Genomic DNA, 46469 nt, shown 5'->3' with positions numbered 1-46469 from the left:
ACACCCCCCCCCCTCTGCCCCGCCCCCGGGCGGGGGCCCCCCCGGCGCCCCCCCCGGGCCCCCCCCCCCCCCCCGCCCCCCCCCGCCGCGCCGCCCGCGCCCCCCCCCCCCCCCCCCCCCCCCCCCCCCCCCCCCGCCCGCACGCCCGTCGTCAGCCGGTGAATCCGGCCACGTTCCGCTTCGTGACCACCTTCACCGGCACCTTCACCGTCGGCTCCACCTTCTTGCCCCGAACCGCCTTCAGCGCGTTGTCCACGGCGATCCGCCCGAGCTGGGTCGGCTGCTGGGCGACCGACGCGTACAGCGTGCCGTCCTTGACCGCCTTCAGCCCGTCCGGGGTGCCGTCGAAGCCGACCACCTGGACCGACCTGCCGGCCTTGGAGCCGAGCGCCTTGATGGCGCCGAGGGCCATCTCGTCGTTGGCGGCGACGACGCCCTGCACGTCGGGGTGCGCCTGGAGCAGGTTCGACATCACGTCGAGGCCCTTGGTGCGGTCGAAGTCGGCGGGCTGCCGGGCCAGCACCCGGATGCCGGGGTAGGCCTTGAGCCCCTTGGCGAAGCCGGCCGCCCGCTCCCGGGCCGCCGACGTGCCCGCCTGGCCCTGGAGGATCACGATCTTGCCCTGGCCGCCCAGCTTCTCGGCCATCGTCTTCGCGGCCAGCTCACCGCCGGCCACGTTGTCGGAGGCCACCAGGGTGTCCACGGGCGCCTTGTTGACGCCCCGGTCGACGGCGATCACCGGGATGTCCGCCTTGCCGGCGGCCTTGACCGAGTTGCTCGCCGCGTCCGAGTCCACCGGGTTGACGATGATCGCGCCCTGGTTCGAGGTGGTGAAGTTCTGCAGCTGGTTGGCCTGCTGGGAGGCGTCGTTCTGGGCGTCGGTGACGGTCAGGTCCACGCCGCGCTTCTTCGCCTCGGCCTGGGCGCCCGCCCGGATCTGCACGAAGAACGGGTTGTTCAGGGTGGACAGCGACAGACCCATCTTCGGCGTCGTCGAGGACGAGGAGCCGTGCAGGAAGGAGGTCGCGCCGACGATCGCCACGGTCACGACGGCCGCCAGCGCGTACGTCACCGCCTGCTTGCCCCTGTTCCCACCGCCGGTACCCGCGGCCGCCGGGGTCGCCCCCGCCTTGCGGCGCACGGTGTCCAGCAGCACCGCCAGCGCGATGACGACACCGATCACGACCTGCTGCCAGAACGCGGACACGTTCAGCAGGTTCAGGCCGTTGCGCAGCACCGCGAGGATCAGCGCGCCGATCAGCGTGCCCGACGCCTTGCCGGTGCCGCCCGCCAGCGAGGCGCCGCCGATGACGACCGCGGCGATGGCGTCCAGCTCGTAGCCGTCGGCGGCCTGCGGCTGCGCCGAGGAGAGCCGGGAGGCCAGCACGATGCCCGCCACCGCGGCGAACACCCCGGACAGGGCGTAGATCGCGAGCTTCTGCCGGTTCACGCGCAGCCCCGACAGCCGTGCGGCCTCCTCGTTGCCGCCGATGGCGTACATGGAACGGCCGATGTACGTCCGCCCGAGCACGAAGGCCGCGAGCAGGCCCATGACCACCATCACCAGCACGGGCACCGGCAGCCAGTTGCCGAGGGTGTCCCCCAGGTGCGAGACCGAGTCGGGGAAGGGGATCGGGACGCCCCCGGAGATCACCAGGGACAGACCGCGCGCCACCGACAGCATCGCCAGCGTGGCGATGAACGGCGGCAGCTTGCCGTAGGCGATGAGGAAGCCGTTCACCAGGCCGGCCGCGATGCCCGTGGCGACGGCCAGCACGACCGCCAGGAACACCGGAACGCCGTGGTTCGTGGCGCTCCAGGCCAGTACGGTCGCCGACAGCGCCGCCACCGAGCCGACCGACAGGTCGATGCCCGCCGAGACGATCACGAAGGTGACACCGAAGGCGAGGATCGCCGTCACGGCGGCCTGGACGCCGATGTTGAGCAGGTTGTCGGTCGTCAGGAAGTCGCCGGACAGCGCCGACAGGGCGACGACCAGGACGATCAGCGCGGTGAGCGCGCCGTTGTCGAGCAGCAGCCGGCGCAGGCCGCCCGGGCCGCCACGCGCGCCCGGCGTGCTCTTGAGCGTGTCAGTGGCCACGGGGGCCCTCCTTCTCGTTCTCGGTGGTGGGGGTGGCGCCGGGCGTCGCGGCGGCCGGAGTGGAGACGGCGAGTGCCATCACGGCGTCCTGGGAGGCCTCGCCGGCGGCGAGTTCACCGGCGATCCGGCCCTGGGCCATCACCAGCACCCGGTCGCTCATGCCGAGCACCTCCGGCAGATCGCTGGAGATCATCAGCACGGCGGCTCCCGCGGCCGTCAGCTCGTTGATCAGCTGATAGATCTCGACCTTGGCGCCGACGTCGATACCGCGCGTCGGCTCGTCGAGGATCAGCACCTTGGTGTCGGCCAGCAGCCACTTGCCGATGACGACCTTCTGCTGGTTGCCGCCGGACAGGGTCCGCACATGCTGCCCGAGGCCCGCCATGCGCACCCCCAGCTGCCCCGCGATCCGCTCGGCCGCTCCGTGCTGCGCCTTGCGGTCGACCAGCCCCGCCCGGGTCGCCGACCGCATGGTCACCAGGCCCAGGTTCTCCTCGACGGAGGCGTCGAGCACCAGGCCCTGGCCCTTGCGGTCCTCCGGCACGAGCCCGATCCCGGCCGCGAGGGCCGCGTTCACGTCGTGGCGTCGCAGCCCCGCACCGCAGACCCTCACGGCCCCCCGGTCGTACGGGTCCGCGCCGAACACGGCCCGCACGACCTCGGTCCGCCCGGCCCCGACGAGCCCCGCGATGCCGACCACCTCACCGGCACGCACCTCGAAACTCACGTCGTGGAACACACCGTCGCGGGTGAGTCCCTCGACGGACAGCAACGCGGCCCCCTGCTCGGGCCGTTCCCGCGGGTACTGCTGCTCGATGGACCGCCCCACCATCAGCCGCACGAGTTCGTCCTCCGGCGTGGCGGCGGGTACCCGCCCGACGCTCCTGCCGTCCCGGATCACGGTGACCCGGTCGCCCAGGGCGGCGATCTCGTCCAGGTGATGGGTGATGAACACGATCCCGACGCCGTCCGCGCGCAGCGAGCGCACGATCCCGAACAGCCTCTCCACCTCCTCCGAGGTGAGCACGGCGGTCGGCTCGTCCATGATGAGGACGCGGGCCCGCAGGCTGAGCGCCTTGGCGATCTCGACCATCTGCAGTCGCGCGATACCGAGTTCACGCACACGCGCGCGGGGCGAGACGTCGACCCCGACGCGCTTCAGCAGCGTCTCGGCCTCGGCCTCCATGCGCTTGCGGTCGATCATCCCGAAGCGGCGTGGCTGCCGGCCGAGAAAGATGTTCTCGGCGACCGTCAGGTCCGGGACCAGGTTGAACTCCTGGTAGATGGTGGCGATCCCGAGCCGCTCGGCGTCCTGTGCGCCGTGGATGCGCACCTGCTCGCCGCCGGCCAGGATCCGCCCGGAATCGGGGGTGTAGGCGCCGGAGAGCATCTTGATGAGCGTGCTCTTGCCGGCACCGTTCTCACCGAGCAGCACGTGCACCTCGCCCCGGCGCAGGTCGAAGTCGACGCCGTCGAGCGCGACCACGCCGGGGAAGGTCTTGCGGATGCCCTCGATGCGCAGCAACTCGTCCGGGTCGCTCACGGCGTGCTCCTTTGCACTGGGGAGGGGGACTGCGTGGGGAACGGCGAAGGTGGGGCGGGCTCACCGCACGAGCGGCGTACGACGAGCCGGGCGGGCAGGGTCACGGACCGCGGGGCACGCCCCTCGATCCGGTCGACCAGGGCGCGTACGGCGGCGCGCCCCAGCTCGCCCGTGGGCTGGGCGATCGCGGTGACGGGCGGGTCGGTGTGCACGAACCACGGGATGTCGTCGAACGCGGCCAGCGCCATGTCGTCCGGCACCCGCAGCCCCCGCGCGCGTACGGCGTCCAGGGCGCCGAGTGCCATCAGGTTGTCGGCCGCGAAGACGACCTCGGGCGGCTCCGGCAGATCCAGGAACCCTTCGGTGACCCGCCGTCCGCTCTCGGCCTGGAAGTCGCCCTGCCCGATGTAGGCGTCCGGCAGCGGGATCCCGTACTCGGCCAGCGCGGCCCGGAAGGCCTCGACGCGCTCGCTGCCGGTCGTGGTGGCGGCGGGACCCGCGATGATGGCCAGCCGCCGGTGCCCGAGCCGGTACAGGTGGGCGACGAGGTCCCGTACGGCGGCCCGCCCGTCGGCGCGGACCACCGGAACGTCCACGCCAGGGATCCACCGGTCCACGAACACCATCGGGGTGCCCGCCCGCGCCGCGTCCAGCATCAGCGGTGACCCGCCGTCGGTGGGGGACACGAGCAGTCCGTCGATCCGCCGGTCCAGCAGGTTGCGCACATGGTGGTCCTGCAGGTCAGGCCGCTCGTCGGCGTTGCCGATGATCACGCTGTAGCCGAGGGCGCGGGCCTCCTCCTCGACGGATCGGGCCAGCAGCGTGAAGTACGGGTTGAGCACGTCGCTGATGACCAGGCCGAGGGTGTGGGTCTGGTCGGTGCGCAGGGAGCGGGCGACGGCGTTCGGGCGGTAGCCCAGCGCCTCCACGGCGGCCAGCACGCGCGTGCGTGCGCCGGCACTGACCGAGGGGTGCGCGTTCAGCACCCGCGACACCGTGGCGACGGACACCCCCGCAGCGGCGGCGACGTCCTTGATGCTCGCCATCGCCGAACCACCTCCTTGTGGATCGTGCTGCGTGTAATCGATTACATCGTCGTGCTCAGAGCATTGGAATCGATTACACGGCCGGGGGCAAGCCTCTCCCCGCAACCCGAGACCGGATCGTGACCCGGCGGACGGGCGCCGGCGACCCGCCCCCGCCCCGGCTCGGCAAGGGGCGGGCGCGGCGGCCCGGCACCCGCGGGACGCGGCCGCGATCCGGTCGCCGCCACCGGCACGTCGGGGTCCCCCGGCGTTCGGGGTCCACCCGCATGGCACGGTCGGCCGACATGTCACGGTTGCGTAATAGGGCGATCCGGGCACCAACGAACGGAAGGTTGCGGTCATCTCAACTCCCGGAAACGACAAGAGGAGTTCGAGATGCTTCGTAAGCGCTTAACCCTGATCGCCGCGCCGCTCGCGGCCGTCGTCCTGCCCCTGACCGTCGCCGGTCTCCAGACCGATGCGGCCGCCGCGCCGGCCCCGGGTGGCGCGGCACGGGCCGCGGCGAAGGCTCCGTGCCTGGCCGCGGCCACGACACTGGTCGGTGACCTCGACGGTGACGGCCACGCCGACAAGATCAGCAACCCTGGCCACACCGGCACCAAGACGACGATCCAGTGGGGGAGGGCGAACGGCTCCTTCGGCACGACGAAGTACGCCGTCAGCACCCTGCTCGGAGCGAAGCGGGGCGAGGTCGCGACCGCCGCGGTCGCCGACTTCCAGCGCGACGGCACCCTGGACATGGTCGTCGACATCGTCAAGCCGGCCGACGGGGACGACCCCGCGACGGCGCGCGTCGCGGAGTACCGCCCCGGACCGCTCAAGCGGTCGAACCTGTCCTCCGCCCACCGCCGGCACTCCGACATCGGCGACCACGGCGAGGTGCGGCAGCTCAGGATCGCCGACTACGGCGGCGACGCGTATCCGGACCTCGCGATCCTCAACAACTCGGGCGACGGGAACCTGGACCGGGACGTGCGCCTGACCAAGCCGGCCGGCGGGCCGGGGAACTACGACTACGGGCTGCAGAGGAAGTACGGCGCGTTCGGCACCACGTCGGAGCCGCCGGCCATGCCCACCGACGGCTGGAAGCACTTCTACAAGCCCTGCTCCTGACCCCGGCCGGCCGCCGCCGGGACTCCGGCCCCGCCCCCGCCTCCTTTCCCCGAGCCCGAAAGGCGGGGCCACGGCAGGGTTGCCGAAGGCTCACGGCCAGAACGCCACGGCCAGGCCGATCAGCATGGACAGGGCGACGACGGCCCCGAAGACGCCGGCGCCGAGGGCTGCCTTCACTCTCTTGGGACGGAGTTCGCGCCAGCCCAGTCCGCGGGCCGCGCCCCGGATCAGGCGGTGGCCGTCGGCGGAGGAGAAGCTGTACTCCAGGGTGCCGTTCAGGCTCCACGACTTGGTGGTGTACACACTCCGGCCGACGGACACCGCCTTGCCCAGACGTATGCCGCCCAGCCCCGCCTCGTACTCGACCGTCCGGACGACGTCTTCGATCGTGAAGGTCTTCTCCTGCGGGCGCATCGTGACCCGGTGGGTGTGCAGCTGCTCGATCCGCTGCCGGGTCAACAGCTCGCGCAACTGGGGGGTGTTGACGTCCACGGACACCGAGGCGCCCCACTCCGTCCGCTGCACGCGGTAGGACGTGTCCGCGGTGGCGGCCTCGATGCGGGCGCAGAACTCCTGGGCTGGATCAGAACTGTTGTTGTCCACGGGCCGCCACGGTAACAGCGCCCGGTGTCACACCCCCCGGGTACCGTCGGATCATGGCAGAGCAGGCGGGGAACCCCACGGCCGAGCGACGGCTCGCCGTGCTCGAAGGCGTGCTGGAGCGGGTCACGTACGCCAACGAGGAGAACGGCTACACGGTCGCCCGGGTCGACACCGGAAGAGGCGCCGGTGATCTCCTCACGGTGGTCGGTGCGCTGCTGGGTGCCCAGGTGGGGGAGTCCCTGCGTATGGAGGGCCGCTGGGGATCGCATCCGCAGTACGGCAAGCAGTTCCACGTGGAGAACTACACGACCGTGCTGCCCGCCACCGTCCAGGGCATCCGGCGCTATCTCGGTTCCGGACTGGTCAAGGGCATCGGACCCGTGTTCGCCGACCGGATCACCCGGCACTTCGGACTGGACACGCTCAGGATCGTCGAGGAGGAGCCCGGGCGGCTGATCGAGGTGCCGGGCCTCGGCCCGAAGCGGACGAAGAAGATCGCCGACGCCTGGGAGGAGCAGAAGGCGATCAAGGAGGTCATGCTCTTCCTGCAGACCGTCGAGGTATCCACCTCCATCGCCGTGCGGATCTACAAGAAGTACGGCGACGCGTCGATCTCCGTCGTCAAGAACCACCCCTACCGCCTGGCCGCCGACGTCTGGGGCATCGGCTTCCTCACCGCCGACAAGATCGCCCGGTCCGTCGGCATCCCGCACGACAGCCCGGAGAGGGTCGGGGCGGGCCTGCAGTACGCACTGTCGCAGTCCGCCGACCAGGGGCACTGCTTCCTGCCGGAGGAGCGGTTGATCGCCGACGCCGTGAAGCTCCTCCAGGTCGACACCGGCCTCGTCATCGAGTGCCTCGCCGAGCTGGCCCGGGTACCGGAGGACGGCGGCGACCCCGGGGTCGTACGCGAGAAGGTGCCAGGTCCGGACGGCGGCGACGGTGAACCCGTCACGGCCGTCTACCTGGTCCCCTTCCACCGCGCCGAGCAGTCCCTCGGCGCTGCGCTGCTCCGGCTCCTGCGCACCGGCCAGGACCGGATGCCGGCCTTCCGGGACGTCGACTGGGAGAAGGCGCTGGGCTGGCTCGAGGGGCGTACGGGGGCTGAGCTCGCGCCCGAGCAGAAGGCCGCCGTGCGGCTCGCGCTGACCGAGAAGGTCGCCGTCCTGACCGGCGGACCCGGTTGCGGCAAGTCCTTCACGGTCCGCTCGATCGTGGAGCTGGCCCGCGCCAAGCGCGCCAAGGTGCTGCTCGCGGCCCCGACCGGTCGCGCGGCCAAGCGGCTGGCGGAGCTGACCGGCGCCGAGGCCTCCACCGTCCACCGGCTGCTGGAGCTGAAGCCCGGCGGTGACGCGGCCTACGACAAGGACCGCCCGCTGGACGCCGACCTGGTGGTCGTGGACGAGGCCTCGATGCTGGACCTGCTGCTGGCCAACAAGCTGGTGAAGGCGGTGCCGCCGGGGGCGCACCTGCTGTTCGTGGGGGACGTGGACCAGCTGCCGAGCGTCGGCGCGGGGGAGGTGCTGCGGGACCTGCTGGCCGGCGACGGCCCCGTCCCGGCGGTCCGGCTCACGCGCGTCTTCCGGCAGGCCCAGCAGTCGGGCGTCGTCACCAACGCGCACCGGATCAACGCCGGTCAGCACCCGCTCACCGACGGCCTCGGGGACTTCTTCCTCTTCGTCGAGGACGACACCGAGGAGGCCGGACGGCTCACCGTGGACGTGGCCGCCCGGCGGATCCCGGCCAGGTTCGGGCTCGACCCCCGTCGGGACGTGCAGGTGCTCGCGCCGATGCACCGGGGGCCGGCGGGCGCCGGCCACCTCAACGGCCTGCTCCAGCAGGCCATCACGCCCGGCCGGCCCGACCTGCCGGAGAAGCGCTTCGGCGGCCGGGTCTTCCGGGTCGGGGACAAGGTGACCCAGATTCGCAACAATTACGACAAGGGGGCGAACGGAGTCTTCAACGGCACCGTGGGCGTCGTCACCTCGCTCGATCCGGTGGACCAGCGGCTGACGGTGCTGACGGACGAGGACGAGGAGGTGCCGTACGAATTCGACGAACTGGACGAACTGGCACACGCGTACGCGGTGACCATCCACCGCTCCCAGGGCAGCGAGTATCCCGCGGTGGTGATTCCCGTCACCACGGGAGCGTGGATGATGCTCCAGCGGAACCTGCTGTACACGGCGGTGACGCGGGCGAAACGGCTGGTCGTCCTCGTCGGTTCACGCAAGGCGATCGGGCAGGCGGTGCGCACGGTGTCCGCCGGACGGCGTTGTACGGCCCTGGACTTCCGGCTCGCCGGCGGCTGACCAGGCCTCCGGCCGCGGAGGGTGACCCGAGTCGCAGAAAATGATCGATCAAACGAGTCGCAAAGGTCACAGAGCACTTCCAGATGCCGTTCGGAGGGGGCAGGATGAGCAGGTTGGCGGCACTGAGTGCCGCCGATAGGCCCAATGGTCGACCCCGAGTGCACTCTCCTGAGCCAAATGGGGGATGGTAGAGACAGTCAGGGCACCTCGAAGATGAGGCACTACGTCGGTGAGGGAAGACGTGAGCGACAACTCTGTAGTACTGCGGTTCGGCGACGGCGAGTACACCTACCCGGTGGTCGACAGCACCGTCGGCGACAAGGGCTTCGACATCGGGAAGCTCCGCGCCCAGACCGGTCTGGTGACTCTGGACAGCGGTTACGGCAACACGGCCGCCTATAAATCCGCGGTCACCTACCTCGACGGCGAGTCGGGCATCCTCCGCTACCGCGGCTACCCCATCGAGCAGCTGGCCGAGCGCTCCACCTTCCTCGAGGTGGCGTATCTGCTGATCAACGGCGAACTGCCGACCGTCGACGAGCTGACGACGTTCAAGAACGACATCACGCGGCACACCCTGCTGCACGAGGACGTCAAGAACTTCTACAAGGGCTTCCCGCGCGACGCCCACCCGATGGCCATGCTGTCCTCGGTGGTCTCGGCGCTGTCCACCTTCTACCAGGACAGCCACAACCCGTTCGACGAGAAGCAGCGCGACCTCTCCACGATCCGGCTGCTCGCCAAGCTCCCGACGATCGCGGCGTACGCGTACAAGAAGTCGATCGGCCACCCGTTCGTCTACCCGCGCAACGACCTCGGCTACGTCGAGAACTTCCTGCGCATGACCTTCTCGGTCCCGGCGGACGACTACGAGCTGGACCCGGTCGTGGTCTCCGCGCTCGACAAGCTGCTGATCCTGCACGCCGACCACGAGCAGAACTGCTCGACCTCCACGGTCCGCCTGGTCGGCTCCTCGCAGGCCAACATGTTCGCGTCGATCTCCGCGGGCATCAGCGCCCTGTGGGGTCCGCTGCACGGCGGCGCCAACCAGTCCGTGCTGGAGATGCTCGAGGGCATCCGCGATTCCGGTTCCGACGTCGACACCTTCATCCGCAAGGTGAAGAACAAGGAGGACGGCGTCCGGCTGATGGGCTTCGGCCACCGGGTCTACAAGAACTTCGACCCGCGCGCCAAGATCATCAAGGCGGCCGCGCACGACGTGCTCTCCGCGCTGGGCAAGTCGGACGAGCTGCTCGACATCGCCCTGAAGCTGGAGGAGCACGCGCTCTCCGACGACTACTTCGTCGAGCGCAAGCTGTACCCGAACGTCGACTTCTACACCGGTCTGATCTACCGGGCCATGGGCTTCCCGACCGAGATGTTCACGGTCCTGTTCGCCCTCGGCCGGCTGCCGGGCTGGATCGCCCAGTGGACCGAGATGATCAAGGAGCCGGGGTCCCGCATCGGGCGCCCGCGCCAGATCTACACGGGTGTCGTCGAGCGGGACTTCGTGCCGGTCGAGGAGCGCTGAACCCGCTGACCGCGTAGGGGCCTGCCCGCTGGGCGGGCCCTGAGCCGGGACGCGCGCGAGGTGGCGGCGGGCCAAGGGCCGGCGCCGCGAGGCAGGCCTTTTCGGCCGGCGGAGCGCGGTGAAGAGAGAACGACAGGTGGAAGGCGCCCTGTGACACCGGTCCCCCCACGGGCCGGCGAACAGGGCGCCTTCCCATGTCCCGGTGCGGATTCCCCCCACGGGATCCGGCCGGGCGCTCGGAGAGGACAGCGCCTGAAATCGCTGTCTGAGCACGACGGGCGGACCCGTCGTGCTCCAGTGATGCGGTGCGATCTGCCGGGACAACGCACGCTGGGAGGGCCGCTCAAAGCTCCCCGGTGTACGTGGCCCCGGCAACGCATCTCTGAGGAAGTCCCCCAAGACATCCTCAGATGCCAGTCAGCGCCCCCCAAGACGCTGGTCTGACATCGCCAACTTAGACCTTCGAACCCCTTCGATGGTTACGTTCGCGTCACTGTGATCTGCGTCTCTTGCATATGTCCTTTAGGTGCGCAAGAGCCCCGATACGGCGATCGGGACTCAAGCGTAAGGATGATGCGCGAGCCTTGTGAAGAGCTTATGTGAGGCGCGCGCCGGACTCCAGGGGGACTCTTGCCGCGATCCCGGCTAATACCCGGCGATGTCGGGCGACTTCACCGGAAGGTTCGCAACCGCAGGCTGTTGGTCACCACGAACACCGAGGAGAAGGCCATCGCGGCGCCCGCGATCATCGGGTTCAGCAGGCCGGCGGCGGCCAGGGGCAGCGCGGCCACGTTGTAGCCGAAGGCCCACGCGAGGTTGCCCTTGATGGTGGCGAGGGTGCGCCGGGAGAGCCGGATCGCGTCCGCCGCCACCCGCAGGTCGCCGCGGACCAGGGTCAGATCGCCGGCCTCGATCGCCGCGTCCGTGCCGGTGCCCATCGCCAGGCCCAGGTCGGCGGTGGCGAGCGCGGCCGCGTCGTTGACGCCGTCGCCGACCATCGCCACGGCGCGCCCCTCGGCCTGCAGCCGCCGGACGACGTCCACCTTGTCCTCCGGAAGCACCTCGGCGATCACCTCGTCGATGCCGACGGCCCGCGCGACCGCCTCGGCGACGGTCCGGTTGTCCCCGGTGAGCAGTACCGGCGTGAGCCCGAGGGCGCGCAGTTCGCGCACCGCCTCGGCGCTGGTCTCCTTGACGGCGTCGGCGACCGCGAGAACCCCGCGGGCCCGCCCGTCCCAGCCGGCCAGGACGGCCGTACGGCCCTGCTCCTCGGCCTCCCGTGCCGCACGGGCCAGCTCTTCCGGGACCTCGTCGTACAGGCGCCCCACGGCCACCTCGCGGCCGTCCACCCGTCCCCGTACGCCGCGCCCGGGAACGTTCTCGAAGTGCTCGACCGCCGGCAGGGTGCCGGCTCGCTCCTCGGCGCCTGCGGCGATCGCGCGGGCCACCGGGTGCTCGGAGGCGTGCTCGAGGGCGCCCGCGAGCCGCAGCAGTTCCTTCTCGTCCTCGTCCGCGGCCGGATACACGGCCTGGAGGGTCATCCGGCCGGTGGTGACGGTGCCGGTCTTGTCGAGGACGACGGTGTCGGCTCGGCGCGTGGACTCCAGGACCTCGGGGCCCTTGATGAGGATGCCGAGCTGGGCGCCGCGGCCGGTGCCGACCATCAGGGCGGTCGGCGTGGCGAGTCCCAGGGCGCACGGGCAGGCGATGATCAGGACGGCGACGGCGGCCGTGAAGGCCGCGGCCGTGTCCCCGGTGACGCCGAGCCAGACACCGAAGGTGCCGATCGCGATGAGGATGACCACGGGCACGAACACCGCGGAGACGCGGTCGGCGAGCCGCTGCACGTCGGCCTTGCCGCTCTGCGCGTCCGCCACGAGCTTCGCCATCCGGGCGAGCCGGGTGTCGGCGCCGACCCGGGTGGCCTCGACCACCAGCCGGCCGCCGGCGTTGACCGTGGCGCCGGTGACCCGGTCGCCCGGGCCGACGTCCACCGGCACCGACTCGCCGGTCAGCATGGACGCGTCCACCGCGGAGACCCCGTCGACGACGGTGCCGTCCGTGGCGATCTTCTCGCCGGGGCGCACGACGAACCGGTCGCCGACCGCGAGGGCGTCCACCGGGACGCGCACCTCGCGCCCGTCGCGCAGCACCGCCACGTCCCTGGCGCCCAGCTCCATCAGCGCCCGCAGGGCCGCCCCGGCGCGCCGCTTGGAGCGGGCCTCCAGATAGCGGCCGAGCAGGATCAGCGCGACGACTCCGGCGGCGACCTCCAGATAGACGGTGGAGGCGCCGTCCATCCGGGAGACGGTGAGGCGGAACTCGTCGTGCATGCCGGGCATGCCCGCGTCGCCGAAGAACAGCGCCCACAGCGACCAGCCGAACGCGGCCAGCGTGCCGACCGAGACGAGGGTGTCCATGGTGGCCGCGCCGTGCCGGGCGTTGGTCCAGGCGGCCCGGTGGAAGGGGGCGCCGCCCCAGACGACGACGGGCGCGGCGAGCGTGAGCGAGAGCCACTGCCAGTTGTCGAACTGCAGCGCGGGGATCATCGCGAGCAGGACCACGGGCGCGGCGAGCAGGACGCAGACGAGCAGGCGGTGGCGCAGGGCGTCCGTCTCGGGGTCCCGCTCGGCGGGGTGCGGGGCCGTCTCGGGTGCCGGCTCCGGCGGCGGTGGCTCCTCGGCGGTGTAGCCCGTCCTCACCACGGTGGCGATCAGGTCGGCGACCTGGACGCCGTCGGCGTAGCTGACCCGCGCCTTCTCGGTGGCGTAGTTGACGGTGGCGCTCACGCCCTCCATCCGGTTGAGCTTCTTCTCCACCCGGGCGGCGCAGGACGCGCAGGTCATCCCGCCGATGAGCAGTTCGACCTCGGAGGCCGAACCCGTGCCTATGGCTGTCTCTGCGGTGGTGCTGGTCATGTCCGGACTCCAGACATCGGACCGGGCCGTACGGATCCAGTATCAGCTGGTCGGCGCGGCCGGTCGGGGAAGGGAAGCGGGTTCCTCAGGCCTTGCCGGCCAGCTCGAAGCCGGCCTCGTCGACCGCGGCGCGCACGGCCTCGTCGTCCAGCGGGGACTCGGAGACGACGGTCACCTCGCCGGTGGAGGCCACGGCCTTCACCGAGCCGACGCCGGGGAGCTGGGAGATCTCGCCGGAGACCGAGCCCTCGCAGTGGCCGCAGCTCATGCCGGTCACCTTGTAGACGGTGGTGACGGAGCCCGGGGTGTCGGTCTGGACGCTCATGTCGTTCTCCTCGTCGAGGCGTGTGGGGCTGCCGGGGCCCACGAGGGGACCCCATGTTCCTCACACTATACCCCTAGGGGGTATTTCTCCAAGGGGTGCCCCGGCGCGCCAGTGACCGCACCCAGCCGATCCCCGCCAGCGCCACGAGGGCCAGGCCGCCCAGCGAGAACAGTGTGAACAGGTGCTCCTGCGCGGCCCCGGACCGGCCCGGGGCGAACGGCTGCGGCCCGAAGTCCGTGCCGGTCAGACGCGCCACCAGCCGGACCGCGATGCCGTGCGTGGAGTCCCACAGGGTGTGCAGCAGGCAGACGCCCATGCAGGCGGCGATCACCGGCGGGGCGTACCGGAAGCGTCCGTCGGGCCGCCGTAGCGACAGCAGCGCACCGCCCGCGATCGCCGTCCACAGGCCGTGCCCCAGGGGAGCGGGTACCCCGCGCAGCAGCTCCGTCTCCAGCAGGGTCCGCGGATCGTCGCCGGCGGTGGTCAGCGCCGCGTCGAAGGCGTACCCGATGCTCTCCGGGGCCGCGAAGCCGAGGCCGACGGCCGCGCCGAGCACCAGTCCGGCCCGCACCCCGCGGATGCCGGGCTGCCGGCGCAGCGTGAACATCAGCACCCCCAGCTTGGCCGCCTCCTCGAGCAGGGCGAGCCACAGGAACATCCCGAGCCGGGGCCGCAGCAGGTGCGCCTCCGCGAGCACGGCGCCGGCCGCACCGAGCGTGCCGCCGGCCAGGAAGCAGCCGAGGACGGCGCTGACGCCCAGGTCCCGGCCGTGCCGCTCATAGGCCCACAGCACGAAGACGACCGGTACGAGGAAGCCGCCGAGCAGGATCAGCGCCGGCAGCGGTGCGGTGCTCCGCGTCGCGTACACGGCCCCCGCGGTCAGCGCCCAGGCCGCGAGCCCGCCGTACAGTCCGCGCCGCCACAGGCCCGGCCCGATGCGCGGGTACGGCGGCGGGGGCTGCTGCGGGTGGGGGATGCGGGCCCTGGGTGTGCCGGGCGGCGGGAACTGCGTCACGTGGGTCCCTCGGGCTGCTGGACGAACTGGTCCGCACTGGGCGATTCATCCGCACTCTAGGCAGATGTGCCGTGGACCGCAGTCCAGGGGACCCGCCGGGGTCACGTCCGGCCGGGGATGTCGCGGCCGTGCATGAGGGCGCAGGACGACTGGCGGCCGGTGCCGGCCCGCTGACCGGCCGGGGGTGTGACACCGGCGCCCGGCATGGAAGGGTGAGGCGCATGAGAGCCGTGGTGTTCGAGGAGTTCGGACGGCCCGCCGAGGTGCGGCAGGTGCCGGATCCGGAGCCCGCAGAGCACGGAGTCGTCGTGCGGGTCGAGGCGACCGGGCTGTGCCGCAGCGACTGGCACGGCTGGATGGGGCACGACCCCGACATCACGCTGCCGCACGTGCCCGGGCACGAACTCGCCGGTGTGGTCGAGGCGGTGGGGGCGCGGGTCGCCGGGTGGCGGCCCGGCGACCGCGTCACCGTGCCCTTCGTGTGCGCCTGCGGCACCTGCCCGGCCTGTGCCGCAGGCGACCAGCAGGTGTGCGAGCGCCAGACCCAGCCCGGCTTCCACCACTGGGGCTCCTTCGCCGAGTACGTGGCGCTCGACCACGCCGACGTCAACCTCGTCGCCGTCCCGGACGACATGGCCCACGCCACCGCCGCCGGCCTCGGCTGCCGCTTCGCCACCGCCTTCCGTGCCGTGGTGCAGCAGGGCAGGGTCGCGGCGGGGGAGTGGGTCGCCGTGCACGGCTGCGGCGGGGTCGGCCTGTCGGCGGTGATGATCGCGGCGGCCTGCGGGGCCCGGGTGGTCGCCGTCGACATCTCGCGCCGGGCACTCGGCCTGGCCCGGGACTTCGGCGCCGCGGAGTGCCTGGTGGCGACCGGCGCGCCCGGCACCGCCGCCGCCGTCCGCGAGCTGACCGGCGGCGGCGCCCATCTCTCCCTCGACGCCCTCGGCTCGCCCGCGACCTGCGCGGCCTCCGTGGACGGCCTGCGCCGCCGCGGCCGGCACGTCCAGGTCGGCCTGCTGCCCACACCGGACGGCACCACCCCTGTCCCGATGGCCCGCGCCATCGCCCTGGAGCTGGAGATCCTCGGCAGCCACGGCATGGCCGCCCACGCCTATCCGGCCATGCTGGGCCTGGTCCGCTCGGGCATCCTGCGCCCCGACCTGCTGGTGACCTCCACCATCGCCCTCGACGCGACCCCGGCGGCGCTCGCGGCGATGGGCACGGCGCCGGGGGCCGGTGTCACGGTCATCGAGCCGTGGACCCGTACGTGACCACCGTGCCGGGCACGGCCGCGTCCGCCCCGGGGCGCCCCCGGTGCACCGCCCACTCCTGTTCCAGGACCGCCATCACCACGTCGTCCGCCCACACACCGTCCCGCAGCACCGCTTCACGCCGTACGCCCTCGACCACGAAGCCGACCTTCTCGTAGACCCGCCGGGCCCGCGCGTTGTGGCCGTAGACCTCCAGCTCGATGCGGTGCAGACCGAGCTGCTCGAAGCCGTGGCCGACGATCAGCCGGGTCGCCTCGGTGCCGATGCCCCGGCCCCGGCCGCGCGGGCCCAGCAGGGTGCGGAAGGTGCAGCTGCGGGCGTTGCGGTCGACGTCGTGCAGGACGACCTCGCCGAGCAGTTCACCGGTGGCCGGGTCGGTGACGGCGAGGTCCAGCCGGTCGGCCCGGGCGGTGCGCGCGCCGTAATGGGTGCGCAGCAGGTCCAGGGTGAGGCCGGTGCTCGGCTCGAAGGTCCAGCGGACGACCTCGGGGTCACCGATGATCTCCCACATCGCCTCGGCGTCGTCCGCGGTGAAGGGACGCAGCACGGTCCGCTCGCCGGTGAGGACGGGTTTCACGGAGAAGTCCATGACCGGCACTGTGCCCCACACGGGCGGTGGGGCACAGGTGATTTCCGCCGGCGCCGGGCGGACCGGTCGGGGAGGGCCGCGCTCAGTCCGGCCGGCGGCCGCGGTTGCCGGGCCGGGAGGCGACCCAGGCCCGGACGGTGTCGGCGTACCAGTAGGGCTTGCCGCCCTCCACGTGGTCGGGCGCCGGCAGCAGCCCGTGCTTGCGATAGGACCGTACGGTGTCCGGCTGCACCTTGATGTGCGCCGCGATCTCCTTGTAGGACCAGAGCCTTCGGTCGGTCATGAGTTGCACCTCCCTGCGCGCGCCGCGGCGGCGACCTGGGACGGTCGTCGGGGGAGCCGGGCGCTTCGCTGGCGATCACCAAGCCTGCGCCCGGTGAACGACGCAGAGTGACCAGGAGTCAGGGGCTGTCGGCCGGGTGTGACCGAGACCCCGCGTATACGCGACATGTGTGACACGAAGGGGGTGTTTGTGACACGGCCGCCGCAAAGGCCGGCCGCGGCCGGCGGGCGCGGCGCGTTGACTCCGGCGCCCGGAACCGTCAGCGCGGACGTGCCCGCAGACGGCATTCCGTTCGGCTGGTCCGAATGTCTGGACAAAAGATTGACAGGGTGCGCCGTGCGGGACTAGAAAGCCGGGGAGAGCCGTGACGAAGGGAAGCCGATGGCCTACGACCTGATCACCATGGGGCGGATCGGAGTGGACCTCTACCCGCTGCAGACCGGCGTCCCGCTCGCCCGGGTGTCGTCCTTCGGCAAGTTCCTCGGCGGGTCGGCGGCCAACGTCGCGGTCGCGGCGGCCCGGCTCGGCCGGCACACCGCCGTGATCACCCGCACCGGCGACGACCCGTTCGGCGCCTATCTGCACGAGGCGCTGCGCGGCTTCGGCGTGGACGACCGCTGGGTCACCCCCGTTCCCGGGCTGCCGACCCCGGTCACCTTCTGCGAGGTCTTCCCGCCGGACGACTTCCCGCTCTACTTCTACCGGCAGCCCAAGGCACCCGACCTGGAGATCGACGCCCACGACCTGGACCTGGGCGCCGTCCGCGACGCCCGGATCTTCTGGATCACCGGCACCGGCCTGAGCGAGGAGCCCAGCCGTACGGCGACCCTCGCGGCCCTCGCCCACCGGGCGAAGGCGGGCACCACGGTGTTCGACCTCGACTGGCGGCCGATGTTCTGGACCGACCCCGGCTCCGCGCGCCCCTTCTACGCCGAGGCCCTGCGCCACGCCACGGTCGCCGTCGGCAACCTGGACGAGGTGGAGGTCGCCACCGGGGTGCGCGAACCCCACGCGGCCGCCCGCGCGCTGCTGGCCGCCGGGGTGGAGATCGCCGTGGTGAAACAGGGCCCCAAGGGGGTGCTCGCCGTCAGCGCCTCGGGCGAGTGCGCCGAGGTGCCGCCACTGCCCGTCACCGTCCTCAACGGACTCGGTGCCGGGGACGCCTTCGGCGGCTCCCTCTGCCACGGCCTGCTGGCCGGCCGGGACCTGGAGACGGTCATGCGGCACGCCAACGCGGCCGGCGCCATCGTCGCCTCCCGGCTGGAGTGTTCCTCCGCGATGCCGACCCCCGACGAGGTGGCCGCCGCGGTCGATGCCGGAGCGGTGCTGTGAGGGCGGGCAGGGTCGCGGGCACCCACCACGAGGGCGGGGACGCCACCCTGCGGCCCCGCGTGGACGTCGGCGCGCTGGTCGGCATCCGTACCCACCACCCCGAGGCGATCGCCGAGGCCGCCGCCCGCCGCGGGCGCAGGCCGCTGCTGAACCCCAACGGCCGGCTGATGATCGTCGCCGCCGACCACCCCGCCCGCGGCGCCCTAGGTGTCGGCGACCGCAAGCTCGCCATGGCCAACCGGGCCGGCCTGCTCGAACGCCTCTGCCTCGCGCTGTCCCGGCCGGGCGTCGACGGCGTCCTCGCCACCGCCGACATCCTCGACGACCTGCTCCTGCTCGGTGCCCTCGAACACAAGGTCGTCATGGGCTCCATGAACCGCGGCGGCCTGCAGGGAGCGAGCTTCGAGCTGGACGACCGGTTCACCGGACACCGCCCCGAGGACCTCCAGCGCGCCGGCTTCGACGCGGGCAAGCTGCTGCTGCGCGTCGACTACGCCGATCCGGGCTCCCTGACCACCCTGGAGTCCACCGCCCGTGCCATCGACGACATGGCCGCGCGCCGGCTGCCCGTCTTCGTGGAACCGTTCATCAGCCGCCGCACCCCCGACGGGTCACTGCGCAACGACCTGTCCGCCGAGGCGGTCACCAGGTCCATCGCCATCGCCTCCGGACTCGGCGGCTCCTCGGCCTACACCTGGCTGAAGGTGCCGGTCACCGAGAACCCCGACGACATGGCCCGGGTCATGGAGACCTCCACCCTGCCCGCCGTGCTGCTGGGCGGCGACATCGGCGACTCGCCCGAGGACCAGGACGCCGCCTACGAGAAGTGGCGCGGCGCCCTCCAACTGCCGACCGTGCGCGGCCTGGTGGTCGGCCGCTCGCTGCTGTACCCGGCGGACGGCGACGTGGCCGCCGCCGTGGACACCGCCGTCGGACTGCTGTGAGGGCCGCATGACGAGCATCGACCTGCACCTGCGCAAGGGCGCCACCGCGAACGCCCGGTACGCCTTCGACATCGGCCCCGGGCACGCCGCCCTGACCCACGGCAGCCTGCGGATCGTCGAGTTGACACCCGGCGGTACGCATACGTTCACCACCGGGGACGGTGAATGGATCGTGCTTCCGCTGGAAGGCGGATGTACCGTGCGAATCGAGGAAGAAGAGTTCCAACTCCTGGGCCGGGAGAATGTGTTCGCGGACGTCTCCGACTTCGCGTACGCGCCCCGGGACACCCGGGTCCAGATCGCCTCCGGCGCGGGAGGCCGCTTCGCCCTGGCAGGAGCGAAGTGCGAGCGACGACTCCCCGCCCGCTACGGCCCCGCGCCGGAGGTACCGGTCGAACAGCGTGGCAGCGGCACCTGTGCCCGCCGGGTGCGCAACTTCGCCTCCGCGGACGCCTTCGAGTGCGACAAGCTCATCGCCGTCGAGGTGATCACCCCGGGCGGCAACTGGTCCTCCTATCCGCCGCACAAGCACGACGAGCACCGGCCGGGCGAGGAGTCCGAGCTGGAGGAGATCTACTACTTCGAGATCGACGGCCCGAACGGCCTCGGCTACCAGCGCGTGTTCCCGTCGCGCCAGGGCGGGTCCGACGTCCTCGCCGAGGTCCGCTCCGGCGACGCCGTCCTCGTCCCCGACGGCTGGCACGGCCCGTCGATCGCCCAGCCCGGGCACGACATGTACTACCTGAACGTCATGGCGGGACCGGGCGAGACCCGGGAGTGGCGAATCCGCTTCCACCCGGACCACGCAGAAAGCACAGGGGGGTACCGATGACCACCTCGACGACGAGGCTCACGGTCGCGCAGGCACTGGTGCGCTTCCTCGCCGCCCAGTACACCGAGCGGGACGGCGAGCGGCGCCGGCTGATCGGCGCCACCTGGGGCATCTTCGGCCACGGCAACGTCGCCGGGCTCGGCCAGGCGCTGGTCGAGTACGCGGACGTCATGCCGTACCACCAGGGCCGCAACGAGCAGTCCATGGTGCACGCGGCCGTCGGCTACGCCCGCCAGTCGGGCCGGCTGTCCGCGCACGCCGTGACGACCTCGATCGGCCCCGGTGCGACCAACCTGGTCACCGGTGCCGCCCTCGCCACCATCAATCACCTGCCGGTCCTGCTGCTGCCGGGTGACGTCTTCGCCACCCGCCCCGCCGACCCGGTCCTGCAGCAGCTGGAGGTGCCCCACGCGGGCGACCTCTCGGTCAACGACACCCTGCGCCCCGTCTCCCGGTACTTCGACCGCATCACCCGCCCCGAGCAGCTGATCCCGGGCGCGCTGCAGGCCATGCGGGTCCTCACCGACCCGGTGGAGACCGGTGCGGTCACCCTCGCGCTGCCGCAGGACGTGCAGGCGGAGGGCTTCGACTGGCCGGAGGAGTTCTTCGCCGAGCGCGTGTGGACCGTACGCCGGCCGGGCGCGGACCCCACCGAACTGGCCGAGGCGGTCCGGGCGGTCCGCGCGGCGCGCAGGCCGCTCGTCGTCGCGGGCGGCGGAGTCCACCACAGCCGGGCCGAGGAGGGCCTCGCCGAGTTCGCCGGGGCCACCCGGATCCCGGTGGCCTCGACCCAGGCCGGCAAGGGCTCCCTGCGCCACGACCATCCGCAGGACGTCGGCGGCGTCGGCCACACCGGCACCGCCACCGCCGACGAGCTGGCCCGCACCGCGGACCTGGTGATCGGCGTCGGCACCCGGTACACGGACTTCACCACGGCCTCCGGCACCCTCTTCGCGAACCCGGACGTCCGCTTCCTGAACCTCAACATCGCGCCCTACGACGGCCACAAGCTGGCCGGGCTGCCGCTGGTGGCGGACGCCCGCAGCGGCCTGGCCGAGCTGACCGAGGCCCTGACGATGCACGGGCACACGGTCTCCGACGCCTACGTCACCGAGTACACCGAGGACAAGGAGCGCTGGGAGCAGCGCGTCGACGCCTGCTTCGAGGCGGGCGAACCGGACGCCCGGCCGTCCCAGCCGCAGGTCATCGGCGCCCTGGACGCGCTGGTGGACGAGTCCGACATCATCGTCAACGCGGCCGGTTCGCTCCCCGGCGACCTGCACAAGCTGTGGCGGGCGCGCTCCCGCGACCAGTACCACCTGGAGTACGGGTACTCCTGCATGGGCTACGAGATCCCGGCCGCGATCGGAGTCAAGCTCGCCGCGCCCGAGCGGAACGTGTGGGCGCTGGTCGGCGACGGCACCTATCTGATGATGCCCACGGAGATCGTGACCGCCGTCCAGGAGGGCATCGCGATCAAGCTCCTGCTGGTGCAGAACCACGGGTACGCCTCGATCGGCGGCCTCTCGGAGTCGGTGGGCGGGGAGCGGTTCGGCACGGCCTACCGGTATCCGACGGGCGACGGGACCCTCACGGGCGCCCCGCTCCCCGTCGACCTGGCCGCCAACGCGGCCAGCCTCGGCATGCGGGTGCTGCGCGCGAAGACCGTACGCGACCTGCGCGCGGCGCTCGCCGAGGCGCGGGCCGCCGACACTCCCACATGTGTCTACGTGGAGACCGAAACGTCCGACACTGTGTCGGGCGCGCCTCCGGCGCAGGCCTGGTGGGATGTTCCTGTGGCCGAGACCGCGACCCGACCGTCCGCGGTCAAGGCCCGTGAGCTGTACGAACGGCACGTCTCGACCCGACGCCGCCATCTGTAATAAGGAGTCTCTGGGCATGACGAAGATCGTCAACCACTGGATCGGCGGCAAGGCCGTCGAAGGCGCGTCGGGTACGTACGGGCCGGTCACCGACCCGGCGACCGGCGCGGTCACCACGAAGGTCGCGTTCGCCTCGGTCGAGGAGGTCGACGCGGCCGTCGCGGCGGCCAAGGACGCCTTCGCCACCTGGGGCCAGTCCTCGCTGGCCCAGCGCACCACGATCCTGTTCAGGTTCCGGGCCCTGCTGGACGCCAACCGGGACGCCATCGCGGAGCTGATCACCGCCGAGCACGGCAAGGTGCACTCGGACGCACTCGGCGAGGTCGCGCGCGGCCTGGAGATCGTCGACCTGGCCTGCGGCATCAACGTGCAGCTGAAGGGCGAGCTGTCCACGCAGGTCGCGAGCCGCGTGGACGTCTCCTCCATCCGCCAGCCGCTCGGTGTCGTCGCGGGCATCACGCCGTTCAACTTCCCGGCGATGGTCCCGATGTGGATGTTCCCGATCGCCATCGCCACCGGCAACACCTTCATCCTGAAGCCGTCCGAGAAGGACCCGTCGGCCTCTCTCAAGATCGCCGAGCTGCTCTCGGAGGCCGGCCTGCCGGACGGCGTCTTCAACGTCGTGCACGGCGACAAGGTGGCCGTGGACCGGCTGCTGGAGCACCCGGACGTCAAGGCCGTCTCGTTCGTCGGCTCCACCCCGATCGCCCGCTACATCCACACCACCGCCTCCGCCCACGGCAAGCGGGTGCAGGCCCTCGGCGGTGCCAAGAACCACATGCTGGTCCTGCCGGACGCCGACCTGGACGCGGCCGCCGACGCGGCGGTCTCGGCGGCCTACGGCTCCGCGGGCGAGCGCTGCATGGCCATCTCGGCGGTCGTCGCCGTGGGCGCGATCGGCGACACGCTGGTGGAGAAGATCCGCGAGCGCGCCGAGAAGATCAAGATCGGTCCCGGCAACGACCCGTCGAGCGAGATGGGCCCGCTCATCACGAAGGTCCACCGGGACAAGGTGGCCTCCTACGTCGAGGGTGCCGCGGCCGAGGGCGCCGAGGTCGTGCTGGACGGCACCGGCTTCACGGTCGAGGGCTTCGAGGACGGCCACTGGATCGGCATCTCGCTGCTCGACAAGGTGCCGACCGGCGCCAAGGCCTACCAGGACGAGATCTTCGGCCCGGTGCTGTGCGTGCTGCGGGTGGACACCTACGACGAGGGCGTGGCGCTCATCAACGCCTCGCCGTTCGGCAACGGCACCGCGATCTTCACCCGGGACGGCGGCGCGGCCCGCCGCTTCCAGCTGGAGATCGAGGCCGGCATGGTCGGCGTGAACGTCCCGATCCCGGTGCCGGTGGGCTACCACTCCTTCGGCGGCTGGAAGGACTCGCTCTTCGGCGACCACCACGTCTACGGCAACGACGGCACGCACTTCTACACCCGCGGCAAGGTCGTCACCACCCGCTGGCCCGACCCGGCCGACGCCCCGGCGGGCGTGGACCTGGGCTTCCCGCGCAACCACTGAGTCCCGCCGCACCCCCTGTCAGGCCGTCCGGATTCCGGACGGCCTGACATTTTTTTGACATGTGGGCTGCGGTTCCCGTTCACGGCGGACGAATCGGGTGACGAAGGGGTTGCCGCGAGATGACCTTTGAAAGCAAGGTCACATTCGCCAAAGGCTTACTGGATGCCCTTATGAGGTCTCAAGACCTAGGAAAGTGATGCGGCGAGAGATCGTCCGCAACTGCGGATTCCGAAGGTAAACGGCCATTGACGTGGCGGTTTTCGTCGGGGTTCTCTATGCAGCCGGGAGCGGACGAAACGAACGTACGACGATCCGCCGGAGGCGATAGCGCTCCCGCCCCCACCCTCAGTCGCACGAGTCGATCGGAACCCGCCGCATGACCGACACGCTCCGCCCTGTCGAGACAGCCGTCACAGCAGCTTCTGTGGCCCCTGACAGCCCTCAGAAGCTCAAGCGTTCCATCGGCGTGGTCGGCGGCACCCTGCTGACGCTCTCCTGCGTCACCCCCGCCTCGACGCTCTTCGTCGTCGTCCCGGACCTGTTCGGCTCCCTCGGCACCGCCACCGCCCTGACGATCGCCATCGGCTCCCTCCTCTGTATCGCCGTGGCGTTCTGCTACTCCGAACTGGGCACCCTCATCCCCAGCGCGGGCGGCGAGTACGCGATGGTGTCGACCATGGCCGGACGGCTCGCCGGCTGGCTGGTCTTCGTGCTCTCCCTGCTGGTCGTCATGATCGTGCCGCCGGTCATCGCGATGGGCACCGCGGACTACCTCGCCCCGATCGTGCACCTCGACCCCGCGATGACCGGCGCCGGCGTGATGCTGCTCGCCACCCTCGCCGGCCTGCTCGACCTGCGCGCCAACGCCTGGATCACCGGCATCTTCCTGGTCCTGGAGGTCATCGCCGCCGGTGTCGTCGCCCTGCTGGGCTTCACCCACGGCCACCGCGGCATGGGCAGCCTGGTCTCCATGCAGGTGGCCGGCGAGCACGGCCACACGGACACCGTGACGGCCATGCTCGTCGTATCCGGACTCGCCATCGCCCTCTTCGTCACCCAGGGCTTCTCGACCGCCGTCTACCTCTCCGAGGAGCTGGAGCACCCCCGCCGCAACGTCGCCCGCACGGTCCTCGCCACCCTGGCCATCTCCACCGTGATCATCCTGGTCCCGGTCGCCGCCATCACCCTGGGCGCCGACGACCTCCAGGAGCTGACCGGCGGCGACATCAGCTCCATGGTCACCGCCTGGTCCAACTCCGCGGTCGGCACCTTCGTCAGCCTCTGCGTCGCCCTCGCCATCATCAACGCGGGCATCGTCATGGTCATCCAGAACTCCCGCGTCCTGTTCGCCTCGGCCCGCGACAAGGCCTGGCCCGGCCCGGTCAACAACCTCTTCTCCAAGCTCGGCCGCTTCGGCTCCCCGTGGGTGGCCACGCTCGCCGTCGGCGTCCCCGGCGCGCTGCTCTGCTTCGTCAACCTGGACACCCTGTACGGCGTCACCGGCGTCTCGGTGACCGGCATGTACCTGCTGGTCGCGGTCGCCGCGCTGCTGGCCCGCCGCGGCGCCCACCAGCACACCGCCGCCTGGCGGATGCCCCTGTGGCCCGCGGTGCCGGTCCTGCTGATCGCCGTTCTCGCGTACATCCTCACCCAGCAGGAGACGAGCTACCTGCTGTGGACCGGCGGCATCACCGCCGTCGCCACCCTGTACTGGGCGTTCTACCTCCGCCCGCGCCGCGAGACCCGCTGGCTGGTGTCGATCCCCGAGGACGCGGAGCTGCCGCAGGACTAGCCGGAGTCCCCGGCGGCAGCCGCGGCACCGCCCGGGGACCCGGACGGCTGCCGCGGTGCCCGGCAGCCGTCGCGGGACCGCCCGGAGTCCCCGGCAGCACCCGCGGGGTGGGCGCCGGCGGCCCCGGTGCCCGTACCGCGTACCACGCCTGGCGTACCCCGGCCCCGTCCCGTACTCCCCGAGGAGGGCCCGGGGTTCAGCCCGGAGGCCGCATCGGTTGTCGGTGCCGCCCCGTACCGTTGAACCATGGATCTTCGACTGCCCGCGTTGCGGGGGCTGCCGCGGCGGCCGCGCCGGCTCCTCGCCGCCGCGGCCGCCGTCGTGGTGCTCGCCGGTGCCGGGACGTGGACGGCGGCCGTCGCCTCCGACGACCCGCGGCCGGTGCGCGTCAGCGACCGGATCATGGCGGTCGACGGGGTGCGCCTGGACACCTCGTTCTTCGCCCCGGCCGACACCGGCCGCCACCCCGCCGTCCTGCTGGCGCACGGCTTCGGCGGCAGCAAGGACGACGTGCGGCAGCAGGCCGAGGACCTCGCCCGGCACGGGTACGCGGTCCTGACCTGGTCCGCGCGCGGCTTCGGCCGGTCCACCGGGAAGATCGGCCTGAACGACCCGGGCGGCGAGGTCACCGACGTCTCCCGGCTCATCGACTGGCTGGCGAAACAGCCCCAGGTCCGCCTCGACCGGCCCGGCGACCCGCGCGTGGGCATGGCCGGCGGTTCCTACGGCGGCGCGATCTCCCTGCTCGCCGCCGGACACGACCACCGCGTCGACGCCATCGCCCCGGCCATCACCTACTGGAACCTCGCGGACGCCCTGTTCCCGGACGGCGTGTTCAAGAAGCTGTGGACCGGCGTCTTCTTCAACACCGGCGGCGGCTGCGCCCGCTTCGAGCCCGCGCTGTGCCGGATGTACGACCGGGTCGCCGAGTCCGGCACGCCGGACCCGGCCGCCCGCGCGCTCCTGGAGCAACGCTCGCCGTCCGCCGTCGGCGACCGCATCAAGGTGCCCACCCTGCTGATGCAGGGCCAGACGGACTCCCTGTTCACGCTCGGCCAGTCCGACGCCGCCGCGAAGGCGATCCGCGCGAACGGCGCCCCCGTCGACGTCGACTGGATCGCCGGCGGGCACGACGGCGGGGACATGGAGACCGGCCGGGTGCAGGCCCGCGTGCAGGCCTGGTTCGACCGGTATCTGAAGGGTGACCGGAGCGCCGGCACCGGCCCCGCCTTCCGGACCACCCGCACCGGCGGGCTCGACTCCACCGACGGCACCGCCCGGTTGCGCGGCGCGAGCGCCACCGCCTACCCCGGGCTGCACGGCCACCGCCGCGCCGTCGCCCTCACCGGCGGCGAGCAGCACGTCGTCAACCCACCCGGCGCCAGTCCGCCCGGCGTCTCCGCGCTCCCCGGCCTCGGCGGCTCCGGCGGCCTCACCCAGCTGTCCGCACTCGGCGTCGGCGTGTCCCTCGACTTCCCCGGCCAGTTCGCGCGGTTCGACTCGGCACCGCTCACCCGCGACCTGCGGATCACCGGCGCACCGACCGCCACCGTCCACATCACCTCCACCCGCGACGAAGCCGTCCTGTTCGGCAAGGTCTACGACGTCGGCCCCGACGGCACCCGGCAGGTCCTGCCCGCCCAACTGGTCGCGCCCTTCCGGGTGACCGGCGCCCGGGCGGGCAAGGACGTCACCGTCACCCTCCCGGCGATCGACCACGAGGTGCGGAAGAGCCACCGGCTCCGGCTGGTCCTCGCCTCCACCGACCTCGGCTACGCCTCCCCGGCCGCCCCCGCGACCTACACCGTCGCCCTGAAGGGGGACCTCGGCGTACCGACGGCCCCCGCCGTCACGACCGCCGCGGCACCGCTGCCCGCCTGGGTCTGGTGGCTGCCCGTGGCCGGCGCGCTGCTCGCACTCGCCCTGCTGCTCACCGGCCGCCGCCGTACGGCCGCCCCCGCCCCCGACCCCGGGCTGGCCGAAGTGCCGCTGGTCATCGAGGGCCTGAGCAAGCGCTACGCCCGCTCCACCGACCGGTACGCGGTGCAGGAGCTGTCCTTCCGCGTCGAGAAGGGCCAGGTTCTCGGCCTGCTCGGACCCAACGGCGCGGGCAAGACCACCACCCTGCGCATGCTGATGGGCCTGATCAAGCCGGACGACGGCGAGATCCGCGTCTTCGGGCACGCCGTCCGGCCCGGCGCCCCGGTGCTGTCCCGGGTCGGCGCGTTCGTGGAGGGCGCCGGCTTCCTGCCCCACCTCTCCGGCCGGGAGAACCTGCAGCTGTACTGGCGGGCCACCGGCCGCCCGCCGGAGGACGCCCACCTGGACGAGGCGCTGCGGATCGCCGGACTCGGCGACGCGCTCGCCCGCGCGGTGCGCACCTACTCCCAGGGCATGCGCCAGCGCCTCGCCATCGCGCAGGCCATGCTCGGCCTGCCCGACCTGCTGATCCTCGACGAGCCGACCAACGGCCTCGACCCGCCCCAGATCCGCGAGATGCGCGAGGTGATGATCCGCTACGCGGCCGGCGGCCGTACGGTGATCGTCTCCAGCCATCTCCTCGCCGAGGTCGAGCAGTCCTGCACCCATCTGGTGGTGATGGACCGCGGCCGCCTCGTCCAGGCCGGCCCCGTGCGGGAGATCGTCGGCTCCGGCGACACCCTGCTGGTCGGCACCGCGACACCGGTGGAGGAAGCGGTGACGGAGAAGGTGGCCGCCCTGCCCGGCGTCGCCTCCGCCGTGCGCACCGACGACGGTCTGCTGGTCCGGCTCGAACCCGGCGGCACCGCCGAGCGGCTGGTCGTGGAGCTGGTGCGCCTCGCGGTGCCGGTCGCCTCGGTCGGCCCGCACCGCCGCCTGGAGGACGCCTTCCTCACCCTGATCGGAGGTTCCGCATGAGCACGCTCACCGAGCGCACCGAGACGGCGACCGGCTACCACGCGGGCCGAACGCTGCCGCTGCGCGTGGAGCTGGCCCGTCAGCTCAAGCGGCGCCGCACCCTGGTCATGGGCGCGGTCCTGGCCGTGCTGCCGTTCGTGCTGCTGATCGCCTTCGCCGTCGGCGGCACCCCGGGCGGCCGGAACAACCAGGTCACGCTGATGGACACGGCCACCGCGTCCGGCGCCAACTTCGCCGCCGTGAACCTGTTCGTCTCGGCGGGCTTCCTGCTGGTGGTCCCGGTCGCCCTGTTCTGCGGGGACACCGTGGCCTCGGAGGCGAGCTGGTCCTCCCTGCGCTATCTGCTGGCCGCGCCCGTGCCCCGGGCCCGGCTGCTGTGGTCCAAGCTGGCCGTCGCGCTCGGGCTGAGCCTCGCCGCGATGGTGCTGCTGCCGGTCGTGGCCCTCGCCGCCGGCACCGCCGCCTACGGCTGGGGCCCGCTGCAGATCCCCACCGGCGGCGCGCTCGACACCGGTACGGCGGCGCAGCGGCTCGCGGTGGTCGTGGCGTACATCTTCGTGTCCCAGCTCGTCACCGCCGCACTGGCGTTCTGGCTCTCGACCAGGACGGACGCGCCGCTCGGCGCGGTCGGCGGCGCGGTCGGCCTGACCATCGTCGGCAATGTGCTGGACGCCGTCACCGCCCTCGGGCACTGGCGCGACTTCCTGCCGGCCCACTGGCAGTTCGCCTGGGCCGACGCCGTGCAGCCGCACCTCGAATGGCCGGGCATGATCCAGGGCGCGGCGATCTCGGTGACGTACGCCCTCGTGCTGTTCGCCCTCGCGTTCCGGGGGTTCGCCCGCAAGGACGTCGTCTCCTAGGCCGGCCGGCGTTCGCTGCACAGCCCGTTGACCTTCCCTTACTTACGAGTAAGTTGACGCACCGGTAAGGACCTTCGCAGGGCACGAGCCGCATCCGGGAGCCGTCATGGGCGTACGCAGGGATCTGAAACGGGCACGGCAGCGTGCCGACCTGGCGGCCCGGGGGTCGGTGGAACTGGTCAGGGACGCGACGGGCACCGTGCGCGAGGTCCGCGCGGCACCCCTGGCACCCCCGCTCACCACCGGCTCCCTGGCGGACCTGCCGTTCACGCACGCCGCCGAGACCCCGGCCGCGGTGCTGCTGCGCCGCCGCGCGCAGGGCGCCTGGCACCCGGTCACCGCGGCGGCCTTCGCCGCCGAGGTCGCCGCGGTCGCGAGGGGACTGGTCGCCGCCGGACTGGAAGCGGGCGACCGGGTCGCCGTGATGTCCCGCACCCGCTACGAGTGGACCGTCCTGGACTTCGCGATCTGGGCGGCCGGCGGCCAGTCCGTGCCCATCTACCCCACCTCCTCCGCCGAGCAGGTGGAGTGGATCGTCCGCGACTCCGGCGCCCGGTTCGCCGTCACCGAGACCGCCGAGAACGCGGCCACGGTCACCACCGGCACGGCGGGCCACGCCCGCCCCCCGCGCCTGTGGCAACTCGAGGAGGGCGCCCTCGCCGCCCTCACCGGCCTCGGCCGCGACATCCCCGACGACGAACTCGTCAAGCGGCGCGGCGCGTTGACCCCGGGCACCATCGCCACCCTCTGCTACACCTCCGGCACGACGGGCCGGCCCAAGGGATGCGTCCTCACCCACGCCAACCTGCACGCCGAGGCCGCCAGCACCGTCGAGCTGCTGCACCCGGTGTTCCAGGCCGTCACCGGCCAGGCCGCCTCCACCCTGCTCTTCCTGCCGCTCGCCCACATCCTCGGCCGCACCCTGCAACTCGCCTGTCTGCTGGCCCGCATCGAGACCGGCCACTTCCCGAGCGTCCGCCCCGACGAACTGCGCCCCGTGCTCCGGGAGTTCCGGCCCACCTTCCTGGTCGGGGTGCCGTACCTCTTCGAGAAGATCCACGACACCGGGCGCGCCACCGCCGAGAAGATCGGCCGCGCCGCCTCCTTCGACCGGGCCGAGCGGATCGCCGTCCGCTTCGGCGAGGCGTACCTGCACCGGTTCCTCGGCACCGGCAAGGGCCCCGGCCCCGGCCTCTACGCCGGCTGGGCCCTGTACGACCTGCTGGTCTACCGGCGCATCCGCAGGGAACTCGGCGGCCGCATGCGCTACGCCATCAGCGGCGGCTCCCCACTGGACCGCAACCTCAACCTGTTCTTCCACGCCGCGGGCATCATCGTCTACGAGGGCTACGGCCTGACCGAGACGTCCGCCGCCGCCACCATCGTGCCCCCGCTCGCCCCCCGCCCCGGCACGGTCGGCCTGCCCATCCCGGGAGTCCGCGTACGGATCGCCGACGACGGCGAGGTGCTGGTCAAGGGCGGAGTGGTGTTCGGCTCGTACTGGAACGACCCGGAGGCCACGGACGCCGTGCTCGCCGACGACTGGTTCGCCACCGGCGACCTCGGCTCCCTGGACCAGGACGGCTATCTCACCATCACCGGTCGGAAGAAGGACATCCTCGTCACCTCCGGCGGCAAGAACGTCGCGCCGGCCGTCCTGGAGGACCGGCTGCGCAGCCGGTCGCCGGTCGGGCAGTGCGTGGTCGTCGGCGACAACCGGCCCTTCGTCGCCGCCCTGATCACTCTCGACCCGGAGGCACTCGCGCACTGGCTGACGGTCCGGGGGCTGGCGCCCGACACCCCCCTCGCCGAGCTGGCGCGCGACGAACGGCTGCGGGCGGAGGTGCAGAAGGCGGTCGACTACGCCAACGAGGCGGTCTCGCGCGCCGAGTCCATCCGCGCCTTCGCCCTTGTCGAGGGGGAGTTCACCGAGGAGAACGGGCTGCTCACCCCCTCGCTGAAGGTGAGACGGCACGCGGTGACGGCCGCCTACGCGGAGCGGATCGAGGCGCTGTACCGCCGCTGACACGACGGAGCGGGGGGGGGGGGGGGGGGGGGGGGGGGGGGGGCGGGGGGGCGCCGGGGCGGGGGGGGCGGGGGGGGGGGGGGCGCCCCCCCGGCGGCCCGCCGCGGCCGCCCCCCCCCCCGGGCGGCGGGCGGGCGCGCCCCCCCGCCCCCCCCCCCCCCCCCCCGCCCCCCCCCCCCCCCCCCCCCCCCCCCCCGCTCCGGTGACGCGAAATCAGTTACCGGCCTCGGAGTTCGAGGACAGCACCGACACGTCCTCCAGCAGGTGCGCCAGCGCGCCGTCGCGCTTGGCGTTCGTGGAGTTCTCGGTGCACTGCTGCTGCATGTGGTCCGACAGGATCGGAAGGTCCTGGACGTTGACGCCGATGAGGGCGCCGACGCCGACCGGAATGTCGTTCACCGCGATGCACGGCTTGTTGAAGGAGCCCTGGATCAGCGCGATCTGGGGGCTCATGTTCCCGTACGTGGCCGAGTTGCCGAAGCTCTGCCACGAGCCGTTGCCGTTGGCGGCGGTGGGCCCGCTGTCGTTCCCGATCGCCAGCGCCTGCGGTGCCGCGGCCGCGGAGGCGCCGATGGCGGAAGCGGCGACGGCCGCAGTGGCAACAATCTTCCTGATCATTGGCCAGTCCTTTCTGAGAAAACCCCGTCCACCGGAGCGTTCTGGTCAACTCCAGGGACCCCGTGTGGTTTCTCCCGTTCACTCCGTCGGACGACGACTGGGCTGGTCGTGCGTTTTTCGGACTTCGTGATTTCCGGCCTTCCGCCGGGGCCGTGCGGGCCAACCGGGTGAATAGGCGCAACCATTCCCGATGCGTCGGGTTGATGTGGCCGTAGGACATACGTCGCTACGAGGAAAGGAACGCGAAGTGCTCAAGAAGGCAATGGTCGCCGCTGCGGCCGCCGCTTCTGTCGTGGGAATGGCGGTGGCGGCCGCGCCGCAGGCGCTTGCCATCGGCAACGACGACGGGCCGACCGTCGCGAATGGCAACGGCGCCGTGTCGTCGTTCGGCAACTCGGCCACGCGGGGCGACATGAGCCCGCAGCTGTCGCTGGTGCAGGGCACGCTGAACAAGCCGTGTGTCGGCGTCCAGGACGTCGATGTCGCGGTCGACGCCCTCATCGGCGTGACGGCCCAGGACATCCCGGTCCTGTCCGACCACCTGCAGCAGCAGTGTGACGACAACTCCACGAACACCAAGCGGGACGGTGCGGTCTCGCACGTCCTGGAGGACCTGTCGGTCCTCTCGGCCAACACCGAGAGCTGAGTCGTTCGAGCCGGCCCGGGCCGTCCGCTGCATTCGCCTGCGGATTGCCCGGGCTTTTTTCCACGAATTTTCGGTCGAGGACCAAACGTGGTCGAGGGGCAAACGCATGAGAAAGGCGGTGCGAAAGAGTGATTATCGCTCAGTTCGAGTTCCGCCGTTCACCGTTGCGTCTATCCCTCGTTCCGTGCCACGACCGTCCACGTCGTGCTCATGCGGTTCTGGCCGTCATCGGGGCATGACCCCAGAGAAGGGAACTTTCATGAAGAAGAGCGTTGCTGCCGTCGCGGGCGCCCTCCTGGCGCTGGGCCTGGCCGGGCCCGCCTTCGCCGACGCCGGTGCCGGGGCTGCCGCCGTCGGTTCGCCGGGCGTCCTGTCCGGCAACGTCGTGCAGGTGCCGATCCACGCCCCGATCAACGTCTGTGGCAACACGGTCGACGTCATCGCCCTGCTGAACCCCGCGTTCGCCAACGCCTGCGTCAACGACTGAGGCGCAGCACAACGCACCAGCCCCGGCTGCGTCATGGCCGGTCTCGGATCGTCGAACCTTGATTCCTCGTTCCGGGACCGGCCTTTTGCACTCCTTCGAGCAGGAAGACACGAGATTGCGACAGACTCTCAGCAAAGGCATGGTCGTGGCCGCCGCAGCGGCCGGCATGCTGTCCCTGTACGGCAGCTCAGCGCTCGCCGACTCGGAAACACACGGCGCCGCCCAGGGCTCGGCCGGCGTACTGTCCGGCAACAACGTCCAGGCCCCGGTACACATCCCGGTCGACATCTGCGGCGACTCCGTCGACGCGGCCGCCGCACTGAACCCGGCGTTCGCCAACCGGTGTGCCGACGACCACGGTCCGAGCGCCGACACGGTCGACAAGCCGCGGCGCGACGCCCAGGAGGAGGACGGCTACGGCGACTCCGACGGCTACGGCGACCGCATCACCCCAACGCCCACCGCCGACCACGTCACCCCACCGGCGTACGGCGAGGAGGACCACACCACTCCCCCCGCGTACGGCGAGGAGGACCGGACGACCCCGCCGGCGTACGGCGAGGAGGACCGGACGACCCCGCCGGCGTACGGCGAGGAGGACCGGACGACCCCGCCGGCGTACGGCGACGAGGACCGCACCACTCCCCCCGCGTACGGCAAGGAGGACCACGCCACCCCACCGGCGTACGGCAAGGAAGACCGCACCACTCCCCCCGCGTACGGCGACGAGGACCACACCACCCCACCCCCGTACGGGAGTGACGACCACACGACTCCGCCTGCGTACGGTGGTGACGACCACACGACTCCGCCTGCGTACGGTGGTGACGACCACTCCACCCCGCCTCCGTACGGTGGTGACGACCACACCACCCCGCCTCCCTATGGCGGGGAAGAGACGCCTCCACCCGGTGGGGAGACCACTCCGCCGCCGCCCCCGGGCGGCGAGGAGCACCACCCGGGGCCTCCGCCCTCCCTTCCGCACACCGGTGGTGACGGCCGGGCCATGCTCGCGACCTCTGCCGCCAGTGCCGCGCTGATCGCGGCCGGAACGATTCTGTACCGGCGCGGCCGGGCCACCACCCGCAGGTAGCGCGCGGGTGCCGGACCGAGCGGCCGGCACCCCCGCAGCTGCAGCGCACCCCCGTACCTCCCAGGGGCCGGCGCAGGCCGCGGCCTTCAGCGCCGTACCGCCTCCGGCAGGCCGCCACGCCGGCCGGCCGGGATCCGCCAGCCGGCCGGACCCGAGCGCAGCCGCCGCCGCACCCCGCGGACCAACGTGCCCGCCGTGAAGGTCGCGCCGTGCACGAACCGCATCGCCGGACCGAAGCCCGCCGCCGTGACGAGACCGGCCAGGAACAGGCCGGGGTACGACGACTCGAACTCCAGGCCCACCTCCGGCGCCCCGTCCGTGCCCGTCGCCAGCAGCGCCCGCAGCTCGGGGCAGAGCGGGCGCAGCCGGTCGAGGCCGGCGCGGAACCCGGTCGCCGCGATGACGTGCTCGGTCTCCAGCACACCGGCACCGCCCCGGCGGCCCACCGTCTCCAGGCGCAGCCCGTCCGGCACTTCCCTGGCCGTCACGACCTCCCGGCCGAGCAGCACCTCCACCCGGCGCTCCACCCGCTCGCGAACCCACCAGGCGCCCGCCGGGCCGAGCGCGCAGGCCGCGATCCGGGTCCGCGTACGCTCGGGCAGCCGCCGGTACAGGCCCGGCCGCTCGGCGTAGAACCAGTTCCGCCAGCCGGGGCCGAGGCCGCTGTGCGGGCAGTGGGCCGACCGCCACCAGGGACGCTCCCACGGCGGCGGCACGTCGTCCCAGCGCAGCCGGTCCGCCCGGGCCAGCACCCGGACCCGGGTGCCCTGTTCGGCGAGGAGCGCTGCCGTCTCCAGGGCCGCCTGGCCGCCGCCGATCACCGTGACGTCCCGGTCGCGGAAGCGGTCGAGGCCGGCGTGGTCGCTGCTGTGCGACACCAGGGCCGGGGGCAGGCCGTGCAGGGCCGCCGGGACCTCGGTGAACGGCAGCACGCCCACGGCCAGCGCGACCGTCCGCGCGGTCAGCGTCTCCCGGTCCTCGGTGACGACCTCGAAGCCGCCGGTGCGCGGTGTCACCCGGAGCACGTTCCGTTCGTCGAGACCGGGCACGGCGTTGCGGGCGAACCACAGGCCGTACTCGGCGAACACCTCCAGCGGGATCGGCTCGGCGTGCCGGGTCGTCATGCCCCGGAAGGCGCAGAAGACGTCGAGCCGCCAGCGGCCCTCCGGGTCGGACAGGTTGGACGCCCAGGGCTCCGACTTCAGGAACATGCCGCGGGGCATGTGGTCGCGCCACGATTCCATGGGCCGTCCGAAGACACGGACGGCGAGCCCGGCGGCCGCGGCGTGCGACGCGATCGACAGGCCGTACGGGCCCGCGCCCACCACCAGCAGGTCGTACATCAGCGGCTGCTCGCCTTCTCCTCGTCGCGGATGCCGGCGGTGCGGCCGGCCGGGAGTCCCGGCCGGTCGCCCGCCCGGTGCGGCAGGTCACCCGGCCGGTCCCGTGCCGGGCGCACGGCGCCCGGTGTGCCGTGGTGTAAGGGATCGCGGTCGATGCGCGGCAGAACTGCGGGGACCCGAATGTCCGGCAGCGACATGGGTGTACTTCCCTTCTGGTCCGTTCGCCCGTGCGGGGGGTTCGGGTCCACCTGAAAGCCGTAACCCCGCCGACGGAATTCATATTGATGTGACTATGTGTCAATAACAGGAATTAGAAGCAGTGGAAATGCAGTCGCGTGGAGGGAGGAGCAGGCATGGCTCCACAGCAGCGAGGGGACCGCTTCCGCCGGCTGACCGTGGTCGCGGTGGCGGTCGCCGCGTCGGCCACCGTGGCGGCCGGGCCCGGTTTCGCGGCAGGGGTGGTGCGGTTCACCGATCCGCCCGCACCGGCGCCGACGAGCCCGACCGGTCCGGCCAGCCCAATGACTCCGGCGACTCCAATGACTCCGGCGACTCCAATGACTCCGGCGACTCCGGCGGCCACGGCGAGCGCCAAGGCCGTCCCGCCCTTCGGCGCCTTCCTCGACTCCGGGCCCAGCGGTGTGGCGCGCATGGCCGAGCTGGGCCACTGGCTCGGCGGGACCGAGCTGAAAGTGGCGCACACCTATCTGCCCGGCGGCCGCTGGGAGGACATCGAGGGGCCGCCCGGCTTCCTGGACGTGTGGGCCCACTGGCGGGTCCAGAAGGCCGACCGGATGCTCGTGCTCAACGTGCCGATGCAGGAGCGCAACGAGGAGAACGTCTCCGACACCGACGTGCGGTGGCTGCTGCGGCAGGCCGCGGCCGGCGCGTTCGACCACCATTTCAAGGCCCTGGCCGAGCGGCTGGTGCGGCTGAAGGTGCCGGACACGGTGATCGTGCTCGGCTGGGAGATGAACGGCATCACCTACACCCACCGGTGCGGGCCGGACCCGCAGGCCTGGAAGACGTACTGGAACCGCATCGTCACCACCATGCGGTCGGTGCCGGGCCAGCGGTTCCGGTTCGATTTCACGCCGAGCCGCGGCCGGGACGCCGTGCCCTGGACCGAGTGCTATCCGGGCGACGACACGGTCGACATCATCGGCATGGATTCCTACGACCAGCCGACCGGAATGTCGTTCGACGAACAGGTGAAGGAGCCGTACGGCCTCCAGCAGCAGGTGGATTTCGCGAAATCCCACGGCAAGCCCATCTCCTATCCGGAATGGGGGCTCTTCCGCAACGGTGACAACGCGGAGTACATGCGGCGCATGCTCGCCTGGATCGACGAGCACGAACCGCTGTACAACACGCTGACCGACTACTGCCCGCACGGCGTATGGCAGTGCTCGGCGAACCCCCGGGCGTCCCGGCTCTACCGGGCGGCCCTGTACGGCCGCACCGACCAGCCGGCCCCCACCCCCACCCCCACCCCGACGCCGACGCCGATCCCGACCCCAACGCCGACGCCGATCCCGACACCCGTGCCCGCGACCGAGCCGGCCCCGACGCCCACTCCGAAGCCCCCGGCCGACTGCTCGCCGATGGAACTCGGCGACTGGATCGAGCACTGGCTCGGCGGCAAGCTCTGCCTCCGGCTCGACTGGTGGTCGCGCAACCGCTAGTCCTGGCCGCGTTCCCGCCACCGGAGCAGCACCTCCTTGCCCCGCTGCCGGGCGGCCGCGTCGCACAGCGCGGCCGACAGCAGCGGGGCGGTGCGCCGCCGGGCCAGCAGCAGCCGCCGGCTGACGACCGGTTCGGGACGCCAGTGGTGCTTGTACGGCTCGTCGCCGCGCAGCAGGCTCAGCGTGCCGCGCCCGCCCACGGCGGCCTGCTCGGCACAGGCGTCGAGCAGCATCACCGCCACGTCCACCTTGCGTTCCCGCAGACCGGGGTGGGCCCCGTAGAGGTAACCGCCGGCCAGGCCGGACGAGAGCAGGGTCAGATCCACGGCCACCACCTCGCCGTCGATCCGGAACTCGGTGACCACCGCGTTCCCGGAGCGCACCATGGGGCCGACCGCACGCACCAGGTGCGCCCGGAACCGGGGACTGAGATGCTCGGACGTCACCTTTCGCCCCTGCCACTGCAGCCGGTGCAGCTCCAGCAGCCTGCCGAGCGCCGCGTCCACCTCCTCGGGGCCGACCGTCCGCCGCCGCACGCCGAGCGCGGTCAGCTTGCGCAGCTTGGCCCGCACCCGCTGGGCCTTGTTCGACGGCAGCCGGGCCACCAGCCCGTCCATGGGAACGGCCGGCAGCTCCAGGCACAGGGAGTCCGGGAGCGCACGGCGCGGACCGGGCCAGCGGTCGTAGACCCGCTCCGCCGTGCCGCCCGGCCGCACCTCACGCAAGTCGATCAGCGCCGTACGGGCCGCGTCCGCCAGCGTCTCGGTGAGCGCGCCGGCCGCGCCCCCGGAATCGCCGTCGTCCAGCAGCAGATCCGCGTAGTCGGAGATCGGGCCGCCGAGCGGCACCAGGGCGGGCAGCGGCCGGCGGACCAGCATCAGCGGTGCGGCGGCCACCAGTTCCTCACCGGAGCGCACCAGCAGCAGCCTGAGCCGGCCATGCCCGCCGTAGGACAGCCACCACGAGTGCAGCCAGGCGTGGCTCTGGAACGGGGTCGCGGCGGCGCACCGCCCGAACAGCCGGTCCCAGGCCGGCGCCAGTCGCGCGAAGGCGGCCCCGTCGGTGACGAGTTCGGCGGCGAGGGCCGGGCGGGCGGCACGCCCGGTGCAGGTCGCCGTCATGGCCGGCCGTGCGCGTCGGCGGCGACGGCCGGACCGGGCACCGAGGCCGCCGGCGCGGTCTCCTCGGCCGGGCGGCGCCCCGGCCGCGTCAGCAGCACGAGACCGCCGAGCAGGCCGCCCGCGCTCGCACCGACCAGACCGGTCACCCCGGGCGACGCCGAGGCCGGTGCGGTGGGCTTCACCGCCTTGGAGAACCACAGGAGTTCGACGTGTGTGCCGGCCTTGACGCCGTCGGCGTGCCGGGTGAGCGCGCCGGCGACCGCGTCGGCCATGGCGGCGGCCCGGGCCGGGCGGGTGGAGGTGGCGGAGACGGCGACCATCGGGGCGTCCGGGGAGGTGGCGGTGCGCACGCTGTCGCGCAGGGTGGCCAGCGGGACCCCGGCCGACTTCCCGGCGTCGCCGAGCACCGCGAGCTGCGTGGCGACCCGCCCGTAGGCCTGCGCGAAACCGAGTGCGGTGGCGGTGTCGGACCGCTCGGTGGGCACGGCGATGACATAGCTGGTCGCCGTGTACGTCGGCGTCTTCAGTACACCGTAGGCGCCGCCCAGCAGCCCCCCCGCGAGGACACCGGCCGCCACCAGCGACCAGGACGGCAGTGCACGGGGGAGGCGGGAGGTGCGGGTGTGCCGGGTGTGGATCTCGGTCATGACGTGCTTGCTCCCTGCTGGATCGGGACGTGGAGGGACGTGCGGGCGAGCGCGGCCGCGTACACGTCCATGAGCCGGGTGGCGCTGCGGGTGATGCAGTAGTGGCGGGCCGCCTCGGGGGCGGCGCGCGGGCCGGGCCCGGCGGCCCGGACACCGGCGAGCGCGCGGGCGTAGGCGCCCGCGTCGCACGGGACGCGCACCGCGTACGGCGCGGCCTCGGGCGGCAGGTCCTCCAGGGCCGGGCAGGACGTGTACCGCACCGGCAGGCCGGCCGCGAGCGCCTCCACGACCGCGAGCCCGAACGCCTCCTCGGGGGACGGCGCGGCGAGCACGTCCATCGCCGAGGCCAGCGCGGGCAGGTCCGGGCCGGGCGAGCCGTCCGCGACGTACGGCCGCTCGCCCGCGAACAGGACCCGGCCGTCGACCCCCGCCCGCCCCGCGGCCCGGCGCAGGGCGCCCTCCTCCGCGCCCCCGCCGACCAGCAGCAGCCGGCAGTCGGTTGGCAGCCGGGCGAAGGCCTCGATCAGCACGTCGAAGCGTTTGCCGGGGGCGAGGCGGCCGACGCCGCCGACGACGAACGCGTCGGCGGGCAGACCGAGGCGTTCGCGGGTGCGGCGGCGGGCCACCGGGTCGAAGGCGAACCGCGCCAGCTCGATACCGTTGGGGACCACCGTGATGCGCCGCTCGGCCACCCCCCAGCGGACGAGCCGTTCGGCGACCGTGGGGGAGACTGCGACGGTGGACCGGCCCAGCCGCTCGCCCAGCAGGTACAGGCCGCGCACCCCCGCCGTGAGCGGCCGGCCCTCCAGCTGCGAGTCGCCGAGAGAGTGCTCGGTGGCCACGACGGCGCGGACCCCGGCCAGCCGGGCGGCGATCCGGCCGTACAGGCAGGCCCGGTACAGATGGGTGTGCACGAGGTCGTAGCCGCCGTCGCGGATCAGCCGGACCAGTCGCGGCAGCACGGCCAGATCGCGGTTGCCGGCCATGCCGAGGTGCTCCACCCGCACCCCGTCGGCCATCAGCCCCGCGGCCACCGCGCCGGGTTCGGTCAGCGTCACCACGTCGCACGCCACCGGCAAGTGCCGCAACAGCAGTCGCAGTTGCTGCTCGGCCCCGCCGACTCCGAGCCCCGTGATGATGTGCAGGGCCCTCACCGCAGGCCCTCGACGGGCCGCCGGCGCAACCGGTGCAGCCGGTACTTGAGGAACAGGCGTACGGCGGTGTCGTTCTGCCCGATGTGCACGCGCGGCAGGACGTACGGGCCGCTCAGCTCGCCGGGGTCGATGGCACAGGCGTAGCCGTAACCGGCCTGCCGTACGGCGTCCACGGCGCGTCGGTCGACCGTGCCGTACGGGTAGCAGAAGCCGGTGACCGGCACCCCGGTCAGCTCGCGCAGCAGCGTGCGGCTGCCGGCGGTCTCGGCGGTCAGCAGGGCGTCGTCGGTGCGTGTGAGGTCGACATGGCTGAGGCCGTGCGAACCGATCTCCACGCCGGCGTCGGCTGCGCGCCGGATGCCCTCGGCGGTGAGCAGCGGCTTGCGCGGGCCCTGCGGGTCCCAGGCGTTGTCGCCGCCGGTCCGGCCGGGCAGCACGAACAAGGTGGCCGTGCACTTGTGGCGGGCCAGCACGGGCAGGGCGTTGTCCAGGAAGTCGGCGTAGCCGTCGTCGAAGGTGAGGCCCACCAGATCCTGGCCCTCGCCCCCGGCGCGGGCGGCGAGCAGTTCGGCCACCGAGACCCCGCGCAGCCCGTGCTCGCGCAGCCAGCGCAGCTGCCGGTCCAGCCGCTCGGGCGTGACCGTGATGCGGTACGGGTCGTCGGAGCAGTCGCCGACCGAGTGGTACATCGCGATCCACGGGACACGGCATGTTCTGGCCGCCCGCCCGGGGACGGCGGTCTCAACGGAGGAGAGCATCAGCGAGCCTTCGGGTTCGGGTGCGTACGAAACGGAGTGCGGGTGCCACGTCCTGGACGCCCAGGGCCCAGCCGAGCAGGGCGAACACGACGGTCACGGTGATGCCGCCGGCGGCGAGTCCGGCGAGCGGCGACGCGGGCAGCCGGGCGGCGAGGCCGCCGGCCGGGGCGGCGACCGCCGCCGCCCCGATCGGCCGGCTCAGCTGGTGCAGCACCCGCCGGGTCCGGACGGGCACACTGCGGTGCCGCATGCCGGCGAGCAGCAGGCCGGCGGTGAGGGTGATGCCGGCGGCGTTCGCGGCGGCGATCCCGGTGACCCCCCAGGTGTCCACGGTCCGGACGCCGATCCAGAAGGTGGCGGCGATCCCGGCGGTCATCGCCGCCACCGGGTACCAGGTGGCGCGGCCGGCCGAGAAATAGGAGCGGACCAGGACGCCGGTCAGGGTCTGCCCGAGCAGCCCGAGCGCGTAGACACGCATCACCCCGGCGGTGGCCGCGGTGTCCCCGGCCGTGAACGCGCCCCGCTGGAACAGCAGATGGATCAGCTGCGGGGCGCAGGCCACCACACCCGCCGTGCCGAGCAGCACCAGTGCGGCGGCCACCGCGAGATCCCGTTCCACCCGGACCCGGGCCCCCTCGGCGTCACCCTCGGCCAGCGCCCGTGCCACCACCGGGAAGGTGACCGTGCACAGCATCGTCGACAGGGTCATCGGGATCTGCGCGACCTTCTGGGCGTAGTTCAGATGCGAGATGGCCCCGGCGGGCAGGCCGGAGGCGAGGAACCGTTCGATGAGCACCTGCGACTGCCGGCACAGCGCGAACAGCAGCACGGTGGCCAGCAGCGGCCCGGCCATCGGCGGCGCCCCGGTGGCGGCCCCCTTCGCGGGAGGTGCCCCGCTGTGCCGGTGGCGGCGCAACTCCCGCAGCAGCGAGGGCAGCTGGGCCAGCACCATCAGGCAGCCGCCGGCCGCCACGCCGAACGCGGCCGAGCGCACGCCCCAGCGGCCGCCCAGGGTGTACATCGCCGTGACGATTCCCACGTTGTAGGCGATGTAGATCGCGGCCGGGGCCAGAAAGCGGCCGTGGGCCCGGAGCACGGCGCTGCAGTATCCGGCGAGGCCGAAGCTGAGCACGCACGTCGAGGCGAGCCGGGTGCAGTCGACGGCGAGACCCGGATCGGGCAGACCGGGCGCCAGCGCGCCGACGAACTGCGGTGCCGTCAGCGCGAGCAGCGCGCCCGCCGCCGCGAACGCGAGGGACAGCCGGGGCAGGGTGCCGGCGACCAGCGAGCGGACCGGGTCTCCGGATCCACCCTGAGCACGCCGGGCCAGGGCCATGCTGAACGCGGGTACCAGCGCGAAGGCCAGCCCGTCCTCGATGAGCAGGGTGGCCGCGAACTCCGGCACGGTCCAGGCGACCAGGAAGGCGTCGGTGTCCCGCCCGGCGCCGAACAACCGGGCCAGCGACTGGTCCCGCAACAGCCCCAGCAGCGCCGCCGCGACCGAGAGGGAGGCGGTGAGCAGCGTGGCCCTGGCGAGAAAGCGGCCGCTGGACGCGACCCGTCCGCCCCCTCCAGCCTCCCGAGCGGCTCCCGAACCGGCGGCTACCGGAGGGTCCGTGGGCCGGTGCGGGGTGGAGGCGGCGGAGGGGGTGGCCGGCCGTGGAGGGCCGAGATCGCCGGGGTGGTCCGCGCCGGGGGTGAGGGAGGGGGGCGCGGGGTGGTCCGCGCCGGGGGTGAGGGAGGGGGGCGCGGGGTGGTCCGCGCCGGGGGTGAGGGAGGGGGGCGTCGGCTGTGGGGCGCCGGGGCGGGTCGTCGCCTGGTCCGCGCCGGGGGTGGAGGCGGCGATCACCGGTTGCCGGGGGCTGTGGATGTCGGGGCGGGGCGTGGGCTGTCCGGCGCCGGGGCCGGTGAGGGGGAACGGCCGCTGTCCGACGACGGTGGTGGTGGAGGGGAACGGCCGTTGTCCGGCGCCGGGGAGGCTGGAGGGGATCGCCGGCCGTGGCGCTCCCGGGACCGTGGGGGGAGCCGGCGGATGTTCCGCTCCGGGGGTTTCGGGGCCCGCCGGCCGTTCCGTCCCGGCGGTGGCGGAGCGGGCCACCGGGAGGGTGGCCGGGGTGGCGTCGGCGGCGGCTCGCGGCCGGCCGCCGCCCCGCCAGGCGAGCCGGGGCCGGGTCCGGCGGCCGCCCGGGTGCGGGGACACCGCGTCCGCAGCGGGTCCGCCGACCGCGCCTCCCGCCGGCCCGAGCGCCGCGTCCGCGGCCGGCCCGAGCGCCGCGCCTCCCACCGGCCCACGCGCCGTGTCCCCCGCCGGCCCACGCGCCGCGCCGGCCTCCGCTCCGGTCGCCGGACCCGGTGCCTCGCCTGTCTCGGGACCCGACGCCTCGCCGGTCCTGGGGCCGGTCATCGCAGCGCCGCCTCGCCTGCCGGCGTCGTCTGTTCGCCTCGTACGGCGGTGCCGTCGCGTGGGGTGATCCCGTCGGCTCCCGCCAGCGCCCACCAGGAGACCAGCCCGAAGCACACCGCCGTCAGCACGGTCGAAGGGCCGCCGATGTCGGCGTACGCGAAGTCCACGAGCTGCCAGACCAGCAGCCCGCAGGCGACCAGCGCGCACTCCAGGCCCCGGCCACCGGCCGCCCGGGACCGCCACAGGCCGCGCAGGGCGCACACCAGCAGCGCCAGCCAGCCGCCCGCGAGGCACGACAGTCCGATCAGGCCCTGTTCGCCGAGGACCAGCAGGTACATGTTGTGCGGCGAGAGCAGCGGCTGCCGGCGGAAGGCGGCCCCCGCCCCCTCGGTGTCGCTGCCGGAGGACAGCGCGAGGGAGGCGTGTCCGTCGCGGTACTCCGGGAAGCCCTTCAGCCCCACCCCGGTCAGCGGACGCCCGCGCCACATGTCGACGGCCGCCGCCCACATCGTGTACCGGTCGGTGACCGACTGGTCGGGCGCGTCGGTGACCTGGGTGATGCTGTCGATCCGCTCCTGCAGCATCGCCGTACCGACCCCGAACCCGCCCACCAGGACCACACACGCGGCCACCACGACCGCCCCGGCCTTCAGCGCCCGGCGCACCCCGGCCAGCAGCAGCTGCACGGTGAGGGTGACGACGGTGGCGATCCAGGCGCCCCGGCTGAAGGACAGGGCGAGGGGCAGGAGCAGCGCGAGGGCGCAGCCGGCGGCGATCCCCCGTTCCCGTGCCGACGAGCGGCCGAGGGCCAGGCCCACCGCGCACACCAGCCCGAACGACACCGCCGCCGCCATGCCCATCACGTCCGTCGCCCCGAAGGTGCCGACCGCCCGGATGTCCTCGCCCTGGTACGAGGCGCCGGTCCCGGTGAGGTACTGGTGCACGCCGATCCCGCCCTGCCACCCCGCCAGGGCCACCAACGACCAGGCCAGCAGCCGGAAGTCGGCCCGGTCGCGGACGAGGAGCAGGACGGCGGCCGGGACCAGCACGAAGATCTGCAGGTAGCGGCCGAGGCCGGTGATGCCGTCGCCGGGCGAGAGCGCGTTCATCGCCGCGAGCGACAGACCGGCCACCGGCAGCCCGAGGACCAGGGCGGCGGTCCGGGACAGGGGACGACGGCGTTCGCGCAGCAGGCGTACCACGCAGTACCCGACGACCAGCGCGGACAGCGCGTCCGCGGGGCCCGCGCCGCCCTCACCGCCGGGCGTGAGCGGCACGGCGAGCAGCGCGAGCACGGCCACCACGGGCAGCGCCGGGGAGAGCCGCAAGGGGCGGCGGAGAGGCAGGTCCAGGGCCATCGGTCAGCTCCCCGTCGAGCGCACGAGCGCGGCCGCTGTGCGCAGCATGATGCAGATGTCCTGCCACAGCGACCAGTTGTCGATGTAGGCGTTGTCGAACCGGGCCCGGTCCTCGATGGAGGTGTCCCCGCGCAACCCGTTGACCTGGGCGAGGCCGGTGATGCCGGTCTGCATGCGGTGGCGGGCCGCGTAGCCGGGGTGGGTGCGGCTGAACTGGGAGACGAAGTAGGGCCGTTCCGGGCGCGGGCCGACCAGGCTCATGTCACCGCGGAAGACGTTCCACAGCTGGAGCAGCTCGTCCAGCGAGGTCTGTCGCAGGAAGCGGCAGAAGGGGCTCATCCGGCGCTCGCCGGCCACGCTCCACCGGGTGGCCGCCTCGTGCTCGTCGACCGGGCGCAGGGTGCGGAACTTCAGCAGCGTGAACGGGCGGCCGTCCTTGCCGATGCGCTCCTGCCGGAAGACCACACCGGGCCCTTCGGTGAGCCGCAGCACGACCGCGCACACCAGCAGCAGCGGGCTGACCGGCACCAGCAGGACCCCGGACACCAGCACGTCCAGCAGCCGCTTGGCCGCGCTCGTGCGCCGCCGTGAGCCCAGGTGCAGCCGGTGCACGGCGAACCCGGCGAGCTGCTCGCGCATCTCGTACGCCGGGCTGTCCGCGTCCACCTCCCACACCGTGCACCCCGACTCGGTGAGCGCCCGCAGCAGCGGCCCCTGCCGGGTGCGTACGGCCGGGGCGACGGTGAGCACCACCCGTACGCCGTTCTGGATGAGCGCCCGCTCCACCTGCTCGCCGCTGGTGAGCACCGGCAATCCGTCGCCTCCGTCAGGGTGGTCCGTCACGACGCCGACCGGCCGCACCCCGCAGCGGGGGTGCCGCAGCAGTGCGGCGGCCACGCGCTGCGCGGTGGCGGCGGGCCCGATCACCAGCGCGGTGCGCGGCCGGCGCAGCAGCACCGTCCGGCGCCGCCAGTGCACGACGGCCCGGCCCGCACAGGCCGCCGCCGCGTGCAGTGCCCAGCCGGCCAGCAGGGTCCGGGCGGACAGGGCGCGCTGGGGATCGAGGGCGGCGAGCAGGGCCGCGAGGCCCAGCCAGGCCACCGCGATCCGCCCGCACACCGCCGGCAGCTCGTCGAGTACGCCGGGCACCGGCCGCACGGAGTGCGGGCGCAGCAGCAGCGCACCGCCCAGCAGGGCCGTGACCGGCAGCGGACGGTGGGCGGCCTCGTCCAGGGCGATCGCGCCCACCAGCGCGGCCAGCAGATCCGTGGTCAGCAATGACAGCGGTGACGCGGGCCGCGCGGGCGGGCGCCGCAGCGGGAACCGGAAACCGCCGGCCGTGCGGGACGGCAGGACGGACACGGGTGAGAGTCCGCGGTCCCATGGCTGCGCGCCGGGGGAGGGGACGGTACTTTCCGCAGTCACGAGTGGATGGACTCCCTGCACTCGGGGGACACGGGCGGCCGCTCGCCGAGGAGTTCGCGGTAGAGCGCCGCGACCTGTTCGGCGGTGTGCCGCACGTCGTGCGTGGACAGGACGTGCCGGCGTCCCTGGTCACCGAGCGCCGCGCGCAGTGGCGGGTCGGTCAGCAGCCCGGCGATCGCCCCGGCCAGCGCCACGGGGTCCTCCGGCGGGACCAGGCAGCGCGCGGCGAGGGCGGACGGCAGGCTCTCCCGGGCGCCGTCGACGTCGGTGAGCACGACGGTCCGGGCACAGGCCAGTGCCTCCAGCGGGGCGAGTGCCATGCCCTCCCAGCGCGAGGGCAGCACCACGAGGTCGGCGGCCCGGTAGAAGGGCACCGCGTCGGCGACCGCGCCGGTGAACAGCACCGACGGGTGGGCTCGTTGCCGTAGACCGGCGCCGTCGGGCCCGTCGCCGACGAGCACCAGCCGGGCCTGCGGCACCGCGCCGAGGACGTCCTCCCAGGCCCGCAGCAGCACGTCCTGGCCCTTCTGCCGGCACAACCGCCCGACGCAGACCACCAGGGGGGCGCTGGGACCGAGACCCGGCAGCACAGCGGCCCGGGCGGCAGCGGACGCCGTGGCGTGAGCGGTGCGGGGGGCTGCCTCGGACGCCGTGGCGTGAACCGCGTGGGGGGCCGTGTCGGACGCCGTGGTGGTGGGGAGGCATCCCGGGTCGGGCCGGAAGCGGTCGAGGTCGATCCCGTTCGGAATGACGGTGCAAGTGGCGCGTACGCCGGCGCGCATTCCCGTCGCGCGCTCCGCCTCGCTCACGCACACCACCCGGTCGGCCCACCGCGCCCCCCACCGCTCCCAGCGCAGCGCGAGCGCGGCGGTGAGACCGCCGACCGCCTCGAACGACCATGCGTGCGGCTGGTACACGGTCGGCACGCGCCCGCGGACGGCGAGCCGGCCGGCCAGACCGGCCTTGGCGCTGTGCGCGTGCACCAGTTCGGGCC

General features: G+C 73.1%; 36 protein-coding genes (1 of these 36 cut by a window edge). 17 read left to right on the top strand and 19 right to left on the bottom strand.

Features of this window, described 5'->3' with window-relative positions:
* Positions 1-151: 151 nt before the first annotated feature.
* The 3 genes from ACGFT2_RS20440 to ACGFT2_RS20430 are packed head-to-tail and all read right to left on the bottom strand — an operon-like array spanning position 152 to position 4690.
* Complete coding sequence (locus tag ACGFT2_RS20440; protein ID WP_393280022.1) at positions 152-2101, bottom strand: substrate-binding domain-containing protein; 1950 nt, start codon at positions 2099-2101, stop codon at positions 152-154.
* Positions 2091-3644: a sugar ABC transporter ATP-binding protein gene (locus ACGFT2_RS20435; protein ID WP_393280019.1), complete on the bottom strand. Its 1554-nt coding sequence runs from the start codon at positions 3642-3644 to the stop codon at positions 2091-2093. Before ACGFT2_RS20435 ends, ACGFT2_RS20440 begins: the two co-directional genes overlap by 11 nt.
* A complete protein-coding gene (locus ACGFT2_RS20430) occupies positions 3641-4690 on the bottom strand; it encodes a LacI family DNA-binding transcriptional regulator (RefSeq protein ID WP_393280016.1) in 1050 nt (349 codons plus the stop codon). Before ACGFT2_RS20430 ends, ACGFT2_RS20435 begins: the two co-directional genes overlap by 4 nt.
* A 375-nt stretch (positions 4691-5065) precedes the next feature.
* Here ACGFT2_RS20430 and ACGFT2_RS20425 point away from each other — a divergent pair, with 375 nt between their 5' ends.
* Entirely contained in the window at positions 5066-5803 is a 738-nt protein-coding gene (locus ACGFT2_RS20425) for an FG-GAP repeat domain-containing protein (protein WP_393280013.1), read from the top strand.
* A gap of 90 nt (positions 5804-5893) precedes the next feature.
* On the opposite strand, the gene ACGFT2_RS20420 is transcribed toward ACGFT2_RS20425, so the two are convergent.
* The gene (locus tag ACGFT2_RS20420) at positions 5894-6406 is read right to left on the bottom strand and encodes a hypothetical protein (RefSeq protein ID WP_393280010.1); all 513 of its coding nucleotides are present in this window, start codon (positions 6404-6406) and stop codon (positions 5894-5896) included.
* 53 nt (positions 6407-6459) lie between these two features.
* Here ACGFT2_RS20420 and ACGFT2_RS20415 point away from each other — a divergent pair, with 53 nt between their 5' ends.
* Together ACGFT2_RS20415 and ACGFT2_RS20410 are read left to right on the top strand one after the other, a co-directional pair.
* Complete coding sequence (locus tag ACGFT2_RS20415) at positions 6460-8718, top strand: ATP-dependent RecD-like DNA helicase (protein ID WP_393280007.1); 2259 nt, start codon at positions 6460-6462, stop codon at positions 8716-8718.
* Positions 8719-8959: 241 nt separating this feature from the next.
* Positions 8960-10249 (top strand): citrate synthase, encoded by a 1290-nt coding sequence (locus ACGFT2_RS20410; protein WP_393280004.1) that lies wholly within the window; start codon positions 8960-8962, stop codon positions 10247-10249.
* 671 nt (positions 10250-10920) lie between these two features.
* Here ACGFT2_RS20410 and ACGFT2_RS20405 read toward each other — a convergent pair.
* From ACGFT2_RS20405 to ACGFT2_RS20395, 3 genes are all read right to left on the bottom strand, one after another.
* Positions 10921-13167 carry a heavy metal translocating P-type ATPase gene (locus tag ACGFT2_RS20405; protein WP_393280001.1) on the bottom strand — a complete coding sequence of 749 codons (2247 nt, stop codon included), beginning with the start codon at positions 13165-13167 and terminating at the stop codon, positions 10921-10923.
* Positions 13168-13252: 85 nt separating this feature from the next.
* Entirely contained in the window at positions 13253-13492 is a 240-nt protein-coding gene (locus ACGFT2_RS20400; RefSeq protein WP_393279998.1) for a heavy-metal-associated domain-containing protein, read from the bottom strand.
* A gap of 73 nt (positions 13493-13565) precedes the next feature.
* Positions 13566-14507, bottom strand: coding sequence for a PrsW family glutamic-type intramembrane protease (locus ACGFT2_RS20395; protein WP_393279995.1), 942 nt, complete (start codon positions 14505-14507; stop codon positions 13566-13568).
* Between the two features lie 221 nt (positions 14508-14728).
* Here ACGFT2_RS20395 and ACGFT2_RS20390 point away from each other — a divergent pair, with 221 nt between their 5' ends.
* The gene (locus ACGFT2_RS20390; RefSeq protein ID WP_393279992.1) at positions 14729-15778 is read left to right on the top strand and encodes a zinc-dependent alcohol dehydrogenase family protein; all 1050 of its coding nucleotides are present in this window, start codon (positions 14729-14731) and stop codon (positions 15776-15778) included.
* Here the strand turns inward: ACGFT2_RS20390 and ACGFT2_RS20385 are convergent.
* Positions 15753-16367, bottom strand: a complete 615-nt coding sequence (locus ACGFT2_RS20385; protein WP_393279989.1) for a GNAT family N-acetyltransferase — start codon at positions 16365-16367, stop codon at positions 15753-15755. The two genes, ACGFT2_RS20390 and ACGFT2_RS20385, sit on opposite strands and share 26 nt — an antisense overlap.
* An 82-nt stretch (positions 16368-16449) precedes the next feature.
* The gene (locus ACGFT2_RS20380) at positions 16450-16650 is read right to left on the bottom strand and encodes a MerR family transcriptional regulator (RefSeq protein WP_067057643.1); all 201 of its coding nucleotides are present in this window, start codon (positions 16648-16650) and stop codon (positions 16450-16452) included.
* Between the two features lie 381 nt (positions 16651-17031).
* Here ACGFT2_RS20380 and iolC point away from each other — a divergent pair, with 381 nt between their 5' ends.
* From iolC to ACGFT2_RS20335, 9 genes are all read left to right on the top strand, one after another.
* Positions 17032-17982: a 5-dehydro-2-deoxygluconokinase gene (iolC, locus tag ACGFT2_RS20375; RefSeq protein WP_393279985.1), complete on the top strand. Its 951-nt coding sequence runs from the start codon at positions 17032-17034 to the stop codon at positions 17980-17982.
* Positions 17983-18029: 47 nt separating this feature from the next.
* A complete protein-coding gene (locus ACGFT2_RS20370) occupies positions 18030-18926 on the top strand; it encodes a deoxyribose-phosphate aldolase (protein WP_393280061.1) in 897 nt (298 codons plus the stop codon).
* Positions 18927-18933: 7 nt separating this feature from the next.
* Positions 18934-19758 carry a 5-deoxy-glucuronate isomerase gene (iolB, locus tag ACGFT2_RS20365; RefSeq protein ID WP_393279982.1) on the top strand — a complete coding sequence of 275 codons (825 nt, stop codon included), beginning with the start codon at positions 18934-18936 and terminating at the stop codon, positions 19756-19758.
* Positions 19755-21641 (top strand): 3D-(3,5/4)-trihydroxycyclohexane-1,2-dione acylhydrolase (decyclizing), encoded by a 1887-nt coding sequence (gene iolD, locus ACGFT2_RS20360; RefSeq protein ID WP_393279979.1) that lies wholly within the window; start codon positions 19755-19757, stop codon positions 21639-21641. The genes iolB and iolD overlap by 4 nt, the downstream gene beginning before the upstream one ends.
* A gap of 16 nt (positions 21642-21657) precedes the next feature.
* On the top strand, positions 21658-23160 hold the full coding sequence (gene mmsA / locus ACGFT2_RS20355) for a CoA-acylating methylmalonate-semialdehyde dehydrogenase (RefSeq protein WP_393279976.1): 1503 nt from the start codon (positions 21658-21660) through the stop codon (positions 23158-23160).
* A gap of 376 nt (positions 23161-23536) precedes the next feature.
* Entirely contained in the window at positions 23537-24952 is a 1416-nt protein-coding gene (locus ACGFT2_RS20350; RefSeq protein ID WP_393279974.1) for an APC family permease, read from the top strand.
* A 246-nt stretch (positions 24953-25198) separates the two neighbouring features.
* Positions 25199-27850 (top strand): CocE/NonD family hydrolase, encoded by a 2652-nt coding sequence (locus ACGFT2_RS20345; RefSeq protein WP_393279971.1) that lies wholly within the window; start codon positions 25199-25201, stop codon positions 27848-27850.
* Positions 27847-28710 (top strand): ABC transporter permease, encoded by an 864-nt coding sequence (locus tag ACGFT2_RS20340; protein WP_393279968.1) that lies wholly within the window; start codon positions 27847-27849, stop codon positions 28708-28710. Before ACGFT2_RS20345 ends, ACGFT2_RS20340 begins: the two co-directional genes overlap by 4 nt.
* 106 nt (positions 28711-28816) lie before the next feature.
* Positions 28817-30736: an AMP-dependent synthetase/ligase gene (locus ACGFT2_RS20335; protein WP_393279964.1), complete on the top strand. Its 1920-nt coding sequence runs from the start codon at positions 28817-28819 to the stop codon at positions 30734-30736.
* Positions 30737-30949: 213 nt separating this feature from the next.
* On the opposite strand, the gene ACGFT2_RS20330 is transcribed toward ACGFT2_RS20335, so the two are convergent.
* Positions 30950-31354, bottom strand: coding sequence for a rodlin (locus tag ACGFT2_RS20330; RefSeq protein WP_393279962.1), 405 nt, complete (start codon positions 31352-31354; stop codon positions 30950-30952).
* Positions 31355-31601: 247 nt separating this feature from the next.
* Between ACGFT2_RS20330 and ACGFT2_RS20325 the strand changes: the two genes are divergently transcribed.
* The 3 genes from ACGFT2_RS20325 to ACGFT2_RS20315 all read left to right on the top strand — a co-directional run bounded on the left by ACGFT2_RS20325 (position 31602) and on the right by ACGFT2_RS20315 (position 33580).
* The gene (locus ACGFT2_RS20325) at positions 31602-32000 is read left to right on the top strand and encodes a rodlin (protein ID WP_393279959.1); all 399 of its coding nucleotides are present in this window, start codon (positions 31602-31604) and stop codon (positions 31998-32000) included.
* Positions 32001-32259: 259 nt separating this feature from the next.
* Positions 32260-32487 carry a chaplin gene (locus ACGFT2_RS20320; protein WP_393279957.1) on the top strand — a complete coding sequence of 76 codons (228 nt, stop codon included), beginning with the start codon at positions 32260-32262 and terminating at the stop codon, positions 32485-32487.
* Between the two features lie 115 nt (positions 32488-32602).
* Positions 32603-33580 carry a chaplin family protein gene (locus tag ACGFT2_RS20315; protein ID WP_393279955.1) on the top strand — a complete coding sequence of 326 codons (978 nt, stop codon included), beginning with the start codon at positions 32603-32605 and terminating at the stop codon, positions 33578-33580.
* 86 nt (positions 33581-33666) lie between these two features.
* On the opposite strand, the gene ACGFT2_RS20310 is transcribed toward ACGFT2_RS20315, so the two are convergent.
* Positions 33667-34923 (bottom strand): FAD-dependent oxidoreductase, encoded by a 1257-nt coding sequence (locus ACGFT2_RS20310; RefSeq protein ID WP_393279953.1) that lies wholly within the window; start codon positions 34921-34923, stop codon positions 33667-33669.
* Positions 34924-35276: 353 nt separating this feature from the next.
* On the opposite strand from ACGFT2_RS20310, the gene ACGFT2_RS20305 reads away from it, so the two are divergent.
* The gene (locus ACGFT2_RS20305) at positions 35277-36608 is read left to right on the top strand and encodes a glycoside hydrolase family 26 protein (protein WP_393279951.1); all 1332 of its coding nucleotides are present in this window, start codon (positions 35277-35279) and stop codon (positions 36606-36608) included.
* Here the strand turns inward: ACGFT2_RS20305 and ACGFT2_RS20300 are convergent.
* The 8 genes from ACGFT2_RS20300 to ACGFT2_RS20265 all read right to left on the bottom strand — a co-directional run.
* Positions 36605-37729 (bottom strand): GNAT family N-acetyltransferase, encoded by a 1125-nt coding sequence (locus ACGFT2_RS20300; protein WP_393279949.1) that lies wholly within the window; start codon positions 37727-37729, stop codon positions 36605-36607. The two genes, ACGFT2_RS20305 and ACGFT2_RS20300, sit on opposite strands and share 4 nt — an antisense overlap.
* A complete protein-coding gene (locus ACGFT2_RS20295; protein WP_393279946.1) occupies positions 37726-38376 on the bottom strand; it encodes a lipopolysaccharide biosynthesis protein in 651 nt (216 codons plus the stop codon). Before ACGFT2_RS20295 ends, ACGFT2_RS20300 begins: the two co-directional genes overlap by 4 nt.
* Positions 38373-39530: a glycosyltransferase gene (locus ACGFT2_RS20290; protein ID WP_393279944.1), complete on the bottom strand. Its 1158-nt coding sequence runs from the start codon at positions 39528-39530 to the stop codon at positions 38373-38375. The genes ACGFT2_RS20295 and ACGFT2_RS20290 overlap by 4 nt, the downstream gene beginning before the upstream one ends.
* A complete protein-coding gene (locus tag ACGFT2_RS20285) occupies positions 39527-40288 on the bottom strand; it encodes a polysaccharide deacetylase family protein (RefSeq protein ID WP_393279941.1) in 762 nt (253 codons plus the stop codon). The genes ACGFT2_RS20290 and ACGFT2_RS20285 overlap by 4 nt, the downstream gene beginning before the upstream one ends.
* A complete protein-coding gene (locus tag ACGFT2_RS20280) occupies positions 40272-42134 on the bottom strand; it encodes a lipid II flippase MurJ (RefSeq protein ID WP_393280058.1) in 1863 nt (620 codons plus the stop codon). Before ACGFT2_RS20280 ends, ACGFT2_RS20285 begins: the two co-directional genes overlap by 17 nt.
* Before the next feature lie 554 nt (positions 42135-42688).
* Positions 42689-44050 carry an O-antigen ligase family protein gene (locus ACGFT2_RS20275; RefSeq protein WP_393279938.1) on the bottom strand — a complete coding sequence of 454 codons (1362 nt, stop codon included), beginning with the start codon at positions 44048-44050 and terminating at the stop codon, positions 42689-42691.
* A gap of 3 nt (positions 44051-44053) precedes the next feature.
* Positions 44054-45475 carry an exopolysaccharide biosynthesis polyprenyl glycosylphosphotransferase gene (locus ACGFT2_RS20270; protein WP_393279935.1) on the bottom strand — a complete coding sequence of 474 codons (1422 nt, stop codon included), beginning with the start codon at positions 45473-45475 and terminating at the stop codon, positions 44054-44056.
* Positions 45472-46469, bottom strand: the 3' portion of a protein-coding gene (locus ACGFT2_RS20265) for a glycosyltransferase (RefSeq protein WP_393279932.1). Its footprint extends 265 nt past the window's final position; 998 of the gene's 1263 nt are visible here — the last part of the coding sequence; the start codon falls outside the window, past its right edge — the gene reads right to left on this strand; the stop codon is at positions 45472-45474. The genes ACGFT2_RS20270 and ACGFT2_RS20265 overlap by 4 nt, the downstream gene beginning before the upstream one ends.

It is taken from the genome of Streptomyces sp. NPDC048514, from assembly GCF_043199955.1.
In the GTDB taxonomy this organism is placed as follows: domain Bacteria; phylum Actinomycetota; class Actinomycetes; order Streptomycetales; family Streptomycetaceae; genus Streptomyces.
The sequence above is the reverse complement of the archived record's forward strand: the minus strand, read 5'-3'. Positions and strand labels throughout refer to the sequence as shown.

Excerpts from the sequence above, each read along its gene's own strand:
- ACGFT2_RS20405 (WP_393280001.1), bottom strand. The coding sequence starts at position 13,167 with ATGACCAGCACCACCGCAGAGACAGCCATAGGCACGGGTTCGGCCTCC.
- ACGFT2_RS20310 (WP_393279953.1), bottom strand. The coding sequence starts at position 34,923 with ATGTACGACCTGCTGGTGGTGGGCGCGGGCCCGTACGGCCTGTCGATC.
- iolD (WP_393279979.1), top strand. The coding sequence starts at position 19,755 with ATGACCACCTCGACGACGAGGCTCACGGTCGCGCAGGCACTGGTGCGC.
- mmsA (WP_393279976.1), top strand. The coding sequence starts at position 21,658 with ATGACGAAGATCGTCAACCACTGGATCGGCGGCAAGGCCGTCGAAGGC.
- ACGFT2_RS20390 (WP_393279992.1), top strand. The coding sequence starts at position 14,729 with ATGAGAGCCGTGGTGTTCGAGGAGTTCGGACGGCCCGCCGAGGTGCGG.
- ACGFT2_RS20345 (WP_393279971.1), top strand. The coding sequence starts at position 25,199 with ATGGATCTTCGACTGCCCGCGTTGCGGGGGCTGCCGCGGCGGCCGCGC.
- ACGFT2_RS20305 (WP_393279951.1), top strand. The coding sequence starts at position 35,277 with ATGGCTCCACAGCAGCGAGGGGACCGCTTCCGCCGGCTGACCGTGGTC.
- ACGFT2_RS20385 (WP_393279989.1), bottom strand. The coding sequence starts at position 16,367 with ATGGACTTCTCCGTGAAACCCGTCCTCACCGGCGAGCGGACCGTGCTG.
- iolC (WP_393279985.1), top strand. The coding sequence starts at position 17,032 with ATGGCCTACGACCTGATCACCATGGGGCGGATCGGAGTGGACCTCTAC.
- ACGFT2_RS20330 (WP_393279962.1), bottom strand. The coding sequence starts at position 31,354 with ATGATCAGGAAGATTGTTGCCACTGCGGCCGTCGCCGCTTCCGCCATC.
- ACGFT2_RS20430 (WP_393280016.1), bottom strand. The coding sequence starts at position 4,690 with ATGGCGAGCATCAAGGACGTCGCCGCCGCTGCGGGGGTGTCCGTCGCC.
- ACGFT2_RS20285 (WP_393279941.1), bottom strand. The coding sequence starts at position 40,288 with ATGCTCTCCTCCGTTGAGACCGCCGTCCCCGGGCGGGCGGCCAGAACA.
- ACGFT2_RS20295 (WP_393279946.1), bottom strand. The coding sequence starts at position 38,376 with ATGACCGAGATCCACACCCGGCACACCCGCACCTCCCGCCTCCCCCGT.
- ACGFT2_RS20400 (WP_393279998.1), bottom strand. The coding sequence starts at position 13,492 with ATGAGCGTCCAGACCGACACCCCGGGCTCCGTCACCACCGTCTACAAG.
- ACGFT2_RS20275 (WP_393279938.1), bottom strand. The coding sequence starts at position 44,050 with ATGGCCCTGGACCTGCCTCTCCGCCGCCCCTTGCGGCTCTCCCCGGCG.
- ACGFT2_RS20300 (WP_393279949.1), bottom strand. The coding sequence starts at position 37,729 with ATGACGGCGACCTGCACCGGGCGTGCCGCCCGCCCGGCCCTCGCCGCC.
- ACGFT2_RS20320 (WP_393279957.1), top strand. The coding sequence starts at position 32,260 with ATGAAGAAGAGCGTTGCTGCCGTCGCGGGCGCCCTCCTGGCGCTGGGC.
- ACGFT2_RS20380 (WP_067057643.1), bottom strand. The coding sequence starts at position 16,650 with ATGACCGACCGAAGGCTCTGGTCCTACAAGGAGATCGCGGCGCACATC.
- ACGFT2_RS20425 (WP_393280013.1), top strand. The coding sequence starts at position 5,066 with ATGCTTCGTAAGCGCTTAACCCTGATCGCCGCGCCGCTCGCGGCCGTC.
- ACGFT2_RS20335 (WP_393279964.1), top strand. The coding sequence starts at position 28,817 with ATGGGCGTACGCAGGGATCTGAAACGGGCACGGCAGCGTGCCGACCTG.
- iolB (WP_393279982.1), top strand. The coding sequence starts at position 18,934 with ATGACGAGCATCGACCTGCACCTGCGCAAGGGCGCCACCGCGAACGCC.
- ACGFT2_RS20350 (WP_393279974.1), top strand. The coding sequence starts at position 23,537 with ATGACCGACACGCTCCGCCCTGTCGAGACAGCCGTCACAGCAGCTTCT.
- ACGFT2_RS20415 (WP_393280007.1), top strand. The coding sequence starts at position 6,460 with ATGGCAGAGCAGGCGGGGAACCCCACGGCCGAGCGACGGCTCGCCGTG.
- ACGFT2_RS20340 (WP_393279968.1), top strand. The coding sequence starts at position 27,847 with ATGAGCACGCTCACCGAGCGCACCGAGACGGCGACCGGCTACCACGCG.